This window comes from Kitasatospora sp. NPDC093102 (assembly GCF_040683915.1).
Taxonomy (GTDB): domain Bacteria; phylum Actinomycetota; class Actinomycetes; order Streptomycetales; family Streptomycetaceae; genus Kitasatospora.
In genome coordinates this window covers 623,189-679,197 of the sequence record NZ_JBFBFA010000001.1, presented here as the reverse complement: position 1 = coordinate 679,197, position 56,009 = coordinate 623,189, and the positions used below count along the sequence as shown (strand labels likewise).

54 protein-coding genes (1 of these 54 cut by a window edge) are annotated in these 56,009 nt (G+C 72.6%); 35 read left to right on the top strand and 19 right to left on the bottom strand.

The window, feature by feature from the left end; translation table 11 throughout:
* A protein-coding gene (locus tag AB0O11_RS03180) for a biotin--[acetyl-CoA-carboxylase] ligase (RefSeq protein WP_363381180.1) crosses the window boundary here: on the bottom strand, positions 1-865 show its 5' portion. The gene continues 29 nt to the left of window position 1, outside the view; only the first 865 of its 894 coding nucleotides appear in the window; its start codon is at positions 863-865; the stop codon falls past the left edge of the window.
* A gap of 233 nt (positions 866-1,098) precedes the next feature.
* Here AB0O11_RS03180 and AB0O11_RS03175 point away from each other — a divergent pair, with 233 nt between their 5' ends.
* The 6 genes from AB0O11_RS03175 (at position 1,099) to AB0O11_RS03150 (ending at position 6,673) form a co-directional block, all read left to right on the top strand.
* Positions 1,099-2,688 carry an acyl-CoA carboxylase subunit beta gene (locus AB0O11_RS03175; protein WP_363381178.1) on the top strand — a complete coding sequence of 530 codons (1,590 nt, stop codon included), beginning with the start codon at positions 1,099-1,101 and terminating at the stop codon, positions 2,686-2,688.
* Positions 2,689-2,717: 29 nt separating this feature from the next.
* Entirely contained in the window at positions 2,718-2,939 is a 222-nt protein-coding gene (locus tag AB0O11_RS03170; protein ID WP_363381175.1) for an acyl-CoA carboxylase epsilon subunit, read from the top strand.
* 131 nt (positions 2,940-3,070) lie between these two features.
* Complete coding sequence (locus tag AB0O11_RS03165) at positions 3,071-3,211, top strand: hypothetical protein (RefSeq protein WP_363381172.1); 141 nt, start codon at positions 3,071-3,073, stop codon at positions 3,209-3,211.
* 47 nt (positions 3,212-3,258) lie between these two features.
* Positions 3,259-3,861 carry a nucleoside triphosphate pyrophosphatase gene (locus tag AB0O11_RS03160; protein WP_363381170.1) on the top strand — a complete coding sequence of 201 codons (603 nt, stop codon included), beginning with the start codon at positions 3,259-3,261 and terminating at the stop codon, positions 3,859-3,861.
* Between the two features lie 65 nt (positions 3,862-3,926).
* Positions 3,927-4,661: a hypothetical protein gene (locus AB0O11_RS03155; RefSeq protein WP_363381167.1), complete on the top strand. Its 735-nt coding sequence runs from the start codon at positions 3,927-3,929 to the stop codon at positions 4,659-4,661.
* Positions 4,662-4,897: 236 nt separating this feature from the next.
* Entirely contained in the window at positions 4,898-6,673 is a 1,776-nt protein-coding gene (locus AB0O11_RS03150; RefSeq protein WP_363381165.1) for a biotin carboxylase N-terminal domain-containing protein, read from the top strand.
* 93 nt (positions 6,674-6,766) lie between these two features.
* Here the strand turns inward: AB0O11_RS03150 and AB0O11_RS03145 are convergent, their stop codons facing one another.
* Together AB0O11_RS03145 and AB0O11_RS03140 are read right to left on the bottom strand one after the other, a co-directional pair.
* On the bottom strand, positions 6,767-7,759 hold the full coding sequence (locus AB0O11_RS03145; RefSeq protein ID WP_363381163.1) for a DeoR/GlpR family DNA-binding transcription regulator: 993 nt from the start codon (positions 7,757-7,759) through the stop codon (positions 6,767-6,769).
* A 200-nt stretch (positions 7,760-7,959) separates the two neighbouring features.
* Positions 7,960-9,414, bottom strand: coding sequence for an NAD(P)H-quinone dehydrogenase (locus AB0O11_RS03140; protein ID WP_363381160.1), 1,455 nt, complete (start codon positions 9,412-9,414; stop codon positions 7,960-7,962).
* A 99-nt stretch (positions 9,415-9,513) separates the two neighbouring features.
* Between AB0O11_RS03140 and AB0O11_RS03135 the strand changes: the two genes are divergently transcribed.
* Positions 9,514-9,951: a gamma-glutamylcyclotransferase gene (locus tag AB0O11_RS03135; RefSeq protein WP_049660023.1), complete on the top strand. Its 438-nt coding sequence runs from the start codon at positions 9,514-9,516 to the stop codon at positions 9,949-9,951.
* 4 nt (positions 9,952-9,955) lie between these two features.
* Here AB0O11_RS03135 and AB0O11_RS03130 read toward each other — a convergent pair whose 3' ends face one another.
* Positions 9,956-10,924 (bottom strand): hypothetical protein, encoded by a 969-nt coding sequence (locus tag AB0O11_RS03130; protein ID WP_363381156.1) that lies wholly within the window; start codon positions 10,922-10,924, stop codon positions 9,956-9,958.
* A gap of 25 nt (positions 10,925-10,949) precedes the next feature.
* Here AB0O11_RS03130 and AB0O11_RS03125 point away from each other — a divergent pair, with 25 nt between their 5' ends.
* The 7 genes from AB0O11_RS03125 to AB0O11_RS03095 all read left to right on the top strand — a co-directional run bounded on the left by AB0O11_RS03125 (position 10,950) and on the right by AB0O11_RS03095 (position 19,481).
* Entirely contained in the window at positions 10,950-11,084 is a 135-nt protein-coding gene (locus AB0O11_RS03125; protein ID WP_363381153.1) for a hypothetical protein, read from the top strand.
* A gap of 63 nt (positions 11,085-11,147) precedes the next feature.
* Positions 11,148-13,400 (top strand): HAMP domain-containing protein, encoded by a 2,253-nt coding sequence (locus AB0O11_RS03120; RefSeq protein ID WP_363381151.1) that lies wholly within the window; start codon positions 11,148-11,150, stop codon positions 13,398-13,400.
* Between the two features lie 21 nt (positions 13,401-13,421).
* Positions 13,422-14,948 carry a poly-gamma-glutamate synthase PgsB gene (gene pgsB, locus AB0O11_RS03115; protein WP_363381148.1) on the top strand — a complete coding sequence of 509 codons (1,527 nt, stop codon included), beginning with the start codon at positions 13,422-13,424 and terminating at the stop codon, positions 14,946-14,948.
* Entirely contained in the window at positions 14,945-15,427 is a 483-nt protein-coding gene (locus AB0O11_RS03110) for a poly-gamma-glutamate biosynthesis protein PgsC/CapC (protein ID WP_363381145.1), read from the top strand. Before pgsB ends, AB0O11_RS03110 begins: the two co-directional genes overlap by 4 nt.
* A 17-nt stretch (positions 15,428-15,444) precedes the next feature.
* Complete coding sequence (locus tag AB0O11_RS03105) at positions 15,445-16,524, top strand: NlpC/P60 family protein (protein ID WP_363381144.1); 1,080 nt, start codon at positions 15,445-15,447, stop codon at positions 16,522-16,524.
* A 220-nt stretch (positions 16,525-16,744) separates the two neighbouring features.
* Positions 16,745-17,566, top strand: a complete 822-nt coding sequence (locus AB0O11_RS03100) for a purine-nucleoside phosphorylase (RefSeq protein WP_363381142.1) — start codon at positions 16,745-16,747, stop codon at positions 17,564-17,566.
* 190 nt (positions 17,567-17,756) lie between these two features.
* Complete coding sequence (locus AB0O11_RS03095) at positions 17,757-19,481, top strand: phospho-sugar mutase (protein ID WP_363381141.1); 1,725 nt, start codon at positions 17,757-17,759, stop codon at positions 19,479-19,481.
* A 57-nt stretch (positions 19,482-19,538) separates the two neighbouring features.
* On the opposite strand, the gene AB0O11_RS03090 is transcribed toward AB0O11_RS03095, so the two are convergent.
* Positions 19,539-20,222 carry a PH domain-containing protein gene (locus AB0O11_RS03090; RefSeq protein ID WP_363381140.1) on the bottom strand — a complete coding sequence of 228 codons (684 nt, stop codon included), beginning with the start codon at positions 20,220-20,222 and terminating at the stop codon, positions 19,539-19,541.
* A gap of 106 nt (positions 20,223-20,328) precedes the next feature.
* Between AB0O11_RS03090 and deoC the strand changes: the two genes are divergently transcribed.
* The 5 genes from deoC to AB0O11_RS03065 all read left to right on the top strand — a co-directional run bounded on the left by deoC (position 20,329) and on the right by AB0O11_RS03065 (position 25,011).
* On the top strand, positions 20,329-21,315 hold the full coding sequence (gene deoC, locus AB0O11_RS03085) for a deoxyribose-phosphate aldolase (RefSeq protein WP_363381139.1): 987 nt from the start codon (positions 20,329-20,331) through the stop codon (positions 21,313-21,315).
* Positions 21,316-21,320: 5 nt separating this feature from the next.
* On the top strand, positions 21,321-22,802 hold the full coding sequence (locus AB0O11_RS03080; protein WP_363381138.1) for an aldehyde dehydrogenase family protein: 1,482 nt from the start codon (positions 21,321-21,323) through the stop codon (positions 22,800-22,802).
* A complete protein-coding gene (locus AB0O11_RS03075; protein WP_363381137.1) occupies positions 22,795-23,697 on the top strand; it encodes an aldehyde dehydrogenase family protein in 903 nt (300 codons plus the stop codon). Before AB0O11_RS03080 ends, AB0O11_RS03075 begins: the two co-directional genes overlap by 8 nt.
* Positions 23,698-23,920: 223 nt before the next feature.
* A complete protein-coding gene (locus tag AB0O11_RS03070) occupies positions 23,921-24,325 on the top strand; it encodes a hypothetical protein (RefSeq protein WP_363381134.1) in 405 nt (134 codons plus the stop codon).
* A 62-nt stretch (positions 24,326-24,387) separates the two neighbouring features.
* On the top strand, positions 24,388-25,011 hold the full coding sequence (locus tag AB0O11_RS03065) for an ATP-binding protein (protein WP_363381268.1): 624 nt from the start codon (positions 24,388-24,390) through the stop codon (positions 25,009-25,011).
* Between the two features lie 205 nt (positions 25,012-25,216).
* Here AB0O11_RS03065 and AB0O11_RS03060 read toward each other — a convergent pair whose 3' ends face one another.
* Complete coding sequence (locus AB0O11_RS03060) at positions 25,217-25,879, bottom strand: SigE family RNA polymerase sigma factor (RefSeq protein WP_363381267.1); 663 nt, start codon at positions 25,877-25,879, stop codon at positions 25,217-25,219.
* Between the two features lie 590 nt (positions 25,880-26,469).
* On the opposite strand from AB0O11_RS03060, the gene AB0O11_RS03055 reads away from it, so the two are divergent.
* The 4 genes from AB0O11_RS03055 (at position 26,470) to AB0O11_RS03040 (ending at position 29,812) form a co-directional block, all read left to right on the top strand.
* A complete protein-coding gene (locus tag AB0O11_RS03055) occupies positions 26,470-27,147 on the top strand; it encodes a response regulator transcription factor (RefSeq protein WP_030257458.1) in 678 nt (225 codons plus the stop codon).
* A gap of 65 nt (positions 27,148-27,212) precedes the next feature.
* Positions 27,213-28,757, top strand: a complete 1,545-nt coding sequence (locus AB0O11_RS03050) for a HAMP domain-containing sensor histidine kinase (protein ID WP_363381130.1) — start codon at positions 27,213-27,215, stop codon at positions 28,755-28,757.
* Entirely contained in the window at positions 28,754-29,080 is a 327-nt protein-coding gene (locus AB0O11_RS03045) for a hypothetical protein (protein WP_363381128.1), read from the top strand. Before AB0O11_RS03050 ends, AB0O11_RS03045 begins: the two co-directional genes overlap by 4 nt.
* A gap of 87 nt (positions 29,081-29,167) precedes the next feature.
* Positions 29,168-29,812: a VanZ family protein gene (locus tag AB0O11_RS03040; RefSeq protein ID WP_363381126.1), complete on the top strand. Its 645-nt coding sequence runs from the start codon at positions 29,168-29,170 to the stop codon at positions 29,810-29,812.
* Here AB0O11_RS03040 and AB0O11_RS03035 read toward each other — a convergent pair.
* Together AB0O11_RS03035 and AB0O11_RS03030 are read right to left on the bottom strand one after the other, a co-directional pair.
* Positions 29,782-30,462, bottom strand: a complete 681-nt coding sequence (locus AB0O11_RS03035; protein ID WP_363381124.1) for a PhzF family phenazine biosynthesis protein — start codon at positions 30,460-30,462, stop codon at positions 29,782-29,784. The two genes, AB0O11_RS03040 and AB0O11_RS03035, sit on opposite strands and share 31 nt — an antisense overlap.
* 463 nt (positions 30,463-30,925) lie before the next feature.
* Complete coding sequence (locus AB0O11_RS03030) at positions 30,926-32,299, bottom strand: hypothetical protein (protein WP_363381122.1); 1,374 nt, start codon at positions 32,297-32,299, stop codon at positions 30,926-30,928.
* Between the two features lie 347 nt (positions 32,300-32,646).
* Between AB0O11_RS03030 and AB0O11_RS03025 the strand changes: the two genes are divergently transcribed.
* Positions 32,647-32,832: a PspC domain-containing protein gene (locus tag AB0O11_RS03025; RefSeq protein ID WP_363381120.1), complete on the top strand. Its 186-nt coding sequence runs from the start codon at positions 32,647-32,649 to the stop codon at positions 32,830-32,832.
* 85 nt (positions 32,833-32,917) lie between these two features.
* Here the strand turns inward: AB0O11_RS03025 and AB0O11_RS03020 are convergent, their stop codons facing one another.
* The 3 genes from AB0O11_RS03020 to AB0O11_RS03010 all read right to left on the bottom strand — a co-directional run bounded on the left by AB0O11_RS03020 (position 32,918) and on the right by AB0O11_RS03010 (position 35,774).
* Positions 32,918-33,289: an ATP-binding protein gene (locus AB0O11_RS03020; protein ID WP_363381118.1), complete on the bottom strand. Its 372-nt coding sequence runs from the start codon at positions 33,287-33,289 to the stop codon at positions 32,918-32,920.
* Between the two features lie 228 nt (positions 33,290-33,517).
* A complete protein-coding gene (locus AB0O11_RS03015) occupies positions 33,518-34,675 on the bottom strand; it encodes an adenosine deaminase (protein ID WP_363381116.1) in 1,158 nt (385 codons plus the stop codon).
* Between the two features lie 130 nt (positions 34,676-34,805).
* A complete protein-coding gene (locus AB0O11_RS03010) occupies positions 34,806-35,774 on the bottom strand; it encodes a LysR family transcriptional regulator (RefSeq protein ID WP_363381114.1) in 969 nt (322 codons plus the stop codon).
* A gap of 92 nt (positions 35,775-35,866) precedes the next feature.
* Here AB0O11_RS03010 and AB0O11_RS03005 point away from each other — a divergent pair, with 92 nt between their 5' ends.
* The 3 genes from AB0O11_RS03005 to AB0O11_RS02995 are packed head-to-tail and all read left to right on the top strand — an operon-like array spanning position 35,867 to position 37,805.
* Positions 35,867-37,162, top strand: coding sequence for an MFS transporter (locus tag AB0O11_RS03005; RefSeq protein ID WP_363381112.1), 1,296 nt, complete (start codon positions 35,867-35,869; stop codon positions 37,160-37,162).
* Between the two features lie 9 nt (positions 37,163-37,171).
* Entirely contained in the window at positions 37,172-37,525 is a 354-nt protein-coding gene (locus tag AB0O11_RS03000; protein ID WP_363381110.1) for an AbrB/MazE/SpoVT family DNA-binding domain-containing protein, read from the top strand.
* Complete coding sequence (locus tag AB0O11_RS02995) at positions 37,512-37,805, top strand: hypothetical protein (protein WP_363381108.1); 294 nt, start codon at positions 37,512-37,514, stop codon at positions 37,803-37,805. Before AB0O11_RS03000 ends, AB0O11_RS02995 begins: the two co-directional genes overlap by 14 nt.
* Positions 37,806-37,866: 61 nt before the next feature.
* Here the strand turns inward: AB0O11_RS02995 and AB0O11_RS02990 are convergent, their stop codons facing one another.
* The 6 genes from AB0O11_RS02990 to AB0O11_RS02965 form a co-directional block, all read right to left on the bottom strand.
* The gene (locus tag AB0O11_RS02990; protein ID WP_363381106.1) at positions 37,867-39,144 is read right to left on the bottom strand and encodes a thymidine phosphorylase; all 1,278 of its coding nucleotides are present in this window, start codon (positions 39,142-39,144) and stop codon (positions 37,867-37,869) included.
* A 96-nt stretch (positions 39,145-39,240) separates the two neighbouring features.
* Positions 39,241-39,651: a cytidine deaminase gene (locus AB0O11_RS02985; RefSeq protein WP_363381104.1), complete on the bottom strand. Its 411-nt coding sequence runs from the start codon at positions 39,649-39,651 to the stop codon at positions 39,241-39,243.
* Positions 39,648-40,913 carry an ABC transporter permease gene (locus tag AB0O11_RS02980; RefSeq protein WP_363381102.1) on the bottom strand — a complete coding sequence of 422 codons (1,266 nt, stop codon included), beginning with the start codon at positions 40,911-40,913 and terminating at the stop codon, positions 39,648-39,650. The genes AB0O11_RS02985 and AB0O11_RS02980 overlap by 4 nt, the downstream gene beginning before the upstream one ends.
* A gap of 73 nt (positions 40,914-40,986) precedes the next feature.
* Positions 40,987-42,153, bottom strand: coding sequence for an ABC transporter permease (locus tag AB0O11_RS02975; RefSeq protein ID WP_363381100.1), 1,167 nt, complete (start codon positions 42,151-42,153; stop codon positions 40,987-40,989).
* A 3-nt stretch (positions 42,154-42,156) separates the two neighbouring features.
* A complete protein-coding gene (locus AB0O11_RS02970; RefSeq protein WP_363381266.1) occupies positions 42,157-43,827 on the bottom strand; it encodes an ABC transporter ATP-binding protein in 1,671 nt (556 codons plus the stop codon).
* 208 nt (positions 43,828-44,035) lie between these two features.
* Positions 44,036-45,094, bottom strand: coding sequence for a BMP family ABC transporter substrate-binding protein (locus tag AB0O11_RS02965; protein WP_363381098.1), 1,059 nt, complete (start codon positions 45,092-45,094; stop codon positions 44,036-44,038).
* A 317-nt stretch (positions 45,095-45,411) separates the two neighbouring features.
* On the opposite strand from AB0O11_RS02965, the gene AB0O11_RS02960 reads away from it, so the two are divergent.
* Positions 45,412-45,645: a hypothetical protein gene (locus AB0O11_RS02960; protein WP_363381096.1), complete on the top strand. Its 234-nt coding sequence runs from the start codon at positions 45,412-45,414 to the stop codon at positions 45,643-45,645.
* A 58-nt stretch (positions 45,646-45,703) separates the two neighbouring features.
* On the opposite strand, the gene AB0O11_RS02955 is transcribed toward AB0O11_RS02960, so the two are convergent.
* Both AB0O11_RS02955 and AB0O11_RS02950 read right to left on the bottom strand, forming a co-directional pair.
* On the bottom strand, positions 45,704-46,957 hold the full coding sequence (locus tag AB0O11_RS02955) for an amidohydrolase (protein ID WP_363381094.1): 1,254 nt from the start codon (positions 46,955-46,957) through the stop codon (positions 45,704-45,706).
* A 212-nt stretch (positions 46,958-47,169) separates the two neighbouring features.
* Positions 47,170-48,759 (bottom strand): methylmalonyl-CoA mutase family protein, encoded by a 1,590-nt coding sequence (locus AB0O11_RS02950; RefSeq protein WP_363381091.1) that lies wholly within the window; start codon positions 48,757-48,759, stop codon positions 47,170-47,172.
* Between the two features lie 138 nt (positions 48,760-48,897).
* Between AB0O11_RS02950 and AB0O11_RS02945 the strand changes: the two genes are divergently transcribed.
* From AB0O11_RS02945 to AB0O11_RS02915, 7 genes are all read left to right on the top strand, one after another.
* Positions 48,898-49,653, top strand: coding sequence for an SDR family oxidoreductase (locus AB0O11_RS02945; protein WP_363381088.1), 756 nt, complete (start codon positions 48,898-48,900; stop codon positions 49,651-49,653).
* Between the two features lie 72 nt (positions 49,654-49,725).
* Positions 49,726-51,375, top strand: coding sequence for an alpha/beta hydrolase (locus AB0O11_RS02940; protein WP_363381086.1), 1,650 nt, complete (start codon positions 49,726-49,728; stop codon positions 51,373-51,375).
* Positions 51,376-51,703: 328 nt separating this feature from the next.
* A complete protein-coding gene (locus tag AB0O11_RS02935) occupies positions 51,704-52,189 on the top strand; it encodes a 2-oxo-4-hydroxy-4-carboxy-5-ureidoimidazoline decarboxylase (protein WP_363381084.1) in 486 nt (161 codons plus the stop codon).
* A 343-nt stretch (positions 52,190-52,532) separates the two neighbouring features.
* On the top strand, positions 52,533-52,913 hold the full coding sequence (sdhC, locus tag AB0O11_RS02930; RefSeq protein ID WP_074003919.1) for a succinate dehydrogenase, cytochrome b556 subunit: 381 nt from the start codon (positions 52,533-52,535) through the stop codon (positions 52,911-52,913).
* Positions 52,914-52,921: 8 nt separating this feature from the next.
* Positions 52,922-53,413, top strand: coding sequence for a succinate dehydrogenase, hydrophobic membrane anchor protein (gene sdhD, locus AB0O11_RS02925; protein ID WP_363381083.1), 492 nt, complete (start codon positions 52,922-52,924; stop codon positions 53,411-53,413).
* Between the two features lie 51 nt (positions 53,414-53,464).
* A complete protein-coding gene (gene sdhA / locus AB0O11_RS02920; protein ID WP_363381081.1) occupies positions 53,465-55,207 on the top strand; it encodes a succinate dehydrogenase flavoprotein subunit in 1,743 nt (580 codons plus the stop codon).
* On the top strand, positions 55,207-55,980 hold the full coding sequence (locus tag AB0O11_RS02915) for a succinate dehydrogenase iron-sulfur subunit (RefSeq protein ID WP_224277932.1): 774 nt from the start codon (positions 55,207-55,209) through the stop codon (positions 55,978-55,980). Before sdhA ends, AB0O11_RS02915 begins: the two co-directional genes overlap by 1 nt.
* The last annotated feature ends 29 nt before the right edge of the window (positions 55,981-56,009 follow it).

Sequence of the window (56,009 nt, the reverse complement as noted above, 5' to 3'; positions counted from 1 at the left end):
CGTCCCCGGCACCGACCGCCCGGCGTACGCCGTCGGGCGCACGGACCACCAGCCGCCCGTCCCCGTCCACCGCCACCGCCTCGCCGGCCAGCTCGCGGTCGCCCGGCAGGTAAACCTTCACCTGGCGGCCGAGCGTGGTGCAGCGGTCCACGTAGGCGCGCATCAGGTCGCTGGCGTGCGGGTCGCCCGCGGCGGCCGTCCACTCCCGGTACAGCACGGCGAACTCGCGCAGCAGGGCGCGCAGCAAGGTGCCCCGGTCGGTGGTCGAGGCGCCGGCCAGCGCGAGCGAGGCCGCGGTGGGAACGGGCAGCTCCTCCGCGCGCAGCGAGACGTTGAGGCCCATGCCGACCACCACCGCACCGCCGGCCAGCTCGGTGAGGATGCCGCCGAGCTTGCGCTCCGCGCCGTCGATCTCCGTCTGGAGGTCGTTGGGCCACTTCAGCCCCACCTCGACCCCGGCGACCCGGCCGAGCGTGCTGGCCACGGCCACCCCGACCAGGATCGGCAGCCAGCCGTACCGCTCGACCGGCACCTCCTCGGGGCGCAGCAGGACGGACAGGAACAGCCCTGAGCGGGGCGGGGCGGTCCACTGCCGGTCCAGCCGGCCGCGGGCGGCGCTCTGCGCCTCGGCCACCAGCACCGCGCCCTGCCCGGCACCCGCCGCGGCCCGGGCGGCGAGGTCGCTGTTGGTGGAGCCGGTCTCGGCGACGACGTCCAGGGAGGTCCACAGCCCGCCCGGGACGAGCAGGTCGTGGCGCAGCGCCTCCTCGTCCAGCGGCGGACGGTCCAGGTCGGTCCAGGGCGACGGTCCGGCGTGGCCGAAGCCGCGCAGTCCGCTGCGGCGGGGGGTCTCGGGTGCGGTCATGGGAAAACACTAGATCGGGTACGGGATGCAGGCCGCCCCATCGTCCCGCAGAAAGCCCGCCGACAAAACTGTGTCGATGGCCATAACGCCAGGACATGACGCATCGCCCTCCGCGCTGGCTACGCTACCCAGCGGTAGTTCGTAGCGCCGCCCTGCCCTCATGCGCGGGCCCACCCACCCGGCCCCGCGCGCACTCGAACAGGTCGCGGCCATGGATCAGGGAGAGCCACCGGATGACCGAGGCGCCGTACGACCCCCACACGACCGCCGGCAAGCTCGCCGACCTGCGGCGAAGGCTGGACGAGGCGGTGCACTCCGGCTCCGCGAAGGCCGTGGAGAAGCAGCACGCCAAGGGCAAGCTGACCGCCCGCGAGCGGGTCGTGGATCTGCTGGACGAGGACTCCTTCGTGGAGTTCGACGAGTTCGCCCGGCACCGCTCGACCAATTTCGGCCAGGAGAAGAACCGGCCGTACGGCGACGGCGTGGTGACCGGCTACGGCACCGTGGACGGCCGCCAGGTCGCCGTGTTCGCCCAGGACTTCACCGTCTTCGGCGGCTCGCTCGGCGAGGTCTTCGGCGAGAAGATCGTCAAGGTGATGGACTTCGCGCTGAAGACCGGCTGCCCGGTCATCGGCATCAACGACTCCGGCGGCGCCCGGATCCAGGAGGGCGTGGTCTCGCTCGGCCTGTACGGCGAGATCTTCCGGCGCAACGTGCACGCCTCCGGCGTCATCCCGCAGATCTCGCTGATCATGGGCCCCTGCGCGGGCGGCGCGGTGTACTCCCCCGCGATCACCGACTTCGTGGTGATGGCCGACCGGACCTCGCACATGTTCATCACCGGCCCGGACGTGATCAAGACCGTCACCGGCGAGGACGTCGCGATGGAGGAGCTGGGCGGCGCGCGCACCCACAACACCAAGTCGGGCAACGCGCACTACCTGGCCGCGGACGAGAAGGAGGCGATCGAGTACGTCAAGAGCCTGCTCTCGTACCTGCCCTCCAACAACCTGAGCGACCCGCCGTCCTACCCCGAGCAGGCCGACCTCACGGTCACCGAGGAGGACCTCGAACTCGACACCATCGTGCCGGACTCGGCGAACCAGCCGTACGACATGCGCAAGGTGATCGAGCACATCGTCGACGACGGCGAGTTCCTGGAGACCCAGCCGCTGTACGCGGGCAACATCATCACCGGCTTCGGCCGGGTCGAGGGCCAGTCCGTCGGCATCGTCGGCAACCAGCCGATGGACCTGGCCGGCTGCCTGGACATCAACGCCAGCGAGAAGGCCGCCCGCTTCATCCGCACCTGCGACTCCTTCAACGTCCCGGTGCTGACCTTCGTGGACGTGCCCGGCTTCCTGCCCGGCACCGAGCAGGAGTGGGACGGCATCATCCGGCGCGGCGCCAAGCTGATCTACGCCTACGCCGAGGCCACCGTCCCGCTGATCACCGTGATCACCCGCAAGGCCTTCGGCGGCGCGTACGACGTCATGGGCTCCAAGCACCTGGGCGCCGACCTCAACCTGGCCTGGCCGACCGCTCAGATCGCCGTGATGGGCGCGCAGGGCGCGGTCAACATCCTGCACCGCCGGGAGATCGCCGAGGCCGAGGCGGCCGGCACCGCCGACGAGAAGCGGGCCGAGCTGATCGCCTCGTACGAGGACACCCTGCTCAACCCGTACCTGGCGGCCGAGCGCGGCTACATGGACGCGGTGATCGCACCGAGCGAGACCCGCCGGCACATCGTCCGCGGCCTGCGGGCGCTGCGCGGCAAGCGCGAGGTGCTGCCGCCGAAGAAGCACGGCAACATCCCCCTGTAGGCCCCGTCCCTGTCGGGAGAGAACCAGCCATGTCCCCGATCCACGTGCTGCACGGGCAGCCGACCCCCGAGGAGCTGGCCACCGTCCTGGCGGTGGTCCAGGCCCGGGCCGCCGCCGCGCAGGCCGCCGCCGAGGCGGCGCGTCTGGCCGGTGTCGGCCCGGCCTCCCCCTGGAACGACCGCGCCCGCCTGCTGCGCCCCGCCGTCCGCCCGGGCGCGAACGCCTGGCGGACCTCGGGCTGGGCGCACTGAAGTCCCCTGCGTGGAGCGGGAGGTCGGCCCCGCCGGCGTCCCGCTCCACGCGGCTTTCTCCGCCCGCTTTGCCCGGAACCTGAGTACGGATACTCAGGCGCCCGCACCCCCGCCCGGCGCACTCTGGACGGGTGCTCTGGTCAGACCCCCGCGACGAGCCCTCGCCCGAGGCCCGTCGGATGCAGGAGCGGATGCAGCGGGCCGGCAAGGTGCTCGCCACCCTGGTGCTGGTCGGCGCCGTGCTGATGATGGTCGCCCGCTCCTTCACCTGACCCGTTCACCCGAATGGCGGACACCTGCACCCCCTACCCTGGTGGGCATGACCGACCAGCGCGCCCTCGTCCTCGCCTCCGCCTCCCCCGCCCGCCTCGGGCTGCTGCGCCAGGCGGGGCTCGACCCGCGCGTGGTGGTCAGCGGCGTCGACGAGGACGCGATCACCGCCGCCACCCCCGCCGAGCTCGCGCTCGTCCTGGCCGAGGCCAAGGCGAAGGCCGTCGCCGCCGGACTCGCCGACGGCGAGCTGGTGATCGGCTGCGACTCCGTCCTGGAGCTGGACGGCCAGGCCCTCGGCAAGCCCGCCGACGCCGCCGAGGCACTGGCCCGCTGGCAGTCGATGCGCGGGCGCGCCGGCGTGCTGCGCACCGGCCACTGCGTGATCGACACCACGACCGGCCGGCAGTCCTCGGCCACCGCCTCCACCACCGTCCGTTTCGGCACCCCGGACGACGCGGAGATCGCCGCGTACGTCGCCTCCGGCGAACCGCTGCACGTGGCCGGGGCGTTCACCCTGGACGGCCGCTCGGCGCCGTTCGTCGACGGCATCGACGGCGACCCGGGCAACGTCATCGGGCTCTCCCTGCCGCTGCTGCGCCGGCTGCTCGCCGACCTGGACCTGCGCATCACGGATCTGTGGACCGACTGACCTGCCGCACCCCGCAGTCGCGCCCCTAAGCTGACCGGCGTTCGAACGGGGAGGGGACGCGGCAGATGACCGACAGCGTGCTCAACGTGGTGCTCGGCCTGGTGGCCAGCGCGATCAGCGCCGGCCTGGGCTGGCTGGCCCAGATGCTGCGGCGGCGCCGCAAGGTCGAACGGGTGCGGGCGTTCTTCGGGCTGCCGAACGGCAGCGAGTGCCTGATCGTGGTGCCGCGCAGCATCGGAACGGGCTCGCACGCGCACACCGTGACCCGGCGCGACGCCTACGCGCTGATGTGGCTGGCCGGGCTGGTCGAGGAGTGCGGGGCGCGGCCCGAACTGGTCGCCCACGACGCCGCGCACCGCGGTCTGGGCACCAAGACCGAGCTGTGCCTGGGCGGTCCGGTCAGCAACGAGAGGATGGCCGCGCACCTGGCCTGGGGCCTGCCGGGCGTGCTCGTCACCTCGGGACCGGGCCCGGGCAGCAACGTGATCGTGGTGGGCGAGCGCGACTACACCGCCGACCACGACCAGGCGCACACCCTGCTGGCCCGGGTCGCCACCCCGGACGGCGGCCGCCCGGTGTTCCTGGTCTCCGGCCAGACCGGCACCGCCAACCAGGCCGGGGTGCGCTACCTGGTCGCGCACCACCGCGATCTCGCCCGGAAGTACGGGCAGGACGGCACCTTCGCGCTCGTCCTGCGGGTGGTCAACCCGGAGGCGTACGGGCCGGACATGGTCGAGGTGGCGGCCGATGTGACGGCCGAGGCGCTGCGGCGGCCCGGCGCCGGCTCCGGCGCCGTTTGAGCGGTCCGCGCGACACTGTGGCCCATGCCACCTCCCGCCGCGCCGCCGGCGTGTCACCCGCCGTGGCCCCCGCCCGATCCGGACGGACCCGCGCCGACCTGCGGAGTCGTCCGGGGGGCCGCCCGGCGGGCCGGAGAAGTCATCACCGAGCGTGTGGGATAGTTCACAACCAGGGGCTACTCGCCGGTACTGCCCAGGAATCCATAAACTCAACGAGGTTCAAGAAGGGAGCCACAGTGCGCAAGGTGCTCATCGCCAACCGCGGGGAAATCGCAGTCCGCGTCGCCCGGGCCTGCTCGGACGCCGGTATCAGCAGCGTCGCCGTCTACGCCGAGCCGGACCGGGATGCGCTGCACGTCCGCGCGGCCGACGAGGCTTATGCGCTGGGCGGTGACACTCCCGCTACCAGCTACCTGGACATCGCCAAGGTCCTCAAGGCGGCCGCCGACTCCGGCGCCGACGCCGTCCACCCCGGCTACGGGTTCCTGTCGGAGAACGCCGACTTCGCCCAGGCCGTCATCGACGCGGGTCTGATCTGGATCGGCCCGCCGCCGCAGGCCATCCGCGACCTCGGCGACAAGGTGACCGCCCGGCACGTCGCCCAGCGGGCCGGTGCCCCGCTGGTGGCCGGCACCCCGGACCCGGTCTCGGGTGCCGACGAGGTCGTCGTGTTCGCCCAGGAGCACGGCCTGCCGGTCGCCATCAAGGCGGCCTTCGGCGGTGGCGGCCGCGGCCTCAAGGTCGCCCGCACGCTGGAGGAGATCCCCGAGCTGTACGAGTCCGCGGTGCGCGAGGCCGTCGCCGCCTTCGGCCGCGGCGAGTGCTTCGTCGAGCGCTACCTGGACAACCCGCGGCACGTGGAGACCCAGTGCCTGGCCGACAAGCACGGCAACGTGGTGGTCGTCTCCACCCGTGACTGCTCGCTCCAGCGCCGCCACCAGAAGCTCGTCGAGGAGGCGCCCGCGCCGTTCCTGACCGCCGAGCAGAACGCCGAGCTGTACCGGGCGTCCAAGGCCATCCTGAAGGAGGCCGGCTACGAGGGCGCCGGGACCTGCGAGTTCCTGGTCGCGCTGGACGGCACGATCTCCTTCCTGGAGGTCAACACCCGCCTCCAGGTGGAGCACCCGGTCACCGAGGAGGTCACCGGCCTCGACCTGGTCCGCGAGATGTTCCGGATCGCCGACGGCGAGGAGCTCGGCTACGGCGACCCCGAGGTGCGCGGCCACTCCTTCGAGTTCCGCATCAACGGCGAGGACCCGGGCCGCAACTTCCTGCCGGCGCCCGGCACCGTGACGCTGTTCGCCCCGCCGTCCGGCCCGGGCGTGCGCCTGGACTCCGGCGTGGAGACCGGCTCGGTCATCGGCCCGGCCTGGGACTCGCTGCTGGCCAAGCTGGTCGTCAGCGGCCGCGACCGCAAGCAGGCCCTGGAGCGGGCCCGCCGCGCGCTGAACGAGTTCAAGGTGGAGGGCATGGCCACCGCCATCCCGTTCCACCAGGCGGTCGTCACCGACCCGGCGTTCGCGCCCGAGGTGCACGGCAGCGACGAGCCGTTCAAGGTCTTCACCCGGTGGATCGAGACCGAGTTCGACAACACCATCCCGCCGTTCGCCGGCGCGGCCGGTGACGGCGAGGAGGCCGAGACCCGGGAGACCGTGGTGGTCGAGGTCGGCGGCAAGCGGATCGAGGTCTCGCTGCCGTCCTCGCTGGGCGTCTCGACGGCCCCGGCGGCCGGTGCGGCGGGTGCCGCCAAGGCCAAGCGCCGGGTGGGGGCCAAGAAGGCCGGCTCGGCCGTCAGCGGTGACACCCTGGCCTCGCCGATGCAGGGCACCATCGTCAAGGTCGCCGTGGAGGAGGGCCAGGTCGTCGCCGAGGGCGAGCTGATCGTGGTCCTGGAGGCGATGAAGATGGAGCAGCCGCTGAACGCCCACAAGGCGGGCACCGTCGCCGGCCTCAAGGCCGAGGTGGGTGCGAGCGTCAGCAGCGGCGCCGCGCTCTGCGAGATCAAGGACTGACGCCGTCCCCTGGGACGGGCCTCGGCCCTCGGACCGGTCCGTACGCCCTTCGGGGGTGTGCGGACCGGTCGCGTTTCCGAGGTCCGTACGGGCTCAGCGCCCGCGCGGCAGGCCCAGCTCGGCCAGCCGGACCGGCATGCCGCCCGGACCGGCCGGACCGCCGTGCGCACCGGGACGGCGCTGGCCCGGCAGCGGGGCGCCGCCGGCGGGCGGAGCGCCGCGGCGGGCCATCGGGCCGGGCTGGGTCTGGTGGACCGGGCCGCTGCCGGTGCCGTGCACCGGGGCGTCGCCGCTCGGGGCCGCGCCCAGCGGGGCCAGGTCGACCTGCACCCCGCAGTCGGCGAGCGCGTCCAGTTCGCGGGCGGTGGTGTCGTCCGCGGTGGCCTGCTCGTCGGTGACCAGCCGGGTGATGGTCTCGGTGGCGACGGTCTGGAACATGCCGGCCGCGCCGAGCTTGGTGTGGTCGGCGAGGACGATCACCTCGGCGGCCGCCAGCACCATTGCCCGGTCCACGCTCGCGGACAGCATGTTCGCCGTCGACAGCCCGCGCTCGGCCGTCAGCCCGCTGCCGGAGATGAAGGCCTTGGTGACCCTCAGCCCCTGCAGCGACTGCTCCGCGCCGCTGCCCACCAGCGCGTAGTTGGAGCCGCGCAGGGTGCCGCCGGTCATCACCACCTCGACCCGGTTGGCGTGCGCCAGCGCCTGGGCGACCAGCAGCGAGTTGGTGACCACCGTCAGCCCGGGCACCCGGGCCAGCCGGCGGGCCAGCTCCTGGGTGGTGGTGCCGGCGCCGACCACCACCGCGTCGCCCTCCTCCACCAGGCCGGCGGCAAAGTCCGCGATGGCGCTCTTCTCCGCCGCGGACAGGTGGGTCTTCTGCGGGTATCCGGGTTCGCGGCTGAAGCCGCCGGGGAGCACCGCGCCGCCGTGCCGGCGGTCGAGGAGCCCTTCTGCCTCCAGCGCCCGCACGTCACGGCGCACGGTCACTTCGGAGGTCTGGACGACGCGGGCCAACTCCCGGAGCGAGACGGCTCCGTTGGCGCGCACCATTTCGAGGATCAACTGGCGACGTTCTGCTGCAAACACAGAACCGACGGTAACCTGCGTGACCGTCTGCTTTCAGGCGTTTGCAGCTAGTAGCGGGAATTGCTCACGCACGAGCGGCGCGTGACCGTACAATACGCGCCGCCACCGGCCCGGAACTGCGCCCGCCGTCCGGGTGACAGCCATGCCCGCGCGAAGGGCGGCCGCCGATCGGCAGCCGCCCCCAACTGTGCGCCGGACGCTCAGGATTCGCCGTCGGCCCGCCTGCGGATGTGCAGCTGCCGGGCGGCCTCGGCGGTCGAGCCGGAGACGGACGGGTAGACGGTGAAGGCGCTGGCCACCTGTTCGACCGTCAGATTGGCGTCCACCGCAAGCGAGATCGAGTGGATCAGCTCGCTGGCCCGCGGGGCGACGACCACGCCGCCGACCACGATGCCGGTGCCCGGGCGGCAGAACAGCTTCACGAAGCCGTCCCGGATGCCCTGCATCTTCGCCCGCGGGTTGCCGCGCAGCGGGAGCTTGACCACGACGGCGTCCATCTTGCCGCACTCCACGTCGGCCGCCGTGTAGCCGACGGTGGCGATCTCCGGGTCGGTGAAGACGTTGGAGGCCACGGTCTTGAGGTGCAGCGGCTGCACCGCGTCGCCGAGCGCGTGGTACATCGCGATCCGGCCCTGCATGGCCGCCACCGAGGCGAGCATGAAGACGCCGGTGCAGTCGCCCGCCGCGTACACGCCGGGGGCGCTGGTGCGGGAGACCCGGTCGACCTGGATCTGGCCCCAGTCGTTGAGCTTGACCCCGGCCTCCTCCAGGCCCATGTCGGAGGTGTTGGGGATCGAGCCGACCGCCATCAGGCAGTGGGTGCCCTCGATCACCTTGCCGTCGGCCAGCATGACCTCGACCCGGTCGCCGATCCGCTTGACGCTCTCGGCCCGCGAGCGGCCCATCACGTTCATGCCGCGGCGGCGGAAGACGTCCTCCAGCACCTCGGCGGCGTCCGGGTCCTCGCCCGGCAGCACCCGGTCACGGCTGGACACCAGGGTCACCTTGGAGCCGAGCGCCTGGTACGCGCCGGCGAACTCGGCACCGGTCACACCGGAGCCGACCACGATCAGCTCGCGGGGCAGCTCCTCCAGGTCGTACACCTGGGTCCAGGTGAGGATCCGCTCGCCGTCCGGCTGGGCGTCCGGCAGCTCGCGCGGGTGGGCACCGGTGGCGATCAGCACCGCGTCGGCGCGCAGCGACTGCACGGTGCCGTCGGGCGCGTCCACCAGCACCTCGCGGGAGCCGTCCACGGCCTGCCCGCCGCCGCCGAGCCGGCCGCGGCCGCGCAGCACGGTGACGCCGGCCCGGGTGACGGACTGGGTGATGTCGTGGGACTGCGCGATGGCCAGGCGCTTCACACGGCGGTTGACCTTGCCCAGGTCCACGCCGATCACCCGGGCCGCCTGCTCGATCGGCGGGGTGTCGTCCGCGACGAGGATGCCCAGTTCCTCGTACGAGCTGTCGAAGGTGGTCATCACCTCCGCGGTCGCGATCAGGGTCTTCGACGGAACGCAGTCCGTGAGCACCGCCGATCCGCCCAGACCGTCGGTGTCGACGACGGTCACCTCCGCGCCGAGCTGTGCGGCGACCAGGGCCGCCTCGTAGCCGCCGGGTCCGCCACCGATGATCACGATCCGAGTCACGTTCCCCATTGTCCCGCACGCCGGGACCGGGGCCACGCCGGGGTCCGGGCTTCCGTAGCTTCGCCCAGTCGCCCCGGCCCGCCCGTCGCCCGGGCTACGCTGGCCCCCATGCCCCTTTACGCCGCGTATGCCACCAACCTCGATGCTCGGCAGATGACCCGCCGAGCCCCGCACTCCCCGCTGCGCGGCACGGGGTGGCTAGCCGGTTGGCGGCTCACCTTCGGCGGCGAGCAGCTCGGCTGGGAGGGCTCGCTCGCCACCGTGGTCGAGGACGAGAAGGACCAGGTCTTCGTCTCGCTGTACGACGTCGCGCCGATGGACGAGGAGGGCCTGGACCGCTGGGAGGGCGTCCAGCTCGGCATCTACCGCAAGATCAAGCTGCGCGCGCAGACCCTGGACGGCGACATCCCGGTCTGGACGTACGTGCTCAACGACTACGAGGGCGGCCTGCCCGCGGCCCGCTACCTCGGTCTGGTCGCCGACGCCGCGGAGAGCGCCGGCGCCCCGCACGACTACGTGATGGACCTGCGCCGCCGCCCCTGCTGAGGCCTCAGGGCCTCGGCCCCCAGCTGCGCGCGGTGTCCGCCAGCACCCCGGCCACCACCGCGCGCCGGGCCGGCTCGGTGCGCAGGCCGTTGCCCAGCTCGACGTGCAGCCACGGCACCCCGACGCCGGCCGCGAACCGGCCCTCGACGTTGGTGGTGCCGCCCAGCTGCCCGCACTTCTCCCGCCAGGCCCGGCAGACCGCGTACCCGGCCCGGCCCAGCCCGGTGGCCGTGAGCTCGGCGGCCGGTCCCGGCTGCCCGGCGCCGGGCGAGACCACCGCGTCCTGACCGGGCAGGCTGCCCTCGTCGAAGCCGTGCACCTGGATGCCGGGCAGTCCGCGCCCGGCGAGCGCCTCGACCACGGCGGCGAAGGCGGTGTCGGTGCGGTGCGCGACGTCCGAGGAGCCGTCCGCCCCGGCCCGGCGGTGCGCCCCGGCGAGCACCAGGACGCCGCCCGGCGCGGCCCGGAACACGTCCACCCCGAGCGCCTCGGTGCGGGCGTCCGATATCGGGTGGGGCACCTGCACGGACCAGGCCGAGCGGACCGAGAGGTCCAGGTAGACCCGGCCCCAGCCGCGGCTCGACTCCGCGGTGGCGTCGGCGAGTTCGGCCACCCGGCGGCCGGTGGCGGCCTCGGTGAACTCGGTGCGCCGGTAGCCGACCCGGGCCAGCGCGCGGTCCGCCTGCTCGGCCTGCCCGTCCAGCAGGCCCAGGACGCCCTCGGCCAGCGCCCGGCGCTGCCCGGCGTCCGGCGCGGTGTACGCGCTCTGCCCGAAGCCCCCGGTGTACTCGTCCACCCGGGCCGCCAGGTCCACCGGGGCCGGACCGGTGGGCGTCGTCCCGGACGGCTGGACGGCGTGCGGCCGCTCCGCCCGGCCGCGCGCGGCCAGGGTCAGCACCCCCGCGAGCGCGGCCAGCACCAGCAACACCGTCACGGGCAGCACCAGCGAGCGTCGCGAACCCCGAATCTCCATGGCGGACGAACCTACCCTGCCGGCCGTGATGGCCATGATCCACTCCGGTGCCGAGTGGATCGACACCAAAGAGACACCTCATGGAGACCACTATGTGACAACTTTTTCGAAACATCTTCGTACGCTGATGCGGCTTGACCAGCTCTTGATCACTGCTTGACCGAGAAGGCCGGCCACGGACCTCCCGGAACGGGCGCCGGGCCCGGAGGAGAACGAGGCCCTTGTGAGCAGCACGGCACCCAACCCGCCGCGGCAGCACCGCTCCCGCCGCCGGGCCGACATGCCGCTGCTCGGAGGCATCCGTCCCCCCATCGCGCTGCTGCTGGTGCTGCTGCTCGCCGTCGCCGCGATCACCGCCCTGGCCGTCGGCGGACTGCGCGTCGACGACACCCCGCAGGCCGTCCGGGAGTCCCACCAGTTCGCTGCCGAGGACACCGCCGCCTCGCTGCGCGCCGGACTCCACGAGAGCGCCACCGACCTGCGCCGGGCCGCCGCCCGGTACGAGAGCGCCCCCGCCGAGCCCGCCGCGGTGCTGAGCTCGCTCGGCCAGGCGTACCACAAGTGGCGCGGCACCGTGGTGGTCCGCCCCGACACCGGCCGCCTGCTGGCCGCCCGCGGCGAGACCGTCCCGCTGGCCGGGCTGGACCTCACCAAGGTCACCGACACCGCGCCCGCGCCCGTCCTGGTGCCCTCCACCACCGGCACCCGGCTGCTCACCTTCGCCCTGGTCGCCACCAAGGCCGACGGCCGCGCGCTGCTGGTCGCCTCCGACAACCTGCGGCTGCCCGGCATCGCCACCCGCAAGGAGCAGACCATCCAGGTCCTCGACGCCTCCGGCGCCGTCCTGGACACCACCGGCGCCGCGCTGGACTCCGAGGCCGACCGCAAGGTGGTCTCCGCCGCCCGCGAGCGCGCCGCCCGGGAACGCCCCGTCCCCGGCGAGACGGCCTCCGGCAGCCTGACCGGCGGCGCGGACGACAAGGGCGTGCGCCGGGTGGCCGGCTGGTCCGCCGTCGCCAACCCCGACGGGCGCGACCTGGCCGCCCCGCTCGGCCTCACCGTGGTCTCCACCAGCACCGTCGACGGCAAGCCCGGCGGCCTGCGCCACCCCACGCTCGGCCTGGCCGCCGCCGGCGCCCTGCTCGTCCTCGCCCTGCTGCTCGCCTGGTACCTGATCCGCAGCCTCCAGCGCCCGTTGCTGCGGCTGTTCCTGGAGTCCCGCCGGCTCACCCGGGGCGACCGGCTGGAGCAGCCCGTCCGGGGCCCGAAGCGCGGCGAGGCGGCCCGGATCGCCCGCGCGCTGGAGGAGCTGCGGCGCCAGCTGCTCGACCCCGCCCGCCCGCCGGCCCCGGCCCCGGCCGCGAAGCGCCGCCCCGGCACCGCGCTGCCGCTCGCGCTCTGCGCCGTCCTGGTGCTCGGCTGGTCCGGCCCGCTGCTGTTCCTCGGCGGCAACGACTCCGGCGTACGGGTGCCCACCCAGGTGGTGGCCGGCCAGCGAGACCGCACCGACACCGCCGCCGACCGGATCCGCCAGGCGCTCAACGAGGGCTACGCGGACCTGCGCTCGCTCGCCCCCTCGCTGACCGAGACCTCCGTCGGCAAGGCCGAGAACCTGCTGCGCGCCACCCTCGCCGAGCACGACCGCTACCGCGCGCTCTACGTCCTCGGCGCGAACGGCGAGGTGCTCGCCCGGGCCGGCGAGACCCCGCACCGCACCGGTCCGGAGGCGCTCGGCGCGAACGGCGTGCTGCTGCTCAACAGCTCCGGCAAGGAGCCCCGGATCGCCGCCCGGGCCGCCCTGACCGCCGCCCCAGCCGAGACCGGGGCCGGGGCGGACGCCGACCAGGAGGCCGCCGCGGAGCCCAAGGGCCCGGTGCTGATCGGCGAGTTCAAGACCGACTTCCTCGGCTCCCTGCTGGCACGCCCCGGCCTCGGCCGGGTCTGGCTGGTCGACGACCGGCAACGGGTGCTGGCCGCCAACGAGGGCTACAGCTCCTTCGGCGAACTGCCCGACGACCGGGCCCGCAAGGTGCTGGCCGACGCCAAGAAGTCCGCCGCGGCCGACGTGCTGCGCGACGGCGGCGACCCGGCCCTGCTCGCCGCCGCCCCGCTCGGCGGCAACGGCAGCGTGGCCAGGCTCGGCTGGTCCGTGGTCACCGCCCACCCGGTGGCCTGGCTGCACCTGGACCAGAACCGGGCCGACCGGCGGGTGGTGCTGGCCGGCATGCTCGGCCTGGCCGCCGCCGCGCTCTGCCTGGGCTGGCTGTTCATCGCCGTCGGCCTGCCGCTGCGCCGGCTCGCCGCGAGCGCCGAGTCGCTGGCCGCCGGCGACCGCCGCACCGTGCTCTACCCCGTCCACCACGACGAGGTCGGCGCCGTCGCCCGCAGCCTGGAGCTGATCCGCCAGGAGCTGGTCCGCGCCGAACAGGCCGAACGCGCCGGCCGCCGTACCCCCGCAACCGCAACCGCCCGCTGAGCCCCGCCCGAAGGACCTCCCGTGCTCTTCCTCTACGTCGTGCTGCTGGTGTGCTGCACCGTGCTGTTGGTGGCCGGCATCGTCGAACAGCGCCGGCACTTCACCGCCCTGGACCAGATCCCGACCCGGGTGCTGGTCAACGGCATCCGCGGCAAGAGCTCGATCACCCGGCTGTGCGCGGGCGCGCTGCGCGGCGGCGGGCTGGTGACCGTCGCCAAGACCACCGGCACCGCGGCCCGGTTCATCCACCCGGACGCCACCGAGGAGCCGGTCTACCGCAAGTTCGGCATCGCCAACGTGGTGGAGCAGATCGGCATCGTCCGCCGTGCCGCCACCTACCGGCCGGACGCCCTGGTGATCGAGTGCATGGCCGTCATGCCGGCGCTCCAGGAGGTCAACCAGACCAAGCTGATCCAGTCCACGATCGGCGTGCTGTGCAACGTCCGCGAGGACCACCTCGCCGAGATGGGCCCCACCCTGGACGACGTCGCCCGCTCGCTGTCCCGCTCGATGCCGGTCGGCGGGGTGTGCGTGACCGCCGAACAGGAGCGCGCCCACATCCTGCGCGAGGAGGCGGCCAAGCGGGACTGCCGGCTGATCGTGGTGGACCCGGAGTCGGTCACCGACGAGGAGCTGCGCGGGTTCAGCTGGTTCACCTTCAAGGAGAACGTGGCGATCGCCCTCGCCGTCGCCGAACTCCTCGGCGTGGAGCGGCAGACCGCGCTCCAGGGCATGTGGGCGGCCCCGCCGGACCCGGGTGTGCTCTCCGTCGAGCGCTACCGGACGGCGGACGGCAAGCGGCTGCGCTTCGCCAACGTCTTCGCCGCCAACGACCCCGAGTCCACGCTGATGAACGTCCGTCAGCTGGAGGGCCTCGGCGCGATCCACCGACCGCTCAGTGTGGTGATCAACTGCCGCCCGGACCGGGTGGAGCGCAACGGCCAGATGGGCCAGATCGTCCCGGACCTCGATCCGGAGACGGTCTTCCTGATCGGCCACCCCACCAAGAGCGCCCGCGACGGCATCCCGGCCGGCTGGTCGGGCCGGGTGGTCGACCTCGGCGGCGACAAGCGCGACCCGGCCTCGCTCACCTCCGAACTGCTGGCCGAACTCGGCCCGGACACCTCGCTGGTGGCGGTCGGCAACATCCACGGCCAGGGCGAGCTGTTCCTGGAGGAGCTGGCCCGGCTGGAGCCCGACGAGGACGGGGGGACGCCGGAGTTCGCGTACCACGAGCCCGAGCCGCTCTACCCGGAGCCGGACTACGACGACTCCGCGTACAGCGAACCCGCCTACCTCGAACCGGCGTACGGCGAACCGGCTCACGCGTGGACGGCGTACCCGGCACCGGACCACACCGAGCCCGGGCACGTCGAACCCGGGTACCCGGAGCCGGGGTACGCCCAACCCGGATACCCGGAGCCGGGGTACGGCCGTCCCGCCCACGACGCGCCCGCCCACGCCGAGCCCGTCTACCGCCCCGAACCCGTCCCCGACTCCTGGTACGACCCCAGCCACCGCACGACCCACTACGGAGACCAGCAGTGATCCCCACCGAGCTCACCCCCGAGATCGCCGCCATCGGCATCGCGCTCGGCCTGGTCTTCTCGCTGGTCTGCTACCTGACCACCAACCTCTCCCCCGGCGGCATGATCACCCCCGGCTGGCTGGCCCTCACCCTGGTCGAGGACCTCCAGCGGGTGGCCATCGTGATCGGCGTGACGGTGCTGACCTTCCTCGCCACCCGGGTGGTCCAGAAGCTGGTGATCCTCTACGGCAAGCGCCTGTTCGCCGCCGTGGTGCTGATCGGCGTGCTGCTCCAGGCCACCGTGATGCTGGTCCTCCAGCGCGAACTGCCCACCCTGTACGCCAACCAGACGCTCGGCTTCATCGTCCCCGGCCTGATCGCCTACCAGCTGGTCCGCCAGCCCCGGGCGGCCACCCTGATGGCCACCAGCACGGTGACGCTCGCCAACTACGTCGTCCTGACCGCCGGCGTGCTGCTCGGCGCCCTGCCCGGCACCTGATCCCCACGGAAGCCCCCATGCCCGTCACCCGCAAGTCCCTGCTCAGCGGCGGCCTCGCCGTCACCCTGCTGGCCGCCAGCGGCTACCTCACCGTCCAGCTGCGGGACCGTGACCGGCAGCCGGCCGCCGGCAGCAGCGCACCGCTGATCACCGCCCCGGCCCCCACCGCGGCCGGGACGGCCTCGCCCGCCGGCCACCGCTACGAGCGGCTGACCGGACCGGACCGCACGGTGGTCCGGGACGCCCGCGGCGGCGTGGTCGCCACGCTGACCGACGGCGCCCGCACCGCCGTCCTGGCCGGCCCCAGCCGCACCTTCGCCGAACCGAGCACCACCACCGCCACCGTGGTGACCGACGCCTGGGTCCGGCTGATGCCCCAGCCCTGGAAGCCGGGCGCCGAGCAGGAGGGCTGGTTCCGCACCTGGTTCCAGCAGTCGCTCGGCTCCACCTCCGACGACGTGCTGGCGGTGGCCACCCAGTACGTGTCCGGCGCGCCCGCCGAGAAGGACGCCAAGGGCGTGCGCTTCAAGGGCGACGCCTCGTTCGGCCCGCTCAATCCGAACGGTTCGGTCGGCAACGACCTGCGGCTGGAACAGACCGATTTCTTCGACTACCTCGGCGTTCCGTACACGTTCGCCGACAAGGTCGCCAAGCAGCCCGACAAAACCCGCTACGGCGCCTTCGACTGCTCGGGCTTCGTCCGGATGGTGTACGGCTACCGCTCCGGCTACCCGATGCTCTCCAAGGACGTCGCCGGGCCCGGCCTGCCGCGCACCGCCAACGGCCTGGCCCGGGTCGGCCCCGGCGTCCCGGTGATCCCGCTGACCACCGCCCCCGGCTCGGAGACCACTCTGCGCCCGGCCTCGATCGACCCGTTGCAACCCGGTGACCTGGTGTTCTTCGAGATCGACGCGCGCACCGGCGCCCGGCTCGACCACACCGGCATCTACCTGGGCCTGGACACCGACGGCCACCCCCGGTACATCTCCAGCCGCGAGGAGGCGGACGGCCCGACCTTCGGCGACAAGGGCGGCACCTCGCGGCTCGACGACAACGGGATGTACGCGAAGGGGCTGCGCAACGCGAAGCGGCTCTGAGCCGCGCGCGGAAGGGGCGGGCGCGGGAGCGACGGGCGAGAACAGGGCGGCCCCGGAGGGTACGGGCGCGCGGGGGCGGAACGTCCTCCGTGTGGGAACCGACGACCCCGGCGGCCCGGACACACCACCGAGCTGTGCTTTCGGGTCAACCGGGTAACGATCCGGCATGCTGCGGCTGAATTTCTACGCGCGTAGCCGAAACCCGTCTATCCTCGGACCCGTGAACGCTTCTCCTCAGTCGGTCGTCTCCGCCGACCCCTACGCCGCCGCCCAGGCCGCCGCCGAGCGCCTGCGCGAGCTGACCGGTGCCGAGCGGCACGACGTCGCCCTGGTGATGGGCTCCGGCTGGGTGCCGGCCGCCGACGCCCTGGGCGAGACCGTGGCCGAGTTCCCGGTCACCGAGCTCCCGGGCTTCCCCGCCCCCGCCGTCGCCGGCCACGCCGGCAAGATCCGTTCGGTGAAGATCGGCGACAAGCGCGCCCTGATCTTCCTCGGCCGCAACCACTACTACGAGGGCCACGGCGTGGCCACCGTCGTCCACGGCGTGCGCACCGCCGCCGCGGCCGGCTGCGGCATCATCGTGCTGACCAACGGCTGCGGCGGCCTGCGCCAGGGCTGGACCCCGGGCCAGCCGGTCCTGATCAGCGACCACATCAACCTGACCGGGGACTCCCCGATCGTCGGCGCCAACTTCGTCGACCTCACCGACCTGTACTCCAAGCGTCTGCGCGAGCTCTGCCGCGAGGTCGACCCGTCCCTGGACGAAGCCGTCTACGTCCAGTTCCGCGGCCCGCACTACGAGACCCCGGCCGAGGTCAACATGGCCCGGGTGATCGGCGGCGAGCTGGTCGGCATGTCCACCACCCTGGAGGCCATCGCCGCCCGCGAGGCCGGCACCGAGGTGCTCGGCATCTCCCTGGTCACCAACCTGGCCGCCGGCATGACCGGCGAGCCGCTCAACCACGAAGAGGTGCTGGAGGCCGGCAAGGCCTCCGCCGAGCGCATGGGCGAGCTGCTGGCGAAGGTCCTTGAGCGGATCTGACGCCCTCGAGGCGCAGAATCATGACTGACGGGGCCCACGGGCGGTGTGATCCGCTGATCACACCTTCCCGTGGGCCCCGTCCGCATAAGCGACTCCCTACTCTGCGGAATCCTCCGGTCACAGCGGAACCCTCCCGACCCGCAGCGGAACCTCCGGCCGACACACCGACGCACTTCCCGATGGAGCTGGTATGACGCAGGCACCCACCACCGACCTCCTCGCCCGGGCCCGGACCTGGCTGGCCGAGGACCCCGACCCGCAGACCCGCGAGGAGCTCAGCGCCCTGCTGGCCCGGGCCGAGGGCCCGGAGGCCGAGACCGACAGCAAGCTCGCCTGGGCGGAGCTCGCCGCCCGCTTCTCCGACCGGCTCCAGTTCGGCACCGCCGGCCTGCGCGGCGAACTCGGCGCCGGCCCGATGCGGATGAACCGCGCCGTGGTGATCCGGGCCGCCGCCGGCCTGGTCTCGTACGTCAAGCAGCAGGGCCTGGGCGACCTGGTCGTCATCGGCTACGACGCCCGCCACAAGTCGTACGACTTCGCCCGCGACACCGCCGCCGTGGTGGTCGGCGCCGGCCTGCGCGCCGCGCTGCTGCCGCGCCCGCTGCCGACCCCGGTGCTCGCCTTCGCCGTCCGCCACCTGGGCGCGGCCGCCGGTGTCACCGTCACCGCCAGCCACAACCCGCCGCAGGACAACGGCTACAAAGTCTACCTGGGCGACGGCTCGCAGATCGTCCCGCCGGCCGACGCCGGGATCGCCGCCGGGATCGACGCGATCGGCTCGCTGAACGAGGTCCCGCGCGCCGAGGAGGGCTGGGAGGTGCTCGGCGAGGAGGTCGTCGAGGCCTACCTGTCCCGGGCCGTCTCCATCATGGACGAGCACGGCCCGCGCGACCTGGAGGTGGTCTACACCCCGATGCACGGCGTCGGCCGCGACACCCTGGTCGCCGCGTTCCGCCGGGCCGGCTTCCCCGCGCCCACCGTGGTCGCCGAACAGGCCGAGCCCGACCCGGACTTCCCGACCGTGGCCTTCCCCAACCCGGAGGAGCCGGGGGCGATGGACCTCGCCTTCCGCACCGCCGTCTCGGTCGGCCCGGACATCGTGATCGCGAACGACCCCGACGCCGACCGCTGCGCCGTGGCCGTCCCCGCCAACGGCAACGCGGCCGGCAGCGGCAGCGGCTCGGCCGGCTGGCGGATGCTGCGCGGCGACGAGGTCGGTGCGCTGCTCGGCTCGGCCCTGGTGGCGAAGAAGGCCGAGGGCACCTTCGCCACCACCATCGTCTCCGCCACCCTGCTGGGCCGGATCGCCGAGGCGGCGGGCCTGGGCTACGCCGAGACACTGACCGGCTTCAAGTGGATCTCCCGCGCCGAGGGCCTGCGCTACGGCTACGAGGAAGCGCTCGGCTACTGCGTCGACCCGCAGGGCGTCCGGGACAAGGACGGCATCACCGCGGCCCTGCTGGTCGCCGAGCTCGCCGCCACCCTCAAGAAGTCCGGCCGCACCCTGTCCGACCTGCTGGACGACCTGGCGCTGGAGCACGGCCTGCACGCCACCGACCAGCTCTCCGTCCGGGTCCAGGACCTCGCGCTGATCGCCGACGCCATGCTCCGCCTGCGCGAGCAGCCGCCGACCGTCCTGGCCGGCCTCCAGGTCACCCGCGCCGACGACCTGTCGACCGGCTCCGCCGACCTGCCGCCCACCGACGGCCTGCGCTACTGCCTGGCCGGCGAGGACGTCCGCTCCGCCCGCATCGTGGTCCGCCCCTCCGGGACCGAGCCGAAGCTCAAGTGCTACCTGGAGGTCGTCCTCCCGGTCGCCTCCGCCGCCGACCTCGCCCCCACCCGCGACCGCGCCGCCGCCCTCCTCGCCACCATCAAGCAGGACCTCGCCCGGGCCGCCGGCATCACCCCCTGACGCCCACGGACACGAAAGGGCCCGCCGGTCACCGACCGGCGGGCCCTGCACTCGTACTCAGACCGCGATGACCGTGATCAGCGCGATCAGGCCGGCCAGGGTGGGGGCGATGACCCACCAGCACCAGCGGACCTCGACCGGACCGGCGGCGGCGGGGCGGCCGGCGTTGCGTTCGGCCATGTCCTGGAGGACGGCGGTGACCTGGTCGGACCAGGCACGGGTGGGGTCGGGCGAGCCCTGGACGACCGGGTTGGTGCGCTTGGCGGCCGACCCCAGTCCCAGGCCGATCCGGGAGGCGTGCTCGGCAGCGCCGGCCCCCTGCCCCCGGGTGGCCCGCTTGCGCTGCCGCAGCGACACCGGCACCGCCCAGACCTGGTACTTCTTGCCGTCCGCGAGCAGTTCGACCGAGTACCCCGCGTGCAGCGCGTCCACCGAGGCCCACGGCGCGACGATGGTCCGCCACGGGTTGCGCACCACCAGCCGGTCGCGGCCGGCCGACACGGCCGGCCGCAGCGTGTACGCGATCACCGGGAAGGCGAACACCGGCACCGCCGCGAGCGAGACGTACGGGGTCTTCCCGGTCCCGCTCACCACCGCGTCGCCGATCAGCCAGGCCGCGACGACCAGCAGCAGCACTCCGGAGATCACACCGGGGACAGAGCGGTACACGCGGTCCGCGTACGCAGGATCCCCGTCGGGGGCGGCTGGGCCCTGGTGGGGCTTGCCGTCGGAATCGGTCATGGCGTCGATTCTGCCCCATACCGCTCGCCCTGAGGTCTCGGTCCGGCCACGAATGGTGGGCGCCCTGGCGGCCCACTACGCGCGTAGATATGCTGCTCTGGTGACTATGTCCACTGTTGCAGCCAATGCCCTCGGCGTTGCGGGCAGCGGCCTTCAGGACGTTGCGGCGTCCGAGGCCTCGCTCCGCCGGTTCCTGCACGGCCTGCCCGGCGTCGACCAGGTCGGCCTGGAGGCGCGTGCCGCCGCTCTCGGTACCCGCTCGATCAAGACCACGGCGAAGGCGTACGCCATCGACCTGGCGATCTCGATGATCGACCTGACCACGCTGGAGGGCGCGGACACGGTCGGCAAGGTGCGCGCGCTGTGCGCCAAGGGCAGGACCCCCGACCCGACCGACCCGACCACCCCCCGCGTCGCCGCCATCTGCGTCTATCCGGACATGGTCGCCACCGCGAAGGCCGCCCTGAAGGGCACCGACATCCAGGTCGCCTCGGTGGCCACCGCCTTCCCGGCCGGCCGCGCCGCCCTCCCGGTCAAGCTCGCCGACACCGCCGACGCGGTGGCCGCGGGCGCCGACGAGATCGACATGGTGATCGACCGCGGTGCCTTCCTCTCCGGCCGCTACCTCGACGTCTTCAACGAGATCGTCGCGGTCAAGGAGGCGTGCAAGCGCGCCGACGGCAGCTACGCCCACCTCAAGGTGATCTTCGAGACCGGCGAGCTCCAGACCTACGACAACGTCCGCCGGGTCTCCTGGCTGGCGATGCTGGCCGGCGCCGACTTCATCAAGACCTCCACCGGCAAGGTCGCCGTCAACGCGACCCCGCCGGTCACCCTGCTGATGCTGGAAGCGGTCCGCGACTTCCGCGCGGCGACCGGCGTCCAGGTCGGCGTCAAGCCCGCCGGCGGCATCCGCACCACCAAGGACGCCATGAAGTACCTGGTGATGGTCAACGAGACCCTCGGCGACGACTGGCTGACCCCGCACTGGTTCCGCTTCGGCGCCTCCAGCCTGCTCAACGACCTGCTGATGCAGCGCCAGAAGCTGGCCACCGGCCGCTACTCCGGCCCCGACTACGTGACGGTGGACTGATCACCATGGCCAAGAAGAAGAACACCGAGGAGCCCGCGGCCAAGCCCGCCGGCGGCCTCTTCGCCTACGCCCCGGCCCCGGAGTCCCCGGCCGCCGCGGGCGACATCGCCACCTCCTACGGCCACTTCATCGGCGGCGAGTTCGTCGACTCCTCCGGCAACGAGGCCCTGAAGACGGTCAACCCGGCCACCGAGCAGGTGCTCGCCGAGTTCGCCCAGGGCACCGAGGAGGACGTGGACCGCGCGGTCGCCGCCGCCCGCAAGGCCTTCGCCGACTGGTCGGCGCTGCCCGGCAGCGAGCGCGCCAAGTACCTGTTCCGGATCGCCCGGATCATCCAGGAGCGCAGCCGCGAGCTGGCCGTGCTGGAGTCGATCGACAACGGCAAGCCGATCCGCGAGACCCGTGACGTCGACCTGCCGCTGGTCGCCGCGCACTTCTTCTACTACGCGGGCTGGGCGGACAAGCTGGACTACGCCGGCTTCGGCCCGAACCCGAAGCCGCTGGGCGTGGCCGGCCAGGTCATCCCGTGGAACTTCCCGCTGCTGATGCTGGCGTGGAAGATCGCGCCCGCCCTGGCAACCGGCAATACGGTCGTCCTGAAGCCGGCCGAGACCACCCCGCTGACCGCGCTGCGCTTCGCCGAGATCTGCCGCCAGGCCGGTCTGCCGAAGGGCGTCGTCAACATCGTCACCGGTGACGGCCGCACCGGCGCCGCGCTGACCGCGCACCCGGACGTCAACAAGGTCGCCTTCACCGGCTCCACCCCGGTCGGCCGCGCCATCGCCAAGCAGCTGGCCGGCACCCGCAAGAAGCTCTCACTGGAGCTGGGCGGCAAGGCCGCGAACATCGTCTTCGACGACGCGCCGATCGACCAGGCGGTCGAGGGCATCGTCAACGGCATCTTCTTCAACCAGGGCCACGTCTGCTGCGCGGGCTCGCGCCTGCTGGTCCAGGAGTCCGTCCAGGACGAGCTGCTGGACGCCCTGAAGCGCCGGATGGCCACCCTGCGGGTCGGCGACCCGCTGGACAAGAACACCGACATCGGCGCCATCAACTCGGCCGAGCAGCTGGCCCGGATCACCGCGCTGACCGAGGCCGGCGAGGCCGAGGGCGCGGAGCGCTGGTCGCCGGCGTGCGAACTCCCGGGCACCGGCTTCTGGTTCAAGCCGACCCTGTTCACCGGTGTGAGCCAGGCCCACCGGATCGCCCAGGAGGAGATCTTCGGCCCGGTCCTGTCGGTGCTGACCTTCCGCACCCCCGCCGAGGCGGTCGAGAAGGCCAACAACACCCCGTACGGCCTCTCCGCCGGCATCTGGACGGAGAAGGGCTCTCGCATCCTCTGGATGGCCGACAGGCTCAGGGCCGGCGTGGTCTGGGCCAACACCTTCAACAAGTTCGACCCGGCCTCGCCGTTCGGCGGTTACAAGGAGTCGGGTTACGGCCGCGAGGGTGGCCGCCACGGTCTGGAGGCCTACCTCGATGTCTGATGTCGCGACGCGTCTTGACGTCTTCAAGACCTACAAGCTGTACGTCGGCGGGAAGTTCCCGCGCTCCGAGAGCGGGCGGGTGTACGAAGTGACCGACTCGAAGGGCGAGTGGCTCGCCAACGCCCCGCTGGGCACCCGCAAGGACACCCGCGACGCCGTCGTGGCCGCCCGCAAGGCGGTCAAGGGCTGGGCCGGCACCACCGCGTACAACCGCGGCCAGGTGCTGTACCGGGTCGCCGAGATGCTCCAGGGCCGGCGCGAGCAGTTCGCCGCCGAGGTGGCCGTCTCCGAGGGCATCGGCCCGAAGAAGGCCGCCGCGCTGGTGGACGCCGCGATCGACCGCTGGGTCTGGTACGCGGGCTGGACCGACAAGGTCGCCCAGATCGCGGGCGGCGCCAACCCGGTCGCCGGGCCGTACTTCAACCTCTCCACCCCGGAGCCGACCGGCGTGGTCGGGATCGTCGCCCCGCAGGCCGGGTACGGGCACTCGCTGCTCGGCCTGGTCTCGGTGATCGCCCCGGCGATCGCCACCGGGAACACGGTCGTGGTCGCGGCCGCCGCGGACGCCCCGCTGCCCGCGCTGTCGCTGGGCGAGGTGCTGGCCACCTCGGACGTCCCGGGCGGCGTGGTCAACATCATCTCGGGCAACACCGCGGACATCGCCCCGACCCTGGCCTCGCACCAGGACGTCAACGCGCTGGACCTCACCGGGGCCATCGCCGCCGACGGCCCCGGCGCGGCGCAGGCGCTCGAAGCGGCCGCCGCGGATACCCTGAAGAGGGTGGTCCGTCCGGTGCTGGACCCGTTCGCCCAGGACTGGACCAATGCGCCCGGTACGAACCGGCTACTCTCGTTCCTGGAGACGAAGACGGTCTGGCACCCGAAGGGGATCTGACCTCCGCCGCTCCGAGCAACAACTCCACAGACTGGCCGTCCCCAGTGCCCTCACCCCCCCCAGGGCCCGGACGGTCATCGGACGGACCCGCGCCTCTCCCCCCCTGGCGCGGGTCCGTCGCCCTTCCGGCGACTTTCGTCGCCGCCCGGGCCGACTTTCGGGGCTCCCGGCCCGTGTGCGTCCTGACCAGAATCGCCGGTACGGGAACGGCCGAGGGGGCGCAATGGAAGAGCTGGGCGAGCTGATGGCACTCGTCACGGACGGCGTGCTGCGCCGGTGGCAGGTGGCCCGGGCCCGGCGCCGGCTGGCCGCCGGGAAGGCGGTGCGGCTGCCCTGCTCGGCCCGGTCCGACCGGCCGGGCCGACGACCCGGCTACGTCAACGGGAAGCTGGGGATCACCCCCGGAGCCGCCACCGCGTGCTTCCGCGCGCGCGGCGCCGAGCCGCTCGAACTGCCCGTCGGGGGCACCTTCCACGAGCCCGAGCCCGACACCTGGCACGACCAGGACTGGGCCGCCACCGCGTACCGGCCGCCCGGCACCGGGGAGCCGGTGTACCTCCAGGTGGACAGCCGCTGCCTGCCGATGCTCCGGGCCGCCCTCGCCGGCCCGCCGCCGCAGAAGGTCTGAACCGACCGGTTTCGGCAACCGGCCGGGATGCGTCAGACTGGTGTCCCGTGAGTGACTCCCCCATGAACCCCGCACCGACCGGGCATGCCCGGGTGATCCTGCTCTCCGGGCCCTCCGGGTCGGGGAAGTCCTCGCTGGCCGAGCGCAGCGGCCTGCCGGTGCTCCAGCTCGACGACTTCTACAAGGACGGGGACGACCCGACCCTGCCGCGACTGCCGGACGGCGCCGTCGACTGGGACTCCCCGCTGGCCTGGCACCGCGACCAGGCCGTCGCCGCGATCCGCGCCCTGCACGAGCACGGCCGCGCGGACGTGCCGGTGTACTCGATCCCGGACAACGGCCGGGTCGGCACCCGCGGCCTGGAGCTGAGCGGGGCGGGCGCGTTCATAGCGGAGGGCATCTTCGCCGCCGAGATCACCGCCGAGTGCGCCGACCAGGGTCTGCTCGGCGATGCCCTGTGCCTGCGCAACGGCGCATTCACCACGGCCTGGCGCCGGCTGCGCCGGGACGTCCGGGAGAGCCGCAAGTCGCTGCCGGTGCTGCTGCGCCGGGGCCTGCGGCTGATGCGGGCCGAACGGTCCATCGTCGGACGGCAGGTCGCGCTCGGCTCGTACGCGTGCGCCGGGCCCGAGGCCGAGCGGCGGATCCGCGCCACGGCCCGGACCACCGAGCTCTCCGCCGTCTGAGACCGCCGCCCGGACCCGCGGTCCGAAACCGCGGTCCGGACCTGTCGTCCGGACCCCAGGGCACGACGAAGGCCCGGTGCGTCTCCCCCGCACCGGGCCCTTCGCCTTCCCCGAACGGTCCTCGGCTCCCCCACGGGCATGCTCCCCCGAGCCGCTGCCCCCGGACCGTGACCGTCCGCTTCCCGTCCCCCGACGGGAGTCCTCGTCAGGCGACCAGCTCGCCGAACGCCCGGACGGTGTCACCCGACTTGTTCAGGTGCTCGTCCTCGCGCAGCCGGCGCAGGGCGCGCCAGATGCTGCTCTTGACCGTACCGACGCTGATCCCCAGCACGTCGGCGATCTCCGGGTCGGTCTTGCCCTCGTAGTACCGCAGCACCAGCATGGTGCGCTGGTTCTCCGGCAGCTTCGCCAGCGCCTGCCAGAGCACGGTGCGCAGCTCGGTGCCGCCCATCGCGTCGGTGTCGCCGGCCGTCTCCGGCAGCTCCTCGGTCGGGTACTCGTTGACCTTGCGGCGCCGCCAGGCGGAGATGTGCAGGTTGGTCATGGTGCGGCGGAGGTACCCGCCGACCGCGGCCTTGTCGGTGATCCGGCCCCAGGCCCGGTAGGTGCTGAAGAGCGCGCTCTGCAGCAGGTCCTCGGCCTCGTAGCGGTCACCGGTCAGGTGGTAGGCCGTGGCGTACAGGGAGGCGCGGCGCTCGCGCACGTACGCGGTGAACTCCGTGATGTGGTCCTCCGCGACGGCCGGGTGCTCCCCCTGCGCGCCTCCCTGCCCGGCCTCGGTGGTGCGGGCCGCGGCGGGGTTCAGCCGCAGCAGCGTCGCACCGGCGGCCTCGCGACCGGCCGGTTCCCCCGAACCGACCGTCCGCAGACCGTTCCCCCCGGTCCCCCGGTTGTTCCCCGGGGCGTCCTTGCCCTCGACGCGGACGGGGAGGATCCCCCGCAGCGTGAGGGTGTTGGCGGAGTCGGTCGAACTCCCCAGCCGACCGATCCCGTACAGCTCCCCCGTCCTGCCGCCGCCGCTCACCCGACGGGCGCCAGGGTTTCCACCGGTGCTGTGCGCGCACCCCCGCACGGTCACGGCACCGGAGTTCTCGTCGGTCCTGACCTCGTACCGGGTCCGGTGGGACGTGGCTGACGAACGCGCGGTGCGGACAGCCGGGTTGGTCCGGGTCTGAAGCATGGCGTTCATCGTGCGCCCCCTGGGTCGGTACGAGCGGTTCCGGTGGCCGCCCTTCAGCCGGCCTTGCGGCCCGCTGTCCTGCGGCGACATGGAAAATCCTGCCCGCCGGTTGTGATGGCGCTGTCCGCCGACTGTCACAGGGGTGTCACAGGAGCGGGCCGAATGTCCCGGTCCGCCTCCCTCCGTACCGGACGCCGGTGGCACCGGTTCCGGTTCCCGAGGGGACGGTGAGCGATCCGGGGGGTGATTCGGAGCTGCGGGTGGGCCAAAATGGGGCCGTGCCTTTCCTCCTACTGATCGAGGACGACGACGCCATCCGGACCGGCCTCGAACTCGCCCTCACCCGCCAGGGCCACCGCGTGGCCACCGCCGCCTCCGGCGAGGACGGTCTGAGGCTCTTCAAGGAGCAGCGGCCCGACCTGATCGTGCTGGACGTGATGCTGCCCGGGATCGACGGCTTCGAGGTGTGCCGCCGGATCCGCCGCACCGACCAGCTGCCGATCATCCTGCTGACCGCACGCTCGGACGACATCGACGTGGTGGTCGGCCTGGAGTCCGGCGCGGACGACTACGTGGTGAAGCCTGTGCAGCCACGCGTGCTGGACGCCAGGATCCGGGCGGTGCTGCGGCGCGGCGAGCGGGAGAGCTCGGACTCCTCGGCCTACGGCAGCGTGGTGATCGACCGCGCGGCGATGACCGTCACCAAGGACGGACAGGACCTCCAGCTGACCCCCACCGAGCTGCGGCTGCTGCTGGAACTCAGCCGGCGCCCCGGCCAGGCGCTCTCCCGCCAGCAGCTGCTGCGGCTGGTCTGGGAGCACGACTACCTCGGTGACTCCCGCCTGGTGGACGCGTGCGTGCAGCGGCTGCGGGCCAAGGTCGAGGACGTGCCGTCCGCGCCGACGCTGATCCGCACCGTCCGCGGGGTGGGCTACCGGCTGGACCCGCCGGCCTGACTTCACGCCGCTCGGCCGCCGGCCCCTCCCCCGACCTCTGAACTCCCGTACGACGACAGGCTCTTGTGACTGACCATCAGACGACTGCCCGGCGGTTCTCGACGGGCCGGTGGCGTCGGCTGCGCTCCCTGCGGGTGCGGCTGATCGCGGTGTTCGCGGCCGTCGCGCTGCTCGCCGCCGTCTCGGCCTCCGGCATCGCGTACTGGCTGAACCGCGACGCGGTGCTCAAGCGCGCCCAGGACACCGCGCTGAACGACTTCCGGCTCTCGCTCACCCGCAACGTCTCCGAGCTGCCGCTGAACGCGAGCTGCCCGGAGCTGGCCACGCTGGCGTCCAACGTGGCCAGCTCCGGTCTGACGTACGACGTGGTGGTGGTCGACCAGGCGCACCCGGAGTGCACGGCCTCCTCCGACCCGGCGCACTTCACGCTGGCCGACGTCCCCACCGCGCTGCAGTCCACCGTCGCCAAGCCGCGCGAGGTCAGCGAGAGCAACCCGTACCCGTACCACCTGTACTGGCAGCGGCAGAACCTGGAGGGGCGGCCGTTCGTGATCGGCGGTACCAAGGTGGTGCCGAACGGCCCGACGGCGTACATGTTCAAGTCGCTGGAGAACGAGCGGGCCGACCTCAACACGCTGGGCTGGTCGCTGGCCATCGCCACGCTGCTCGCGCTGATCGGCTCGGCGCTGCTCGCCCAGGCCGCCTCGGCGACGGTGCTGCGGCCGGTCAAGCGGCTCGGGGACGCCGCCCGGCGGCTCGGCCAGGGGCACCTGGACACCCGGCTGGAGGTCGAGGGCTCGGACGAACTCGCCGACCTGGCGCGGACCTTCAACCGGGCCGCGGAGTCGCTGCACGAGCAGGTCGAGGAGCTGAGCGCGCGCGAGGCGCAGAGCCGGCGGTTCGTCGCCGACATGTCGCACGAGCTGCGCACCCCGCTGACCGCGATGACCGCCGTGACGGACATCCTGGAGGACGAGGCCGAGTCGCTGGACCCGATGATCGAGCCGGCCGTCCGGCTCGTGGTCAGCGAGACCCGGCGGCTGTCCGACCTGGTGGAGAACCTGATGGAGGTGACCCGCTTCGACGCCGGCACCGCCAAGCTGGTCGCCGACGAGGTGGACGTCGCCGACCTGATCATGTCCTGCATCGACGGGCGGGCCTGGTACGACGCGGTCGAGCTGGACGCCCCGCGCGGCATCCTCGCCGTGGTCGACCCGCGCCGGCTCGACGTGGTCTTCGCCAACCTGATCGGCAACGCGCTGAAGCACGGCGGCTCACCGGTGCGGGTGAAGGTCCGGCAGGACGGGAAGTCCGTCGTGGTCGAGGTCTCCGACAGCGGCCCCGGCATCCCGGAGGACGTGCTGCCGCACGTCTTCGACCGCTTCTACAAGGCGGACCGGGGCCGGGCGCGCTCGGAGGGCAGCGGCCTCGGCCTGTCGATCGCCATGGCCAACGCACAGATACACGGGGGGACGATCACGGCGGCGAACGGGGAGGTCGGCGCGGTGTTCACCCTGACCCTGCCGCTGACCCCGCCACCTCCGCCGTCCGAGGGCGAGGCCGAGGGCGGCCCCGCCGGCGACGCCGCCGAGGACAAGGACGCCACGTGACCGCCCGCGCCAACACCGCTGCCACCCGCACCGCCCTGCGCCGAGGCGCCGGCGTGCTGCTGCTGCTCGCACTGGCCTCCGGCTGCGGCATCCGGCCGACCGCCGTACCGGTCGACGCCGGCGCGCCCGCGAGCCGGACGGCCTGCCCGACCACCCCGCACATACCGGCGGCCCTGGCCACCCCTCCGGGCCCGACCGCGACCCCGGCCCGCGGCGCCAAGGCGGTCGCGAGCCCGAGTCCCTCGCCCACCCCGGTGGCGCCGGGCAGCCCGCCGCCGGACAACGTGTTCGGCGCGGTACCGACGGCCTCGCCCTGCAAGTAGCCGCCGGGGAGGGGTGAGGGGGGCGCGTTCTGGAATGTTCACGCCCGGTGTGGAACCGACGTGCCGTCGACGCACGTCCTTCCCCCCGTGCAGCGAGATGGCACCAGGACACGCCACGAGCGTTCCGGCGCGGGGACCGAGAGCAGCCCGGCGGCGGCCGTCCACCGTCCCCTCCGGTTGGCCGGGCTGGCGGGCCTCACCGGCCACCTGGCACTGGTGCTCTGGCTGGTGCTGAGACCACTGCCGGTGGCCTGGGTGTACGACGCCAACCTGACGCCGCTCGCCTCGCTCCGCTCCTCCACCGGCTGGCAGGTGCTCGGCGAACTCCTGCTGCTGGCCCCGCTCGGAGTCCTGCTGCCGCTGGCCGGCGGTCGGCTCCGGGCCCCGTGGCTGCCATCCTTCCTGCGCACCACCGGCGTCTCCGCGCTGCTGGCGACCGCGCTGGAGTTCCTCTCCTCCTGGGCGCCCGGGCACATCCTCAACGTGGACCACATCCTGCTCGCCGTGATCGGCGTGGCCGTCGCCCACCTCGCGCTCGTGCCCGGTCTGCGGCACCTGCTGCGGGACCGGCGGCCGCGGGCGCCCCGGATGGCGGTGCTCTCCGTGCCGCCGGTGGCCGCCGTCACCTCGGTCTCAGCCGTCACCTCGGTCGCGGTCGTGGCCCCGGTCGCGGCCGTCGCGCCCGCCGCCCACCGGCGCGCCTACGCCGAGCCGACGCCGCCGGCCGGCTGAGCCGGGCCCGGGGCCCGGACCACCCGGCCGCCGACCTCGACCAGTCCGCCCGGGCGCGGCCCGGCCAGCAGCTGCGAGCCCCGGCCCTGGGTGACGGTCAGCGCCCGGCCGAGGCGCGCGGCCAGCAGCAGGGCGGCCGCACCGGTCGCCTCGTCCTCGTCGATCCCGTCGCCCCTCCCGGGGAAGGCCCTGGCCCGTACGGTGCCGGCCGCCTCGTCCTGCCAGGCCCAGGCGTAGACCCACTCCCCCGGCGGCGGCACCTCCAGCGCCTCCACCTCGGCCGCCGAACCGTACTGCCGCAGCGTGCGCCCCGGGGCCCACTCGGGCCGGGCCTCGATCCGGGTCAGCCCGTCCTCGTGCCGCACGGCCACCTCGCCGGCGGCCGTGACCAGCCGGTCCACCCCGAGCAGCCAGGCGGCACCCACGCACGGGTGGCCGGCGAACGGCAGGCGCACCGACGGGGTGTAGATGTCGATCTCCCCGCGCCCCGGGTCGTCGACGAACACCGTCTCGCTGAAGCCGAGTTCGCGCGCGATCCGCTGCCGGTCCGCACGCTCCGGCACGGCGGCGCCGTCGCGCACCACGCCGAGTCCGTTCCCGTGGCTCCCGTCGGGCCCGCAGAAGACCCGCAGCACCTCGAATTCCGTCATTTCCCACCTCGTCGACTGCCGCTCCGACACAGCACGATGACACCGTGACACAAAGGCAGCGACGGCTGCCGGCCGCCCCCGGCACTGTGCCCCCTCGTCCCCGAACGGTGCCACTCCGAGGTGTTCGTCCTGCCGGTGCCGGTGATCACCGCCTCGGTGAAGGCACCCGTCGAACGCAGCAACGCCAAGAAGCCGCCGCGCAGCCGGCCGCCCCGTTCGACCCCAACGCCCCGCAGGCGCCGTTCAACCCCAACGCCCCGCAGTCGCCGTACGCCCCGCAGTCGGGCGCCTCGTCGTACCAGCCGGGCGTCCCGCCCCAGCCGGTGGCGGACAATCCGTACGCGCAGCCGCAGCCGCCGCACAACCCGGCCGGCTGACCACGCCGCAGCCTCGGCACGAACACCGGGAGGCCCGTCCGTCACCGCTGTGCAGCGGTGACGGACGGGCCTCCGGCGTTTCCGGGTCAGTTCCCGCTGCCGCCCCGCACGCGGTGGCGGCGCCGCGCCACCACCAGGGTGCCGACACCCATGGCGATCGCGGTCACCCCGGTGATCGCCATCGGCTCAGCGGCCGTGCCGCCACCGGTGGAGGCCAGCCGGGTGCCGGCGGCCGGAGCCGCGGCGGCGACCGCCGACGGGCTGCCCGCCGCCGGGCTCGGGGCCGTCGGCGCGGCCGCCGCCGGGACGACCGCGGCGGTGGCCGGCTCCGGCGCGTCCGGGTCCGGGCCGGGGTCCGGGAAGGCCGGACCGGGTGCGACGGTGGCGCCCGTCGCGGTCACGGTGATGAAGTCGACCGCCGGGCCGGCCGCCTCGGCCGCGCTCTCGCCCGGCTCCGGCAGGGTGCCCGAGACGGGGACCAGGGACTCGAACAGGACCGGCGCGTCCTTGGTGAAGGCCAGCCGGAGGTCGACGGCGCGGCTCTCGCCCTTCGCCAGTGCGATGACATCGGCGTTCCGGTCCCCGGTCCGCAGCTCGTAGGAGAGCCGTTTCGGGTGCTTCGAGCTGCCGTCCGGGGCGGCCTCCCGCCACTGTCCGTCAGCGGTACGGAACTCGAACTTTACGGTGTCCGAGGGGAGTTCGGCCGCCCCCTGGAACACGACCGCGGGCACGACCCGCAGGTCCCTGCCGCTCCGGTTGGCGAGGACCAGCTTGAACGGCTTCGCCTCCGCGCCCACCGCGAAGGAGGTGGGCACGCCGTCGAACCCGACCTCCGCGGTGGCCGCCGGGGTGGTCGGCACAGTGGTCGGCGCCGCCGCCGGGGCGATGACCAGGTCCTGGTAACCACTGCCCGCGGAGGTGGTGCGCCGCTCGGGCGGCAGGGCCGGGTCCGAGACCACGGAGTTGAAGCCCGGCGTCACCCGCCCGGCCGGGGCGTCGGCGGTGACGGTGAGCCGCAGCCGGTAGGTGGCCTCGGCGCCGGCCGCCAGCGACAGCACGGCGGGCTGGTCGAGCACCCAGAGGGCGCCGGTGTCCGCGGCGTTCGCCCTGGCGTCCTGCCACTGGGCGGTGCCGGGCGACCGGTACTCCAGCCTGAAGTGGCCCTGCCTGGTACCGGCACCGGTGTCCGCGATGACGAGGGCCGAGGACGGGACGTCCAGCCGATGGTCGGCGGTGTTCCTGAGTGTCGCGGCGAACTCCACCGGCGCGCCGCCCGCCTCGACCGTGCCGGGAAGGCCGCTGAAGGTGATCTCGACCGGCGAGGTGCGGGCCTGGGCGCCCGGGGCCGCCGCGACGGCCTCCGGTGCGGCGAAGGCTGCCGGGGCCCCGGCGACGGCCAGGCCGGAGGCCAGTGTGACGGCGGCGGTCGCGGTCAGGAATCTGCGATGCCGAATGCGCAATTCAACCTCACGAGAGAATGCGGGACGGAACCCGTCAGGACGTGAAATCGCTTGCACGAGAGGTTGTTTCACACCAATGTCGGGCTGTTCGTCCGCCCCCCGGCCGACCGCGATCGGCAGCATCCTACCGAGCCGCCTCCGGGCGTCCGGACAGGCCCTGCCGGACGCCCGGCCTCGGGTCCTCAGGGTCACCCTGAGGGCGACCCCGACATCCGGCTACGACTACCCGGTGACCCTTCGGGGCCGAGAATCACCTGCCGGACGGAGGACCCGGAGCCGCCCACGGCGGAGTATGGAAACAGCCCGCCGGACCGGCCGGACCGGGCCGCCACCACACGGAGCTGATCATGAGTGCGCGCCTCGTCCGTCCCCGCCACGACCGCGTCATCGCCGGCGTCTGCGCCGGGATCGCCGAACGCTTCGGCCTGACCCCGTGGACCGTCCGGCTGATCTTCCTGCTCTCCTGCCTGCTGCCCGGTCCCCAGTTCCTGCTCTACCTGGCCCTCTGGCTGCTGCTCCCCCAGGAGCCGTGAGCCGGGCGGCCCAGCGGACGGCGACGGGCCGCCCGCCCCGGAGATCCCGGGGTGGGCGGCCCGTCGCCGTGCGGTGGGCTCCGGCTCAGCCGGTCAGGCCGGGGAGGCCCGGGAGAACGCCGGTCAGCCCGCCGATCGGGGTCTTGTCCAGACCCGGGATGGTCGGGACGGCGGCACGCTGCTGGGTGATGCCGGCCAGCGGGGTGTCACCGGCGGGGACGGCCTTGCCGACGGTCGGGGCGAGGGTGCCCAGCGTGCTGGTGACCTTGTCGGCGGCGGGCAGCTTGGCGGCGGTGTCGGCGACCGCACCGGTCACCGCGGGGTTCGTCAACGCGCCGGTGGGCAGCCCGAGGCCGCCGGCCGCCTGGCCGTCGGCCGCGGAGGCGGTACCGGCGCCGACCGCCGCGATGGCGATGCCGAGCGCCGCGGTGCCGGCGGCCTTGAGAGCCTGCTTCATGGTTGGTCCTCTTCGGGTCCTCGTCGGTGGCCGACTTCACGCACGGAACCGGCGGACGGGCGACCGCCGCCGCGGCGTGTCGGCATGACGGGCACACCGTAGTGAGTCGGTCCCGCGGGAGCCAAAGAGCGTTCACTCACCCGAGTGAGTAGTCGGATGAACGCCAACTCCTTTGCAGGAACGTGGCGTTCATCCGACCGCAGGGCCCGGCCGCGCTGCCCCGGCGGCTCAGTTGGAACCGGCACCCACGCTGAACAGCCACTCCGCCTTCAGCTCGGCGTAGCCCGGCTTGATCACGTCGTTGATCATCGCCAGCCGCTCGTCGAAGGGCAGGAACGCGGACTTCATCGCGTTCACCGTGAACCACTCCAGGTCGCCCAGGGTATAGCCGAAGGCCTCCACCACGTGGCCGAACTCCCGGCTCATGCTGGTGCCGCTCATCAGCCGGTTGTCGGTGTTCACGGTGACCCGGAACTTCAGTCGGCTGAGCAGCCCGATCGGGTGCTCGGCGTACGAGGAGGCGGCGCCGGTCTGGATGTTGGAGGTCGGGCACATCTCCAGCGGGATGCGCTTGTCGCGCACGTACGCGGCCAGCCGGCCGAGCTCGACCGCGCCGTCCTCGCCCACCGTGATGTCGTCGACGATCCGCACGCCGTGGCCGAGCCGGTCGGCGCCGCAGCACTGCAGGGCCTCCCAGATCGACGGCAGGCCGAAGGCCTCGCCCGCGTGGATGGTGAAGTGGTTGTTCTCGCCCTTGAGGTAGTCGAAGGCGGCCTGGTGGCGGGTGGGCGGGTAGCCGGCCTCGGCACCGGCGATGTCGAAGCCGACCACGCCCCGGTCCCGGTAGCGGTTGGCCAGTTCGGCGATCTCGGTGGAGCGGGCGGCGTGCCGCATCGCGGTCAGCAGGGTGCCGACCCGGATCCGGTGGCCGACCTCGCGGGCGTTGGCCTCGCCGAGACGGAAGCCCTCCTGGACGGCTTCGACGACCTCGTCCAGGCTCAGCCCGGCCTCCAGGTGCTGCTCGGGCGCGTAGCGGACCTCGGCGTACACGACGCCGTCGGCGGCCAGGTCCTCGGCGCAGTCCGCGGCGACCTTGATCAGCGCGTCACGGGTCTGCATCACGGCGCAGGTGTGCGCGAAGGTCTCCAGGTAGCGGACCAGCGAGCCGGAGTCGGCGGCCTCGCGGAACCACTCGCCGAGCTCCTTGGGGTCGGTGGTGGGCAGGCCCTGGTAGCCGCAGGCGGCGGCCAGCTCGACCACGGTCTCCGGGCGCAGCCCGCCGTCCAGGTGGTCGTGCAGGAGGACCTTCGGCGCGCGGCGGATCTGGTCGGAGGTGGGGATGCGCGGGCCGGTGCCCGCGGTGGTGACGGGGATCTGCTGTTCCATTGCGGAAATATAGCCCCTACGCGCGTAGACCGACCACTGCGAACACCGCCGGATGGTCCAAACTCCATCCGGAATTCCACCGCCCGGTCCATACGATCCACCAAAGCGTCAGTCGGCCGGAGCGGCACCGTCAGTCGTGCTGCAACAACCGCCCGCGCCGGGAGAGCACGAAGTCCCGGAACGCCTCCGCCGGCGGGGCCAGCGGCCGCCCGGCCGCCCACGCCAGCCCGATCGCCCGCCGGGTGCGCGGCGACGTCACCTCCAGCTCCACCACACCCGGCCGCGGCACCAGCGCCGGCGGCAGCAGCGCCACCCCGAGCCCCGCCGCCACCAGCCCGCGCAGCGTCTCCGCCTCCTCCCCCTCGAACGCCAGCCGGGGGACGAACCCGGCCTGCGCGCAGAAGCCGTCCGTGATGACGCGCAGCCCGTACCCCCGCTCCAGCCCGACGAACGGTTCCTCCGCCACTTCGGCCAGCCGGATCCGCCGCCGCCCGGCCAGCCGGTGGTCCGCCGGGACGACCAGGTGCAGCCGCTGCTCGTCCAGCGGGCGGGCGGCGAACGCCGGGTCGTCCGGCAGCGGCGCGACCAGGCAGAGGTCCAGCTCCCCGGCCCGCAGCCGCTCCAGCATCGCCGCACCGTAGTCCTGCACCAGCTGGAACCGCACCCGCGGGTGCGCCGCGCGGAAACCGCGCAGCAGCGCCGGCACCGCGTCCGGCCCCATGGTGTGCAGGAAGCCGAAGGCCACCAGTCCCACCGCCGGGTCCGCCTCCGCCCGGGCCGCTGCCGCGCCGCGCTCGACCTCGGCCAGCGCCCGCTCCACCGAGGCCAGCAGCAGCCGGCCCGCCCTGGTCAGCCGGACGGTCCGGCCCTGACGGGCCAGCAGGTCCACCCCCAGCTCCTCCTCCAGCCGGGCCACCGCGCGCGACAGCGTCGGCTGCGGCACCCCGAGCAGCGCGGCCGCCTGGGTCACGTGCTCCAGCCGGGCCACCGCCGCGAACTGGGCCAGCCGGGGCGCCAGCAGCACGGCCGGCTCCTCCGGCCCCAACTCGGCCGCCCGGTACCGCTGCTCGCCACCGTCCACCTGTTCCGGACCGGACATCGCGCCACCACCTCGACTCATACGCCAGTGCATCGATCATCCATGCTTCATGCATTGGACGCATCAACGACGGCGGGCCTACGGTCGATGTCATGCAGCCCGCCGATACCAGGGCATCCGTGACCTCCCCGGATGCCCCCGCCACCGTCCCCTCCGCCGCCGCGGACGACCGCCACCGCCCCGGCCAGCGCGCCTTCCGCCGCGCCAACCTCGCCCTGTTCGCCGCCGGGGTCGCGACCTTCGTCCTGCTCTACTCCACCCAGGGCCTGCTGCCGATCCTCTCGGCCGACCTCGGCCTCACCCCCGGCCAGGCCAGCTGGACGGCCTCCGCCGCCACCCTCGGCCTCGCCCTCGGGCTGCTCCCGGCCAGCGCGCTCTCCGACAGGTACGGCCGCACCGCGGTGATGACGGTCTCCACCCTCGCCGCCTCCGCACTCGCCCTCGCACTGCCCTTCGCGCCGGACCTCACCGCCCTCGTCGCCCTGCGGGTCCTCCAGGGCGCCGCCCTCGCCGGACTCCCGGCCACCGCCATGGCCTACCTCGCCGAGGAGGTCCACCCCAGCGCGCTGCCCTCCGCGATGGGCCTGTACGTGGCCGGCAACAGCATCGGCGGAATGGGCGGGCGGCTGCTCTCCGGCTGGACCGCCGCCGGGCTCGGCTGGCGCTGGGGGCTCGCCGCCTCCGCCGTCCTCGCCCTGCTCGCCACGCTCGCCTTCCGGCTGCTGATCCCCGCCGCCCGGCACTTCACCCCGGCCCCGGTGGACGCCCGCGCGCTCGCCCGGACCGTCGGACGGCACCTGCGCAACCCGCTGCTGGTGCGGCTGTACGCGCTCGGGATGCTGTTCATGGCGGTGTTCGGCGCGGTCTACAACACCGTCGGCTACCGGCTGATCGCCGCGCCGTTCCACCTGCCGGAGTCGATCGCCGCCTCGATCTTCGTGGTCTACCTGGTCGGCACCGGCACCTCCGCCGTGGCCGGCCGGCTCTCCGGCCGCCTCGGCCGGCGCGGCGCCCTCTACGTCTCCATCGGCGTGACCGCGGCCGGCCTGCTGCTCTCCCTCGCCGAGTCCCTGGTCTGCGCCCTGCTCGGCCTGGTCCTGATCACCGCCGGCTTCTTCGCCGGCCACGCCACCGCCTCCTCCTCGGTCGGCCGCACCGCCACCGAGGGCCGCGCCCAGGCCTCCGCCCTGTACCTGATCGCCTACTACCTCGGCAACAGCCTCGGCGGCACCCTCGGTGCCGACGCCTACCACGCCACCGGCTGGCCCGGCGCCGCCACCGTCGGCCTCACCGCCATGGCCCTCGCCGCCGCCGTCACCCTCTACGCCACCCGCCGGGCCCACGCCGCCCGGCGCCCGGGGCAGCTGGGCAGACTTTCCGCCAGGTAGACTTTCCTCATGGCAGACCTCAAGCGCCGCCGTCGCCCCCACCTGGTGTCCACGCCCGTGCGGAAGAAGGGCGTGGTCACCATTCCGCAGGAGATAAGAGAGCAGCTGGACCTCCAGGAGGGCGACCAGCTGGTGGTCGCGGTGGAGGACGGCCGCATCGTCCTGACTCCGGCCTCGGTCATCCCGGACGACCAGGCGTGGTTCTGGAGCGGCTCCTGGCAGGAGAAGGAGCAGGAGGTCGACGAGGCGATCGCCGCAGGCGAGCGGGGCGAGGTGTTCCAGGACGGGGACGCCTTCCTCCAGTCGCTCGCCGACGAGGCCGGCCTCGACCTTGGGGAGATCAAGCGCCGTGCCGACGCATGAGTCACTGGCTCACTTCCTGCACGACTGGAAGGGCCTGACCGCCGCGCAGAAGGCCGCATTCCTGGTCGCGGTGGCCCAGTTCGTCGCCGACCTCCGAGCCGGAAAGGGCTTCCGTCGGGGCCTGCGGGTGAAGAAGATGCAGGGCCACCCGGACATCTGGGAGATGAGCTGGGCCCCGGACGGCCGGGCGACCTTCAGTTACGGAACCCCGGTCCAGGACCACGAGCCGCACATCGTCTGGCGCCGGATCGGCACCCACGACATCGTCGGCCGCCCCTGACCGGCGAAAACGCCGGGCCGCCCGCCGGTGCACCGGTGGGCGGCCCGTTTCACGACCGCGCTCAGGCGATGCGGTCCAGCACGATCGGGTTCGGGGTGAACGCCGTGCCCGCCGGGGCGACCTCGATGCCGCCCGCCAGGGCCTCGATGGCGTAGTCGAAGCGCTCCGGGGTGTCGGTGTGCAGGGTCAGCAGGGGCTGGCCGGCCACCACGGTGTCGCCGGGCTTGGCGTGCATCTCGACGCCGGCGCCGGCCTGCACCGGGTCCTCCTTGCGGGCGCGGCCGGCGCCCAGGCGCCAGGCGCAGACGCCGATCGCGTAGGCGTCCAGCGCGGTGAGCACGCCGGAGGCGGGCGCCGGGATGACGTGCTGCTCGCGGGCGACCGGGAGCGGGGCGTCGACGTCGCCGCCCTGGGCGGCGATCATGCGGCGCCAGTGGTCCATCGCGGAGCCGTCGCGCAGCGCGTCCGCCGGGTCCTTGCCCTGCACGCCGGCCGCGGCGAGCATCTCGCGGGCGAGCGCGAGGGTCAGCTCCACGACGTCGGCCGGGCCGCCGCCGGCGAGCACCTCCAGGGACTCCCGGACCTCCAGCGCGTTGCCCGCGGTGAGGCCGAGCGGGGTGGACATGTCGGTGAGCAGGGCGACGGTGTTGACCCCGGCGGTGGTGCCCAGGCCGACCATGGTGCGGGCGAGCTCGCGGGCGTCGTCCAGGTTCTTCATGAACGCCCCGGAGCCGACCTTGACGTCCAGGACCAGCGCGCCGGTGCCCTCGGCGATCTTCTTCGACATGATCGAGGAAGCGATCAGCGGGATGGCCTCGACGGTGCCGGTGACGTCGCGCAGCGCGTACAGCTTCTTGTCGGCCGGCGCGAGGCCGTCGCCCGCCGCGCAGATCACCGCGCCGGCGCCGCGCAGCACGTCCATCATCTCCTCGTTGGAGAGCAGGGCGCGCCAGCCGGGGATGGACTCCAGCTTGTCCAGGGTGCCGCCGGTGTGGCCGAGGCCGCGGCCGGACAGCTGCGGGACGGCGGCGCCGCAGGCGGCGACCAGCGGGGCGAGCGGCAGGGTGATCTTGTCGCCGACGCCGCCGGTGGAGTGCTTGTCGCTGGTGGGCAGCGGCAGCGAGGAGAAGTCCATCCGGACGCCGGAGCGGATCATGGCGTCGGTCCAGCGGCTGATCTCGCGCGGCTGCATCCCGTTCAGCAGGATCGCCATCGCCAGCGCGGACATCTGCTCGTCGGCGACCTCGCCGCGGGTGTAGGCGTCGATGACCCAGTCGATCTGAGCGTCGCTCAGCTCTCCGCGATCGCGCTTGGTCCTGATGACGGAGATGGCGTCCATGCGTGCTCCAAGAGGGGTTTCAAAAGCGAAGAGTGTCGCGAGATGACCGGGTTCCGGCCCACTCGCGACACTCTACGCGCGTAACAAACAGAGAGGCTAGAGCCGCTCCGGCCCGAACGCGTCGGGCAGGACCTCGCTCATCGGCTTCACGCCCGAGGCCAGTTCGATCAGCAGCCCCGGCCCACCGTGCTCGTACAGCAGCTGGCGGCAGCGCCCGCACGGCATCAGCAGTTCGCCGGCGCCGTCCACGCAGGTGAAGGCGACCAGCCGGCCGCCGCCGGAGGCGTGCAGCGCGGACACCAGCCCGCACTCGGCGCACAGCCCCAGCCCGTACGAGGCGTTCTCGACGTTGCAGCCGGTGACCACCCGGCCGTCGTCCACCAGCGCGGCCGCGCCGACCGGGAACCTGCTGTACGGCGCGTACGCGTGGCCCATCGCCTCGCGCGCCGCCGCGCGCAGCAGCTCCCAGTCGATCGCGGACGGCGCCGGAGACGCGGGGGCGGTCACTTGCCCTGGCCCTTGCGGTAGATCTGGCCGTCCGCCTTCGGCATCCGCAGTCGTTGCGAGGCCAGCGAGAGCACCACCAGGGTGATCACGTACGGCGTGGCGACGATCAGCGGGCGCTGCACCTCGTCGGTGAACGCGTACCAGCAGAGCAGGCCCGCGGCCGCCGCGACGGTGAGCGCCGTCGAGACGTACTTGCGGCGGTACAGGTGCCACAGCGCGAGCAGGATCAGCGCGATGCCGACGATCAGGATCAGCACGTGCACCGACTCGGGGTCGCGCAGCTGGAGGCTGTCGGTGAAGCCGAACAGGCCGGCGCCCATGGCGAGGCCGCCGGGCATCCAGTTGCCGAAGATCATCGCCGCGAGGCCGATGAAGCCGCGGCCCGCCGTCTGGCCGTCCTTGTAGAAGTGCGCCGCGACCAGCGAGAGGTACGCACCGCCGAGGCCCGCGAAGGCACCGGAGGCGACGACCGCGAGGTACTTGTACTTGTAGACGTTGACGCCCAGCGACTCGGCGGCGGTGGGATTCTCACCGCAGGAGCGCAGCCGCAGGCCGAACACCGTGCGCCAGAGCGCGAAGTAGCTGACCACGATCAGCGCGGCGGCGAGGAGCACGACCACCGAGATGTTGGTGACCAGGCCGCCGAGCACGCCCGCGACGTCCGAGACGAAGAACCAGTGGTGGCTCTCGATGCTCTTCAGCCCGGAGGACAGACCGGGGACGGTGATGTACGGCAGCGGGTCCGCCGGCGGGGACTGGTTCTGGCCGGCACCGACCGAGACGTAGTCCTTGTAGTAGATCCGGTTGACGTACGCGCAGATGCCGGGGATCAGCAGGTTGATGCCGACGCCGGAGACGATGTGGTCGACGCCGAAGGTGACGGTGACGAGTGCGTGCAGCAGACCGCCGAGCGCGCCGCCGGCCATCCCGGCCAGCAGGCCGACCCACGGGTTGACGAGGTAGCCCGCCCAGGCGCCGCAGAAGGTGCCGGCGACCATCATGCCTTCGAGGCCGATGTTGACCACGCCGGCCCGCTCGGACCAGAGACCGCCCAGACCGGCCATGCCGATCGGCACGGCAGCGCCGAGCGCGGCGGTGATCTGTCCGGAGGAGGTCAGCGAGTGGTTGCCGGTGGCCATGCCCACGGCGGAGAACAGCACCAGGGCGCCCGCGATCAGCAGGAGCACCACCGGCCAGGACAGCTTGCGCTTCTTCGCGGGCGCGCCCGACGCCTTCGGACGGGCAGCGGTGGCCGTGCTCATGCCCACACCTCGCTTCGCTCGGCGCGTGCTTCGCACGACACGCTGTGCTTGATGGATCGCTCGCTTCGCTCGCTCACGAGGCCACCTCCTTCTTCTCAGCGGCCGCGGCGGTCTGGGCGGCGAGCTCGGCGCCGACCCGCTTCTGCTGGCGGGTCAGACCGTAGCGGCGCACCAGCTCGTACGCGACGACGACGCAGATGACGATGGTGCCCTTCATGACGTCGACGATCTCGAAGGGGAACTCGCCGTTCAGGGGCAGCGGCAGCACCGAGCCGGCGGCGTCCAGGAAGGCGAACAGCAGCGCCGCGAAGGCGATGCCGATCGGGCTGTTCCGGCCGAGCAGGGCGATCGAGATGCCCAGGAAGCCCAGGCCGGGCTGGAAGGTCTGGCCGAAGTAGTACGAGTTCTGCAGCAGTTCGGGCAGACCGATCAGTCCGGCGATCGCACCGGAGACGACCATCGAGACGACGACCATCTTCTTGACGTTCACGCCGGAGGCCGTCGCGGCGCTCTCCGAGCGGCCGGTGGCGCGCAGGTCGAAGCCGAAGCGGGTGCGGGTCAGCACGAACTGGAAGACCACGCCGACCACGACGGCGACGACCAGGAAGCCCCAGAGCTGCCCGCCGTCCGTCTCGATCGAGAAGAAGCGGCTGGACTGCGAGACCGGGTTGGTCTGGATCGAGTTGCTGGTGCTGCTGACCTTGGGCGCGAAGATCCCGGGGACGAGCAGCACACCGACGATCGCGGTCGCGATCGAGTTCAGCATGATGGTCGAGATGACCTCGCTGACGCCGCGGTAGACCTTCAGCAGACCGGCGATGCTCGCGTACAGGCCGCCGACCAGCATCGCGGTGATGAGCAGTAGCGGGATCTGGATGAACGCCGGCAGGTCCAGCTGGCCGCCGACGAAGGCCGCGAACAGCGCCGCGACCTTGTACTGGCCCTCGACGCCGATGTTGAACAGGTTCATCCGGAACCCGAACGCGGCGGCCGCGGCGGCCAGGTAGTAGGTGGTGGTCCGGTTGAGGATTCTCACCTGGCCGTCCGACTTGGTGGCGTACGTGATCATCACGTTCCACGCGTCGAACGGGTTCTTGCCCGAGGTGGCCAGCAGGACGGAGCAGATCGCGACGGACAGCACGATCGCGAGCACCGGCGCGGCCAGCGCGAGCGTGATCCGCTCGCCGCTGAACCGCTGCGCCAGGCCGGGCTTCGCCGCGGCGGGGTTGGGACTGGTCATGGGTTACTCCCCCGCCTGCGGGTCGTCGGCGGTGTCGGTGGGCTGGTGCCCGGCCTCGGCCGCGGCCTCGGTGCCCTCGGCCGCGACGGCCTGCGCCTCGGCGACGGCCTCCGGCTCGGACTCGATGTGGCCGCTGGCGGCGCCGGTCATCGCGGTGCCCAGGTCCTCGGCGGTCACGGTGGCCGGGTCGGCGTCGGCGACCAGGCGGCCGCGGTAGATGACCCGGATGGTGTCGGAGAGGCCGATCAGCTCGTCCAGGTCGGCGGAGATCAGCAGGACGGCCAGGCCCTCGCGCTGGGCGGAGCGGATGTGCTCCCAGATCTGCGCCTGCGCGCCGACGTCCACGCCGCGGGTGGGGTGGGCGGCGATCAGCAGCTTGGGCTGGTGGCTCATCTCGCGGCCGATGATCAGCTTCTGCTGGTTGCCGCCGGAGAGCGAGGCCGCGGTGACCTCGATGCCGGGGGTGCGGACGTCGTACTCCTCGACGATCCGCCAGGTGTCCCCGCGGGCGGCGGACGGGTCGAGCAGCACGCCCCTGGAGTTGGGCGCCTCGGTGACGTGACCGAGGATCCGGTTCTCCCAGAGCGGGGCCTCCAGCAGCAGGCCGTGCCGGTGGCGGTCCTCGGGGATGTAGCCGATGCCGGCCTCGCGGCGGGCCCGGGTCCGGGCGCCGGAGAGGTCCTTGCCGTCCAGGGTGACGGTGCCGGCGTTCAGCGGCAGCATGCCCATGATGGCCTCGACCAGTTCGGCCTGGCCGTTGCCCTCGACACCGGCGATGCCGAGGATCTCGCCCTTGTGGATGCGCAGCGAGATGTCGTCCAGGACGACGCGCTCGATGCCCTCGGCGTCGGTCTTGGCGATCCGCAGACCGTCGACGTCGAGCATCACCGTGTCGGTGACGGTCGACTCGCGGCTCTCCGGGGAGGGCAGCTCGGCACCGACCATCAGCTCGGCCAGCTGACGGGCCGTGACGGCCTTCGGGTCGGCGTCGCCGACCGTGGTGCCGCGCCGGATGACGCTGATCGCGTCGGCCACCGCGAGCACCTCGTGCAGCTTGTGCGAGATGAAGATGACGGTGACGCCCTCGGACTTGAGATCCCGCAGGTTGTCGAACAGCGCGTCGACCTCCTGCGGGACGAGCACGGCCGTGGGCTCGTCGAGGATCAGGATCTTGGCGCCGCGGTACAGCACCTTGAGGATCTCGACGCGCTGGCGGTCGGCGACGCCGAGATCCTCGACCAGGGCGTCCGGGCGCACGCCCAGGCCGTACTGGTCGGAGATCTCCTTGATCTTCGCCTTCGCCTTGGCGCCGATGCCGTGGATCTTCTCGCCGCCGAGGACGACGTTCTCCCACACCGTGAGGTTGTCGGCGAGCATGAAGTGCTGGTGCACCATGCCGACGCCGCGGGAGATGGCGTCGCCGGGAGTGTTGAACTCGCACAGCTCGCCGTTGATCGCGATGGTGCCCTCGTCCGGCTTCTGCATGCCGTAGAGGATCTTCATCAGCGTCGACTTGCCGGCGCCGTTCTCACCCATCAGGGCGTGCACGGTTCCGGTCTGGACGGTGAGGTTGATGTCGTGGTTGGCCACGACACCCGGGAAGCGCTTGGTGATGCCGCGCAGTTCGACGGCCGGTGTCGCCGTCCCCGCGCTGGGGGTTCCGTCCTTGCGCAGGGGGACGGGGTCGGATGCGGTGATGGCGATCTCCTGGTGGTCTGGAGGCGCGTCGTTGCGCTCGGAGGGCCAAGGGGGAACGTGGGGACGGAACGGGGCCCGGGGGTACGCGTTGAGCGCACCCTGCCGGGCCCCTCCCGTGAACTGTGTCGTCACATCGCACTGCCGGACAGCCGGCAGGCGCTGCGGCGTCCCGGACGCGCGGTCGTTACTGGACCGGCGCGGTCGGGATGGTGGTGGCGCCGGACGTGATCGCGTCGGTGGCGGCCTTCAGCTTGTCCTGGATGTCGTCGATCTTGCCGCCGGTGGTGGCGAGCGAGACGCCCTGGGCCTTCAGGTCGAACAGCTTGATGCCGGTCGGGTTCTGGCCCTGCTTGACCGACTGGATGTACGAGAACACCGCGGTGTCGACGTTCTTGACCATCGAGGTCATGATGCTGTTCTTGTACTTCGCCAGGGCCGGCTGGTTGGCCTGGTCGGAGTCGACACCGATGGCCATGGCGCCCTGCTTGTTGGCGACGGCCTCGATGGCGCCGTTGCCGGAGGAGCCGGCGGCGGTGTAGATGACGTCCGCGCCCTTGTCGAGCTGGCCCTGGGCGGCCTCCTTGCCCTTGTCGGGCGAGGTGAAGCCGGTGAAGTCCGGCGGGGTGGTCAGGTAGGTGGTCTCGACCGTGATGTTCGGGTCGACGGACTTCACACCCGCCTTGTAACCGGCCTCGAACTTCTTGATCAGCTCGGACTGCACACCGCCGATGAAGCCGACGTGCTTGGCCTTCGACTTGTTCGCGGCGGCGACACCGGCCAGGTACGAGCCCTCCTGCTCGGCGAAGAGCAGCGAGGTGACGTTGGCCGGCTGGTCCTTGTCGTTCGAGTCGATGATCGCGAACTTGACCGACGGGTTGTCCTTGGCGATCTTGTTGACCGCCGGCTGGTAGACGAAGCCGACCGCGACGATCGTCTTGTAACCCGCGTCGATCAGGTTCTTGAGGCGGGTCTCCTTGTCGGCCTCGGCCTCGCCCGGCTTGGCCTCGGCCTCGGTCACGGAGACGCCCAGCTCGGACTTGGCCTTGTCCAGACCGCGGGCGGCGGAGTCGTTGAACGACTGGTCGCCGCGGCCGCCGATGTCGTAGGCCATGCCGACCTTGAGCGAGCCGTCGCCCGAGCCGGCAGAGGAGGAGTCGGTGCTCTTTGCGCCGCAAGCGGCGAGCGAGGCCATGCCCAGGGAACCCGAGAGCACAACCGCGGCGAGCTTCATTGAACGGCGCAAGGGGATATCTCCTTCTACACGCAACCGTTTGGCGTGGTCGGACGCCACCGTAACGCGCGTAGAACACGGTTGTGTTACGAGCCGCTGGCGCATATGGGTTGTTATCAAAACGTGGTCTCGTGTCGTTGTCGACAACGAGCGCCCCGGCCCGTATAGGAGAGCGACCCGCGCGTGGACAGGTTGGCTCAAAGCCCTCTTATCTTGATCGCGCGCATTCAAGTCGAATGGCAGCCATGGCTCTCATACGAAGGACCGCGTCCAGCGTAGCCGTTGCCGCCATGGCCCTTGGCCTGAGTCTGGGCATCGGTGGCTCCACCATGGCGAGTGCTCAGACGACCGGCGTGACCTGCGGTGCCGTCACCTCGACCTCGGACGGCCACACCATCTACGTGACGTGTTACGGAGGCGGCGGCATCTATCGCATCGTCGCGAAGTTCTGCAACACCAGCTCCTGCCAGTGGGTCGCCAGCAACTGGGTCTACGCCGGCCAGGCCGCGACCATCAGCACCGGCGGCTACTACTCCGGCGAGTGGCACCTCGAAGAGGGCTGATCCGGAGCGGCCCGACCATCGACGGGTGGCGCGGCCCCGGCCGCGCCACCCCCTTCCGCTAGAGCGCGTCCGCCTCCAGGGCCAGCGCCGAGAACAGCTCCACGCCGATGCCGATCGCGCGCTCGTCCACGTCGAACCGGCCCTGGTGCAGGTCCCGGACGGTGGCGTCGCCGGGCGCACGGACGCCGAGCCGGGCCAGGGCGCCCGGGGCGTGTTCCAGGTACCAGGAGAAGTCCTCGCCGCCCAGGCTCTGTTCGGTGCCCTCCACCACCTGCGCCGAGTCCTGGCCGAAGCGGGCGTTCATCGCCTCTTCCAGCCGGGCGACCGAGACCGCCTCGTTGACCACCGGCGGCACCCCGCGGTGGTAGTCCAGCGTCCACTTGGCCCGGTAGGTCTCGGCCACCTTGGCGATCAGCTCGTGCAGCAGGTCCGGCGCCTCGCGCCAGCCGTCCAGTTCCAGGCAGCGGACGGTGCCCTCCAGCTCGGCGTGCTGCGGGATGACGTTGGGCGCGGAGCCGGAGGCGATCCGCCCCCAGACCAGGCTGACGCCCCAGCGCGGGTCCATCCGGCGGGCCAGCGCGCCCGGGAGGTCGGCGGCCATCCGGGCGACCGCGGTGACCAGGTCCGTCGTCAGGTGCGGACGGGCGGTGTGCCCGCCGGGGCCGTCCAGGTGGAGCACCAGGCGGTCGCAGGCCGAGGTGATCGCCCCGACCCTCAGGGCGATCCGGCCGACCTCCACCTTCGGGTCGCAGTGCACCGCGAAGATCCGCCCGACGCCCGCCATCCCGCCGGCCTTGATCACGTCCAGCGCACCGCCCGGCATGACCTCCTCGGCGGGCTGGAACACCAGCCGGACGGGGCGGCGCAGCTCGCCGGTGCGGACGGCGTCGGCCAGCACCAGGCCGGTGCCGAGCACCACCGAGGTGTGCACGTCGTGGCCGCAGGCGTGGGCCCGGCCGGGGACGGAGGAGCGGTACGGCACGTCGGTCTTGGCGTCGTCGATCGGCAGCGCGTCGATGTCGGCGCGGAAGGCCAGGAACTCCGTACCCGGGGCGGTGCCGGGCGGGACGATGTCGACGAGCATGCCGGTGCCGCCCGGCAGCACTCGGGGTTCGAGGCCGGCGGCCACCAGCCGGTCGCGCAGCAGCCCGGTGGTTCGGAACTCCTGGCGGCCCAGCTCCGGGTGCCGGTGCAGATCACGGCGGAAGGCGATCAGCTCGGACTCCAGCGCCCGGACCCGGTCGCGCAGTTCGGCGGCGGGACGTGCGAGGGCGAGAGTGGCGCCCGACTGAGCGGGCTCAGGACGGTTCATCTCCCCAATCGTAGGCCTGTTGGGGGGATTTGGCCCGACTTCTGGAAAACTAGTCCCCGGATGGGTGCATACCGGCCGGACAGGTGGGTATGACATCTCGTTTCAGCCGCCTTCCCCGGGTTGCGTGACCTGTGCAACGATCGCCCCGGCCGGTGGTCACGGACGCCACACGCTCCACCGCACCGGCCGGTTGACAGCCGTTCAGCGGAACGTCAGAAGCGCTCCACCGGGGCGTACGTCCCCCAGACCCCGCGCAGCGCGTCGCACACCTCGCCGACGGTGGCCCGGGCGGCCAGCGCCTCCTTCATCGGATACAGCACGTTCCCCGCCCCCTCGGCGGTGCGGCGCAGCGCGTCCAGCGACCGGGTGACGGCGCCGGCGGAGCGCTCGGCCCGCAGCCGGGCCAGCCGCCGCGCCTGCCGCTGTTCGATCGCCGGATCCACCCGCAGCGGCCGGTACGGCTCCTCCGCATCCGACCGGAAGCGGTTGACGCCGACCACCGTCCGCTCGCCGGAGTCGGTCTCCTGCTGGAACCGGTAGGCAGTGCGCTCGATCTCGCCCTTCTGGTAGCCGCGTTCGATCGCCGCCACCGCGCCGCCCTGCTCCTCGATCCGGTCCATCAGCGCCTGCGCGGCGGCCTCCACCTCGTCGGTGAGCGACTCGACGGCGTAGGAGCCGGCGAACGGGTCGACGGTGGCGGTCACGTCGGTCTCGTACGCGAGCACCTGCTGGGTGCGCAGGGCGAGCCGGGCGGCCTTCTCGGTGGGCAGCGCGATCGCCTCGTCGAAACTGTTGGTGTGCAGCGACTGGGTGCCGCCGAGCACCGCGGCGAGCGCCTGCACGGTGACCCGGGCCAGGTTGACCTCGGGCTGCTGGGCGGTGAGCTGCACTCCCGCGGTCTGGGTGTGGAAGCGCAGCATCTGCGAGCGCGGGTCCCGGGCGCCGAATCCGTCCCGCATGATTCTGGCCCAAATCCTGCGCGCGGCACGGAACTTGGCCACTTCCTCCAAGATGGTCGTGCGGGCCACGAAGAAGAACGAGAGCCGGGGGGCGAAGTCGTCCACGGCCATCCCGGCGGCGAGCGCGGTGCGGACGTAGGCGATGCCGTTGGCCAGCGTGAAGGCGATCTCCTGCGCGGGGTCGGCCCCGGCCTCGGCCATGTGATAGCCGGAGATGGAGATGGTGTTCCAGCGCGGGATCTCGGCCCGGCAGTACCGGAACACGTCGGCGACCAGCCGCAGCGAGGGCTGCGGCGGGAAGATGTAGGTGCCGCGGGCGATGTACTCCTTCAGCACGTCGTTCTGGACCGTGCCGGTGAGCGCGCCCGGCGCCACCCCCTGGGTCTCGGCGACCAGTTGGTAGAGGAGCAGGAGCAGGGCAGCGGGCGCGTTGATGGTCATCGAGGTGGACACCTCGCCGAGCGGGATGCCCTCGAACAGCACGGCCATGTCCTCGATGCTGTCCACGGCGACGCCCACCTTGCCGACCTCCCCGGCGGCGAGCGGCGCGTCCGAGTCGTAGCCCATCTGGGTGGGAAGGTCGAAGGCGACCGACAGACCGGTGCCGCCGCCCGCGATCAGCTGCCGGTAGCGGGCGTTGGACTCGGCGGCGGTGCCGAAGCCCGCGTACTGGCGCATCGTCCAGGGGCGGCCGGTGTACATCGTCGGGTAGACGCCCCGGGTGTAGGGGTACGCCCCCGGCCGGCCCAGCCGGGCGCCGGCGTCCCAGCCGGCCAGGGACTCGGGGCCGTACAGCGGCTCGATCTCGAAGCCCGACTCGGCTCGGCGCGGCTCGGCTGCCATGGGGTCCTCCGGAGCTGGGGATCAGGGTCCTCGCAATATCGGGGTCCTCGCAATGTAGGACGCGACCGGCCCGCCGGGGCGGCGACGCGGTTGAGATGATCGAGTGAACGACCGACCGACGAGCCCCAGGGAGTGGCAATGACCGAGCAGAAGGTGGCCGTGGTCACCGGTGCCAGCAGCGGAATCGGCGCGGCGACCGCCCGCCGGCTGGCCGCCGAGGGCTTCGACGTGGTGCTGGCCGCCCGCCGCACCGACCGCATCGAGGAACTGGCCGAGGAGATCGCCGAGCGGGGCGGTTCGGCCCGCGCGGTCACCCTGGACGTCACCGACCGCGCCGCGGTGGACGCCTTCGCGGCCGCGATCGGCCGGGTGGACGTCCTGGTGAACAACGCGGGCGGAGCGATCGGCGCCGAGACCGTCGAGCACGGCGACCCGGCCGACTGGCGGGCCATGTACGAGGTGAACGTGCTCGGCGTGCTGCACGTGACGCAGGCGCTGCTGCCGGCCCTGCGGGCCACCGGCGACGGCACGGTGCTGGTGCTCTCCTCGACCGCCGCACTGGCCGCGTACGAGGGCGGCGGCGGGTACGTCGCCGCCAAGCACGCCGCGCACACCATCGCCGCCACGCTGCGGCTGGAGCTGTGCGGGGAGCCGATCCGGGTGATCGAGATCGCGCCCGGCATGGTGAAGTCCGAGGGCTTCGCGATCACCCGCTTCCGTGGCGACGAGGAGAAGGCCGCCGCGGTGTACGCGGGCGTGGCCGAACCGCTCACCTCGGAGGACGTCGCGGACACCGTGGCCTGGGCGGTCACCCGGCCCTCGCACGTGAACATCGACCTGCTGGTGGTCCGCCCCCGGGCGCAGGCCGCCAACCACAAGGTCCACCGCGGCTGAGCCGGGCCCGGCGGGCGGCCCCGGACGGGGGTCAAGATCGAACACGTCACACCTCGGTGGTACACACGTGCGATGAGAACCTTCCGGGCCGCCCGCCCACGGGTCCTGCTGACCGCGGTGGCGGCAGGCACCCTGCTGCTCACCTCAGCCTGCAACGACGCCGCCAAGCCGGCCCAGGACCAGGCCGCCGGCAGCACCGCACCCGCCGCCGCGACCCCCGCAGCCGTTCCGACGCCGACGCCCAAGCCCACCGGCGAGGCCGACCCGGCGCTCAAGCCCTTCTACGGCCAGCAGGTCACCTGGGCCGACTGCCCGGCCGACCCGCAGGCCCGGAAAGCCAAGATCGACATATCCGGCATGCAGTGCGGCAAGCTGCACGTCCCGCTCGACTACGCGAACCCCGCCGCCGACGCGCTCGACGTCGCGCTGATCAAGTACCCGGCCGCCAAGCCGGACCAGCGGATCGGTTCGCTGATGGTCAACCCCGGCGGCCCCGGCGAGTCCGGCGTCGGGATGGTCAAGTACGGCGCCAAGCAGTTCGCCGGCACCCTGCACGACCGCTTCGACGTGATCGGCTTCGACCCCCGCGGCACCGGCGACAGCTCCCCGATCGTCTGCTACGACGACAAGCAGCACGACGCCGTCAACCAGACGGACGCCCCGCTCGACCCGGCCGCCCGCAAGGCCGAACGCGTCAAGCAGTCCGCCGAGCACGCCGCCGCCTGCCAGGCCAGGTCCGGCAGGCTGCTGCCCTTCGTCGGCACCCGCAACACCGCCCGCGACCTGGACGTGCTGCGCGCCGCGGTCGGCGACAAGCAGCTCAACTACCTCGGCGTCTCCTACGGGACCTACCTCGGCGCGCTCTACGCCGAGGAGTTCCCGAAGAACACCGGCCGGCTCATCCTGGACGGCGCGGTCGACCCCGGCCAGGACCAGCTGGACCACGGCGTCGACCAGCAGATCGGCTTCGAGAAGTCCTTCGAGCGCTTCGCCGTCGACTGCGTGGAGAACCACGCCGACCAGTGCCCGCTCGGCAAGGACGGGACCAAGGCCGCCAAGAAGGCCGCCGACTTCCTCGACGGGCTGTACGACCACCCGCTGACCACCAAGGACGGCCGCAAGCTCGGCCGCGACCAGGCCTGGACGGGCACCATCTCGCTGCTCTACGGCGACGAGAAGACCTCCTGGGAGTACCTGCGCGCCGCCCTCGGCTGGGCGATGCTGCGCAACAAGGGCGACTACCTGCTGGCCTTCGCCGACGACTACAACGGCCGGGACGAGAACGGCCACTACAGCCCGCTGGACGAGGCCAACGCCGCGATCGGCTGCGCCGACGCCGCCCGCCCCGCACCCACCCCCGAGCACGCCAAGGCCGCCGTGGACCGGCTGCTCACCGAGGCACCGCTGCTGTCCAGGGGCATCACGGTGGACGACTACACCGAGCCCGGCTGCGCCGACTGGCCGTTCAAGACGCAGGAGAAGCCGCACACCGTCCGGGCCGAGGGCAGCGCGCCGATCCTGGTGGTCGGCACCACCGGCGACCCGGCCACCCCGTACGCCTCGGCCGAGGCGCTGGCCAAGGGCTTCGCCAACGCCACCCTGCTCACCCGGGTCGGCGAGGGCCACGGCGCCTTCGGCAAGGGCAACACCTGCATCGACCGGGCCATGGAGGCCTACCTGACCGAGGGCACGATGCCGGCCGCGGGCACCCGCTGCACCTGAGCCCCCGGCCCGGATGACCTGGATGTTCGGCGGACGGCAGCGCCGAACATCCAGGAGGGGGCGGGGAGGGCGCTGACGCGAAAGTGTCAACGTCACAACTTGATAGCTCGTCCGGATGAATTCGGCGCGCGCCCTCCCCAACTGATGACCGCTCAACTACCTTTGAAGCGCTGCCCGACCGGCGCGCACGCGCCCCTCCGCAGCCCCTAATCCACCTGTTCACCACCCCACTTCACCGGCACCTTCCCGCCCTCACGAGGAGGACCCGCTGGCCAGCGACATCCCGTCACAGCGGCTCGACGCCAGAACAGAGCCGACCCTCCTCGGGTTGCACCGCTTCAACGAAGCCGACGCCGGCGCCGCCGAGGAGGCCCTGCTGGCCTGCTGCGGCAGCCACCGCTGGGCCCTGCGCCTCACCGCGCACCGGCCCTACCCCGACATCGAGTCCCTGCTGGCCGCCGCCAGCGAGGCCTCCTACGACCTGCGCCCGGCCGACCTCACCGAGGCGCTGGCGGACGAGGGCTGGATGCCGCAGCCGCTGCTCGGCATGCGGGCTCCCGGCAGCCAGGCCGCGCACACCGCACTGCGGGCGGCGCACGCCGCGTACGAGGCCCGGTTCGGCCACGTCTTCGTGGTCTGCCTGGAACGGGTCGCTCCGGAGGAGATGCTCGACACCGTGCTCTCCTCCATCCGCACCCGCCTCGCCAACGACCCGGACGAGGAGCGGCTGATCGCGGCCGACGAGCTCCGCCGGATCGCCCTCACCCGCCTGGAACACCTCGTCGCCACCCCGTCGGAGGCCGCGGCACGCTGAGCCCCCATCGCGCCCCCTTCATCCGTCCGGGTGACTTCACCCGTGAATCCACCCGGACGAGTGAGGCCGGACCGCCACTGGATCCGAACCGCCACCGAATCCGTACCACCGCGCCCCGCACCCTCCGGTGCGGGGCGCGAGCACGCCGTCACCCATCGTGACGACAGCCGGCTTGGTTCCCGCTCCGCTAGGCCAGAAGTGCCTGATTGATCACACCTGGGGCCCCCGGAGGCGGTTCACGACAAGGCGTCGATAGGATGCTGGCGGCCGGTGGACCGTACCCGGCCGGGCTGACCGACACCGAAGCCGGCCGAGCCCCCAATCGCTTCCGGAGGGTTTTTCCGTGCCGGCTGGAACGCTGTACCGCGGCCGGGAAGGCATGTGGAGCTGGGTGGCTCATCGAGTCACCGGCGTCCTCATCTTCTTCTTCCTGTTCGCCCACGTCCTGGACACCGCCCTCGTGCGAGTGTCGCCGGAGTCCTACGACACCGTCATCCAGACGTACAAGACTCCGCTCGTGAACCTGATGGAGTACGGCCTGGTGGCCGCCATCCTGTTCCACGCCCTGAACGGCCTGCGCGTCGTCGCAGTGGATTTCTGGTCCAAGGGCCCGAAGTACCAGAAGCAGATGCTCTGGAGCGTCGTCGGCGTCTGGGTCGTCCTGATGGCCGGTTCCTTCTACGGGATCCTCCAGCACACGCTGATCTCCTGGTTCGGGAAGTGAGCCGAGACATGTCCACGGAAATCTCCGACGCCATCGTCGTCCCCTCCAAGCAGGCGCACACCGGCAAGGGACTGGGCACCGGCAACCCGGCCGACGCGTTCGTCATCGAGCCTCCGCGCAAGCGGACCGCGAAGACCCCGCGCCGCACCCGCACCAACTTCGAGATGCTGGCCTGGCTCTTCATGCGCCTGTCCGGTGTCGTTCTGGTCGTCCTGATCCTCGGTCACCTGCTGATCATGCTGGTGCTCGACGGCGGCGTCTCCAAGATCGGCTTCGCCTTCGTGGCCGGCCGCTGGGCCTCGCCGTTCTGGCAGGGCTGGGACCTCCTGATGCTCTGGCTCGCCATGCTGCACGGCGCCAACGGCATGCGTCAGGTGATCAACGACTACGCCGAGAAGGACTCGACCCGGCTCTGGCTCAAGGGGCTCATGGGCACCGCCACGGTCTTCACCGTGCTGCTCGGCACCCTGGTGATCTTCACCTTCGACCCCAACATCTGAGCCGCGAGCACCATCGACCATCGGCAGAGGCCAGAGGCGAGTTAACCCCCCATGCAGATTCACCAGTACGACACCGTCATCGTCGGCGCCGGCGGCGCCGGCATGCGCGCGGCCATCGAGTCGACGCAGCGCAGCCGCACCGCCGTCCTGACCAAGCTCTACCCGACCCGGTCCCACACCGGCGCGGCCCAGGGCGGCATGTGCGCCGCCCTCGCCAACGTCGAGGAGGACAACTGGGAGTGGCACACCTTCGACACGGTCAAGGGTGGTGACTACCTGGTCGACCAGGACGCCGCCGAGATCATGTGCAAGGAGGCCATCGACGCCGTCCTCGACCTGGAGAAGATGGGTCTGCCCTTCTCCCGCACCGAGCAGGGCCGGATCGACCAGCGCCGCTTCGGCGGTCACTCCCGCAACCACGGCGAGGCCCCGGTCCGCCGCTCGTGCTACGCGGCCGACCGCACCGGCCACATGATCCTCCAGACGCTGTTTCAGAACTGCGTCAAGCACGGCGTCGAGTTCTTCAACGAGTTCTACGTCCTCGACCTGCTGATCAACGAGGGCAAGACGGCCGGCGTCGTCGCCTACGAGCTGGCCACCGGCGAGATCCACGTCTTCCAGGCCAAGTCGGTCGTGTTCGCCTCCGGCGGCACCGGCAAGTTCTTCAAGGTCTCCTCCAACGCCCACACCCTCACCGGTGACGGCCAGGCCCTGGTCTACCGCCGCGGCCTGCCGCTGGAGGACATGGAGTTCTTCCAGTTCCACCCGACGGGCATCTGGCGCATGGGCATCCTGCTCACCGAGGGCGCCCGCGGCGAGGGCGGCATCCTGCGCAACAAGGACGGCGAGCGCTTCATGGAGCGCTACGCCCCCGTCATGAAGGACCTCGCGTCCCGTGACGTCTGCTCCCGCGCGATCTACACCGAGATCCGCGAGGGTCGCGGCTGCGGTCCGGACGGCGACCACGTCTACCTGGACCTGACCCACCTGCCGCCGGAGCAGCTGGACGCCAAGCTCCCGGACATCACCGAGTTCGCGCGCACCTACCTCGGCATCGAGCCCTACACGGACCCGATCCCGATCCAGCCCACCGCGCACTACGCCATGGGCGGCATCCCGACCAACGTCGAGGGTGAGGTCCTGCGCAACAACACCGACATCGTCCCGGGCCTGTACGCGGCCGGCGAGGTCGCCTGCGTGTCCGTGCACGGCGCCAACCGCCTGGGCACCAACTCGCTGCTGGACATCAACGTGTTCGGCCGTCGCGCGGGCATCGCCGCCGCCGACTACGCCAACGCGAACGAGTTCGTCGAGCTGCCCGAGAACCCGGCCGAGAAGGTCCAGGCCCTGGTCGACGGCCTGCGCGAGGGCACCGGCACCGAGTCCGTGGGGCAGATCCGCAAGGAGCTGCAGGAGACCATGGACGCCAACGCCATGGTGTACCGCACCGGCGCCACCCTGAAGCAGGCGGTCGAGGACATCGCCGCGCTGAAGGAGCGCTACAAGAACATCTCCGTCCAGGACAAGGGCTTCCGCTACAACACGGACCTCCTGGAGGCCGTCGAGCTGGGCAACCTGCTCGACCTGGCCGAGGTGCTGGCCGTCTCCGCGCTGGCCCGCGAGGAGTCCCGCGGCGGCCACTACCGCGAGGACTTCCCGACCCGTGACGACGTGAAGTTCATGCAGCACACCATGGCGTACCAGGAGGTTGCCGCCGACGGCACCACCTCCATCCGCCTCGACTACAAGCCGGTCGTCACGACCCGCTACCAGCCGATGGAGCGTAAGTACTGATGAGCACTCCGACCGTGGAGAAGCACTCGGCCGCTCTGGACGCGGTCGAAGCCGGTGCCGTCCAGCCGATCACCGTCACCTTCCGGATCCGCCGGTTCAACCCGGAGGAGCACCCGGACCCGGTGTGGGTCGACTACCAGCTGACGATGGACCCGAAGGAGCGCGTCCTGGACGCGCTCAACAAGATCAAGTGGGAGCAGGACGGCACCCTCACCTACCGCCGTTCCTGCGCGCACGGCATCTGCGGCTCCGACGCCATGCGGATCAACGGCCGCAACCGGCTGGCGTGCAAGACCCTGATCAAGGACGTCAACCCGGAGAAGCCGATCACGATCGAGGCCATCAAGGGCCTGACGGTCCTCAAGGACCTGGTCGTGGACATGGACCCGTTCTTCCAGGCGTACAAGGACGTCATGCCGTTCCTCATCACCAAGGGGAACGAGCCGACCCGCGAGCGCCTGCAGTCCGCCGAGGACCGCGAGCGCTTCGACGACACCACCAAGTGCATCCTGTGCGCCGCGTGCACGTCGTCCTGCCCGGTGTTCTGGAACGACGGCCAGTACTTCGGCCCGGCCGCCATCGTCAACGCGCACCGCTTCATCTTCGACTCGCGCGACGAGGGCGCCGAGCAGCGTCTGGAGATCCTCAACGACCGTGAGGGCGTGTGGCGCTGCCGCACCACCTTCAACTGCTCCGAGGCCTGCCCGCGTGGCATCGAGGTCACCAAGGCGATCCAGGAAGTGAAGCGGGCGCTGGTCACCCGCCGCTTCTGATCCCTGCCTGACAGGCCGAAGGCCCCGCC

What these genes read in the sequence shown, in the direction of transcription:
- AB0O11_RS03175 (WP_363381178.1), top strand. Translation starts at nt 1,099, where the DNA reads ATGACCGAGGCGCCGTACGACCCCCACACGACCGCCGGCAAGCTCGCC.
- AB0O11_RS03170 (WP_363381175.1), top strand. Translation starts at nt 2,718, where the DNA reads ATGTCCCCGATCCACGTGCTGCACGGGCAGCCGACCCCCGAGGAGCTG.
- AB0O11_RS03160 (WP_363381170.1), top strand. Translation starts at nt 3,259, where the DNA reads ATGACCGACCAGCGCGCCCTCGTCCTCGCCTCCGCCTCCCCCGCCCGC.
- AB0O11_RS03155 (WP_363381167.1), top strand. Translation starts at nt 3,927, where the DNA reads ATGACCGACAGCGTGCTCAACGTGGTGCTCGGCCTGGTGGCCAGCGCG.
- AB0O11_RS03140 (WP_363381160.1), bottom strand. Translation starts at nt 9,414, where the DNA reads ATGGGGAACGTGACTCGGATCGTGATCATCGGTGGCGGACCCGGCGGC.
- AB0O11_RS03135 (WP_049660023.1), top strand. Translation starts at nt 9,514, where the DNA reads ATGCCCCTTTACGCCGCGTATGCCACCAACCTCGATGCTCGGCAGATG.
- AB0O11_RS03130 (WP_363381156.1), bottom strand. Translation starts at nt 10,924, where the DNA reads ATGGAGATTCGGGGTTCGCGACGCTCGCTGGTGCTGCCCGTGACGGTG.
- AB0O11_RS03105 (WP_363381144.1), top strand. Translation starts at nt 15,445, where the DNA reads ATGCCCGTCACCCGCAAGTCCCTGCTCAGCGGCGGCCTCGCCGTCACC.
- AB0O11_RS03095 (WP_363381141.1), top strand. Translation starts at nt 17,757, where the DNA reads ATGACGCAGGCACCCACCACCGACCTCCTCGCCCGGGCCCGGACCTGG.
- AB0O11_RS03090 (WP_363381140.1), bottom strand. Translation starts at nt 20,222, where the DNA reads ATGACCGATTCCGACGGCAAGCCCCACCAGGGCCCAGCCGCCCCCGAC.
- deoC (WP_363381139.1), top strand. Translation starts at nt 20,329, where the DNA reads ATGTCCACTGTTGCAGCCAATGCCCTCGGCGTTGCGGGCAGCGGCCTT.
- AB0O11_RS03080 (WP_363381138.1), top strand. Translation starts at nt 21,321, where the DNA reads ATGGCCAAGAAGAAGAACACCGAGGAGCCCGCGGCCAAGCCCGCCGGC.
- AB0O11_RS03075 (WP_363381137.1), top strand. Translation starts at nt 22,795, where the DNA reads ATGTCTGATGTCGCGACGCGTCTTGACGTCTTCAAGACCTACAAGCTG.
- AB0O11_RS03070 (WP_363381134.1), top strand. Translation starts at nt 23,921, where the DNA reads ATGGAAGAGCTGGGCGAGCTGATGGCACTCGTCACGGACGGCGTGCTG.
- AB0O11_RS03065 (WP_363381268.1), top strand. Translation starts at nt 24,388, where the DNA reads ATGAACCCCGCACCGACCGGGCATGCCCGGGTGATCCTGCTCTCCGGG.
- AB0O11_RS03035 (WP_363381124.1), bottom strand. Translation starts at nt 30,462, where the DNA reads ATGACGGAATTCGAGGTGCTGCGGGTCTTCTGCGGGCCCGACGGGAGC.
- AB0O11_RS03025 (WP_363381120.1), top strand. Translation starts at nt 32,647, where the DNA reads ATGAGTGCGCGCCTCGTCCGTCCCCGCCACGACCGCGTCATCGCCGGC.
- AB0O11_RS03020 (WP_363381118.1), bottom strand. Translation starts at nt 33,289, where the DNA reads ATGAAGCAGGCTCTCAAGGCCGCCGGCACCGCGGCGCTCGGCATCGCC.
- AB0O11_RS03015 (WP_363381116.1), bottom strand. Translation starts at nt 34,675, where the DNA reads ATGGAACAGCAGATCCCCGTCACCACCGCGGGCACCGGCCCGCGCATC.
- AB0O11_RS03010 (WP_363381114.1), bottom strand. Translation starts at nt 35,774, where the DNA reads ATGTCCGGTCCGGAACAGGTGGACGGTGGCGAGCAGCGGTACCGGGCG.
- AB0O11_RS03005 (WP_363381112.1), top strand. Translation starts at nt 35,867, where the DNA reads ATGCAGCCCGCCGATACCAGGGCATCCGTGACCTCCCCGGATGCCCCC.
- AB0O11_RS03000 (WP_363381110.1), top strand. Translation starts at nt 37,172, where the DNA reads ATGGCAGACCTCAAGCGCCGCCGTCGCCCCCACCTGGTGTCCACGCCC.
- AB0O11_RS02990 (WP_363381106.1), bottom strand. Translation starts at nt 39,144, where the DNA reads ATGGACGCCATCTCCGTCATCAGGACCAAGCGCGATCGCGGAGAGCTG.
- AB0O11_RS02980 (WP_363381102.1), bottom strand. Translation starts at nt 40,913, where the DNA reads ATGAGCACGGCCACCGCTGCCCGTCCGAAGGCGTCGGGCGCGCCCGCG.
- AB0O11_RS02975 (WP_363381100.1), bottom strand. Translation starts at nt 42,153, where the DNA reads ATGACCAGTCCCAACCCCGCCGCGGCGAAGCCCGGCCTGGCGCAGCGG.
- AB0O11_RS02960 (WP_363381096.1), top strand. Translation starts at nt 45,412, where the DNA reads ATGGCGAGTGCTCAGACGACCGGCGTGACCTGCGGTGCCGTCACCTCG.
- AB0O11_RS02955 (WP_363381094.1), bottom strand. Translation starts at nt 46,957, where the DNA reads ATGAACCGTCCTGAGCCCGCTCAGTCGGGCGCCACTCTCGCCCTCGCA.
- AB0O11_RS02950 (WP_363381091.1), bottom strand. Translation starts at nt 48,759, where the DNA reads ATGGCAGCCGAGCCGCGCCGAGCCGAGTCGGGCTTCGAGATCGAGCCG.
- AB0O11_RS02945 (WP_363381088.1), top strand. Translation starts at nt 48,898, where the DNA reads ATGACCGAGCAGAAGGTGGCCGTGGTCACCGGTGCCAGCAGCGGAATC.
- AB0O11_RS02940 (WP_363381086.1), top strand. Translation starts at nt 49,726, where the DNA reads ATGAGAACCTTCCGGGCCGCCCGCCCACGGGTCCTGCTGACCGCGGTG.
- sdhD (WP_363381083.1), top strand. Translation starts at nt 52,922, where the DNA reads ATGTCCACGGAAATCTCCGACGCCATCGTCGTCCCCTCCAAGCAGGCG.
- sdhA (WP_363381081.1), top strand. Translation starts at nt 53,465, where the DNA reads ATGCAGATTCACCAGTACGACACCGTCATCGTCGGCGCCGGCGGCGCC.
- AB0O11_RS02915 (WP_224277932.1), top strand. Translation starts at nt 55,207, where the DNA reads ATGAGCACTCCGACCGTGGAGAAGCACTCGGCCGCTCTGGACGCGGTC.